The organism is Halorubrum sp. F4, from assembly GCF_027257195.1.
In the GTDB taxonomy this organism is placed as follows: Archaea; Halobacteriota; Halobacteria; order Halobacteriales; family Haloferacaceae; genus Halorubrum.
The window spans coordinates 341,191-385,245 of record NZ_JAPDFS010000001.1 but is presented as its reverse complement, the minus strand read 5'-3'; the positions used below and the strand labels follow the sequence as shown (position 1 = coordinate 385,245).

The following is a 44,055-nucleotide window of genomic DNA, read 5'->3' as shown; positions in this document are numbered from 1 at the left end:
GCAACCTCCAGTTCGCGCTCTCGGAGATCGATCGCATGGCGAGCGCGCTGGGCGTCCCCCGGTCGGTTCGGGAGGTCGCCTCGGTCATCTATCGACGCGCGCTCTCGGAGGACCTCATCCGCGGCCGCTCCATCGAGGGTGTCTCCACCGCCGCCCTCTACGCCGCCTGCCGACAGGAGGGGATCCCCCGATCGCTCGACGAGGTCGCGGAGGTGTCCCGGGTCCCGCAAAAGGAGATCGGCCGAACGTATCGGTACATCTCCCAGGAGCTCGGATTGGAGCTCAAGCCCGTCGATCCCAAGCAGTTCGTCCCGCGATTCGCCTCCTCGCTCGAACTCAGCGAGGAGGTCCAGTCGAAGGCGACCGAGATCATCGACGTCTCCGCCGAGCAGGGGTTGTTGTCGGGGAAGTCCCCGACGGGGTTCGCCGCCGCCGCCATCTACGCCGCGTCGCTGCTGTGTAACGAGAAGAAGACCCAACGCGAGGTCGCCGACGTCGCCCAGGTCACGGAAGTCACCATCCGCAACCGGTATCAGGAGCAGATCGAGGCCATGGGCTTCCGTTGATTCGTCATCGGGCGCAACCGTCGCCGACCGGAGGATCGGGTTTTTAATCGCCACCCGGCGTATCGACCGACGAGATGTACGACGAGATTCTGGTGCCGACCGACGGGAGTCCCGCCTCCGACGCCGCGATCGAACACGCGATCGACCTCGCGGACCGGTACGGGGCCCGCCTCCACGCGCTCTACGTCGTCGACGGCTCCGCGTACTCGACGCTGGAGGCCGGATCCGAGATCGTCGTCGACGCGCTCCAATCGGAGGGCGAGGAGGCGACGAAGCGCGTCGCCGACGCCGCGGCCGACGCGGGCGTCGAGGCGACGACGACGGTGGCGTCGGGGACCGCCTACCGATCGATCCGCGAGTACGTCGACGAACACGGGATCGACATGATCGTGATGGGCACGCACGGGCGGAAGGGACTGGATCGGTACCTGCTCGGCAGCGTGACCGAGCGGGTGGTCCGGACCGCGGACGTACCGGTGTTGACCGTCCGACAGCCGAGCGATGAGTGAGCCGTCTCCCCGGGTCTCACACACCTGACCATGCGCGACTGGCTCACCCACCGCGTCGTCTCCTCGCCGGACGGGATCGGACTGATCCGCGCGGAGGACGGGGAGGCCTGGACGTACGCCGACCTCGACCGACTCGTCTCGGAGACCGCGGGCCGGCTCGCCGCACACGGGATCCGCGAGGGCGACCGGCTCGGCGTGCTCACCCCGCCGTACGTCGGGACCGTCGGACTCGTCCACGCGACGATGCGCGTCGGCGCGACCTTCGTCCCGCTGGGTGAGGACCTCACCCCGCGCGAGTTGAGCGAGCGAGTCGAGCGGGCCGACCTCGACGCGGTCGTCTGTTCGGAGTCGACGGAGTCCGACGCGCTCGCGGCGGTCGAGGACGTTCCCGTGCTCTCCGTCGACGAGCCGACCGACGCGGCGGTCACGGCCGTCCACGACGCCGACCCCGATCCGGTCGATCCGGGCGAGTGGTCATTCGACGACCCGCTCTGTATCCTCTTCACGTCGGGGACGACCGGCGTACCGAAGCCGGTCCCGCTCACCGCGGGCAACGTCTACTCCTCCGCCGTCGCCTCCGCGTTCCGGCTCGGGGTCGACCCGGACGACCGCTGGCTCGTCTCGCTCGCGCTCCACCACATGGGCGGGCTCGCCCCGGTGTACCGGTCGGTGCTCTACGGAACGACGCTCGTGCTCCGGGAGGGGTTCGACCCCGGCGGAACCGCCGACGACATCGACCGGTACGACGTCACCGGCGTCTCGCTCGTGCCGACGATGCTCGAGCGGATGCTCGACCGGCGGGGGACGCTCGCGGACACGCTGCGGGTCGTGCTCCTCGGCGGCGCGCCGGCCCCCGAGGAGCTGATCGAGCGCTGTCGGGACTACTCGATCCCGGTGTACCCGACCTACGGGATGACGGAGGCCGCCTCGCAGGTCGCGACCGCCACGCCGAAGGCGACCCGCGATCGCCCCGACACGGTCGGTCGCCCCATCTTCGGCACCGACGTGGTCGTCGTCGACGAGGACGGCGACCCGGTCGACCCCGGCGAGACCGGCGAGATCGTCGTCGACGGTCCGACGATAACGCCGGGATACCTCGGGGCGGACGCGACCGGCTCCGAGTTCGGACCGTACGGCCTCCACACCGGCGACGTCGGGAGCCTCGACGAGGACGGCTACCTGTACGTGTTCAACCGGCTCGACGACCGGATCGTCACCGGCGGCGAGAACGTCGAGCCCGGCGAGGTGTCGGACGTGTTGTCCGGTCATCCCGCGGTCGACGACGTCGCCGTCGTCGGTCTCGCGGACGACGAGTGGGGCGAACGCGTCGCGGCGCTCGTCGCGGTCGGCGACCGGACGGACGCGATGCGGAGTCCGACCGAAGACGACGCGGATCCGATCGGCGGCCACGACGGCCTCGAAACTGACGAGGCGGAGACCGACGCCGAGGGCGACGCCGTCGGCCGGCAAGCCGACGACGACGGGCGGGAGGCCGGCGACGAGCCGGGTAACGGACCGGAGGCCGGCAACGAGCGCGACGACGACCTCGGGATCGATTCGACGGCCGACGACGGGGAGTCCGGGAACGGTACGGCGGGAGAGAACGAACTCGACGACGCGCTCCTCGAGTTCGCCCGCGACCGGCTCGCCGGCTTCAAGATCCCCAAGACGATCGCCTACACCGACGAGCTCCCGCGGACCGTCTCGGGAACGATCGACCGGGACGCCGTCCGGGAGCGGCTCCACGAGACGGGCCACGACCCGCGCGGCGGGTTCGGGAGTGCCGGATTCGAACCCGCCGATCCCGAGCCGGCCGACGGAGATCCCGAGGACGGCGACGGCGAGAGCGCTGACGTCCAAGGCGCCGACGCCGAGGACGGCGAAGGCGGCTCCGATCACGACCGACCAGAGCACTCGAACGGTTCGGCGGCCGACGGCGTCGACCCCAGGCGAGCGCGGACCGACCTCACCGCGGAAGTGCTCGAGGAGAGCCGCGACGACCGGACGGGTCCCGCTCGATCGGCGGAGTCCGGAGACGGAGAGAACTCCGGGGGCAGCGAGGACTCGGACGTCGACCCGGACGGGACCGGTGGACACGAGGACGGAGATACGAACGCGGAGTGACGGTCGGCGCGCCGGCGCTCCGGCGCGTCCATCCGTCGGCGAACCCGTTTTGTCGTCCCGGACCGTAACCGCGTTCCGAGACGACCCGTGTACGTGCCCGACGATCCGCCCGAGGTCTGTCCCGCCTGCGGTGACCGCTACGAGTCGGTCTCGCGACACGCCGACGGGTTCACGGTCAACCTGCTCGAGAACGAGCGCTACCGGCGGGTGTGTTTCCAGCCGGCGACGACCGCGACCGGGGACCCCGCCCTCGACTGTTACCACCACACGCACGCGGAGACGACCGGAGAGGGGAGCGACGGTCCCACCGTTCCCGCGGAACGCTCTTGACCGCGGCGACCGATCGCCCGCGCATGGAGTTCACGGTCGTCCAGGGCGACATCGCGGAGCAGTCGGCCGACGCGCTGGTGAACGCCGCGGGGACGAGCCTCCGGATGGGTTCGGGCGTCGCCGGCGCGCTCAGACGCGCGGCGAACGGCCCGATAAACGAGGCGGCGATGGAGCGAGGCCCCGTCGATCTCGGCGGCGTCGCCGTCACCGATGCGTTCCAGTTGGACGCCGAGGTCGTGGTCCACGCGGCGGCGATGCCCCACTACGGGGACGGCCGCGCGACCGCCGAGAGCATCCGGGACGCCACCCGGAACGCCCTCGCTGCGGCCGACGAGCGTGGCTGTGGATCGCTCGTCGTCCCCGCGCTGGGCTGCGGCGTGGCCGGGTTCGACCTCGCTGAGGGCGCGCGGATCATCGCGGAGACGATCCACGAGTACGACCCGGAAAGCCTGCGAGACGTACGCTTCATCGCGTACTCGAGCGACGAATACGAAACGATTCGGCGCGTTGCCGACGCGGTTCGCGGTGAAGGTGGGGGCTGACGCGGACGCGACGGTTACGTCGACGACGCCGATCGCCCGCCGATGCCGATCGCCCGACGACGCCGACCCGCCTAGAAGTCCTCGCCGCTCGTGATCGAGGTGTACGCGCCGATCAGCGATCCGGTGAGTTCGACCTCCTCGAGGGTCGCGTGCTCGTCGACGACGGTGTTCTTTACGTCGCTGTCCGTGATCGTCGCCTCGGGGAAGACGACGGCGCGCTCGAGCGAGCTGTCGGTGACTTCCGCGCCGTCCATCACGTGAACGACGTCGCCGATCTCGGCGTCCCCGACGGTCGCCCCGTCGTCGACGAGGCTTCCGCCGTCGAGCGCGTACTCGACGGTGTCGAGGTAGCTCTCGGCGGTACCGATGTCGAACCACGCGCCGTCGAAGGTGAACGCGTGGACCGGCTCGCGCGACTGGAGCCACTGGAGGAACCAGCCGGGCTCGTCGGGGTTCTTCCCGTCCTCGAGGTACGTCGCGAGGTCCGGCAGCGTCTCGGCGGGGAACGCGTAACACGCGATGGAGACGAGCGTGCTCTTTGGGTCCTCGGGCTTCTCCTGGAAGTCGATCACCTGGTCGCCGTCGAGGTCGACGAGCCCGTACGACTTCGCGCGCTCCATCGATCCCACGTCGTAGGCGGCGAGCACCGGCGTTCCCTTCTCCTCGAAGAAGTCGCCGAACTCGGCCAGATCGAAGCTTATCAGGTTGTCGCCGGCGACGACCATCAGGTCGTCTTCGACGCCCTCCCGGTCGACCAGCTGGGCCAGCGCGCCGACGACGCCGAACTTCTCGTCCTCCTCGACGGTCTCCTCGATGGAGAGGGTCGGCTTCTCGAAGTCGCTTTCGGCCAGGTACTCGTCGAACGTGTCGGCGAAGCGCTCGTTGGTGGAAACGAACACCTCGTCGACCCGCTCGTCCGCCTCGAGGTCGGCGAAGATCTCGTCGATGACGGTTCGTTCGCCGACGGGGAGGAACATCTTGGGTCGGTCCTTGGTGATCGGCCAGAGCCTCGTCGCGTATCCGCCGGCAAGTACCACTGCTTTCATACGCACATCCTCTACCCCCGTCGGCATACTTCTTTTGTCTGTGTCAACCGTAGGAAGCTTCGCCGTCGTTTTCTCCCGCGGCGACGAGACGAGACGTATGGAGACGACCCGCCAGCGGATCGCCGAGCGCCTCCGCGAGGAGCCCGCGACGGCGAGCGAGATCGCGGCCGACCTCTCGCTGCCGACGTCGACCGTCTACGAGCACCTCGAACACGTCTCCCGGTCGGTCGACGGGGAGGAGTCGTTCCTCGTCTCGCCGCCGACGTGTCGCGACTGCGGGTTCGACGGGTTCGACGACCCGCTGAACGCCCCCTCACGGTGTCCGGAGTGTAAGTGCGAGCGGATCGAGGAGCCGGCGTTCGTGATCCGGAGATCGGACTAGAAATCAGCGATCTCGTGGTTGTGATAGCGTAGGAACTTCGGATCGATCTCGTGATCCGGCCGGGTTTCGAGTGTCGTCCCGTCCACGTTCTGATCGTACGCATGGGCGATTCGACCGCTCTCTGGATCGATCGAGAGCATCCCGTAATCGAAATCGGCGTGATGGTTAGGGCACACAACGATGAGATTCGAACGAACATCCGGGCCGTCATGCGGGGATCCGAGTGGCCGAACGTGGTGTGCCTCGGCATATCCCTCACTGGGCGACTGTCGACGAACGTCTCCACAGATTTGACATTCGAATCTGTATTCCTCCTTGAGTTGAGACGAGATCTGCGTGTCGCGGATTACTCGAGAACGACGCGTCTCGACCCGCTTTGGTGGAGAGATATCCGAAGCATGTGAGGATCGATCGACCCGTTCCTTTGTGTCGTATGTCAGCGTGAACTCGAACACGCGCCGCCCGTTTCGCCGAACTCGATCGAACGCTAACACCTCAACCCGTCCACGATATTCCCAGGCGTCACCTCCGGACGGTTTATAGAAGAAAAATATCGGGAGCGGTGCCGTTTTTGCTTCTGCAAGATATCGATTTCCGGCCGTCAGCTCTTGATCTCCGCTCTGACCCTCCCCGACATACGTGAATTCGTCTCCACTGAGCTTATCAGCGTAAGGACCATCACCCCGCGCAAACAGCCGGAGATATCGTCTGTCGTCCGAGTCATAACAGATCTCGATTCCTCTCCCTGTCATCCCACGGTCGAAAACCGACTGTAGCCTGTCGGATGTGTATCTCTCACCGACTTCCAAATCGAGATCTGAAAGCCTCACGTATCAGGCTCACGCTCACAATAAAAATAGCTGACGTGCGTGTAACGGATTACGACTCCTCGAGCAGCGTCGCCGCCGCGGCCGACGACGACCCCGGTCCGCGGGCGGTGATCAGGTCGCCGTCGACCGTGACGCTCTCGTCGGCGTCGAGCTCGGCGTCCCAGTCCGCGCCGGCCAGCCGGACCTCGTCCTCGACCCAGTAGGGGAGCTTCCGTCCGTCGGGCAGCACGTCATCGTCGTCGACGATACCCTCCTCCCACTCGTTGGGGAAGCCGGTGACGGAGCGTCCCTCGACGAGCGGCGTCCCGTCGGCCTCGCGCGTGAACGCGAGGACGCCGACCGCGTGACAGACGACGAGCGCCACGCCCTCGTCGCCCGCGACCGCGTCGAGCAACAGCTGGCGCGCGTGTCGGTCCTGGTTCACGTCCCACACCGTCCCGTGGCCGCCGGGGAGGACGACCGCGTCGTGGTCGGCGGCGTCGACCGCCGCCAGCGGCTCCGGATCGTTCAGTTCCGGGTGTTCCGCGTCGATCTCGCGGAACTCCGCGGCGGTCTCCTCGCCGCCGGCGGCGTCCGGCTCCAACGACCGCTCGTCGACGACCGGCGGCGACCCGGACGGCGTCGCGACCGTCACGTCGACGCCCTCCGATTCGAGGGTCGTCAGCGGCTCGAGACACTCCTCGGCCCAGTACCCCTCCTCGCTCACGACGAACAGCGCGCTTGTCATGGGTGCCCTCTCGTTCGGCCCGCCGACTGAAAAGGCGTCCGTGCTCGGCAGCGGCGATGGCGGGCGAGTAGTTTATATACTCGACGCGGTCGCTTCGTATTCGAAACTCTTGACCCGCGATATCCGAACTTTCGAAAGGGAAACACCACTGAATGGGGAGCCCGTATGAACGAACGATGAGTACGCGAAGAAGCCGGATCGACGTTCAGGGGATGAGCTGTGCGAACTGCTCCCAGTCCGTCTCCGACGCCGTTCGCTCGCTCGAGGGGGTCTCCGAGGCGAACGTCAACTTCGCCACCGACGAGGGTTCGGTGGCGTACGACCCCGACGAGGTCTCGCTCGGCGAGATATACGACGCGATCGAGGGGGCCGGCTACTCGCCGGTGAGCGACACGATCACGGTCGCGGTCACCGACATGTCGTGTGCGAACTGCTCGGAGACGATACGGGACGCGCTCGAACGGACGCCGGGCGTCGTCGACGCCGATGCCAACTTCGCGACCGACGAGGCACGGGTCACGTACAACCCGGCCGAAGCGAGCCCGGAGGACTTCTACGACGCGATCGAGGAGGCCGGCTACTCGCCCGTTCGGGAGGACGGCGAGACCGACGACGGCTCCGACGGCGACCCCCGGGAGACGGCCCGGCGGGAGGAGATCCGTCGGCAGCTCCGGCTGACGCTGTTCGGCGCCGTCCTGTCGTTGCCCCTGCTGGTGTTCATGGTCGATCACCTGCTGGCGCTCGGCCTCGTCGGGGACGAACTCGTCGGCGTTCCGTCCGGATGGGTCGCGTTCGCGCTGGCGACGCCCGTCCAGCTGGTGCTCGGCAAGCCGTTCTACGAGAACTCCTACAAGGCGCTCGTCACGAACGGCCGCGCCAACATGGACGTGCTGATCGCGCTGGGCTCGACCACCGCGTACGTCTACTCCGTGGCGGTCCTGCTCGGGACGATCGCCGGCGGCCTGTACTTCGACACGGCGGCGTTCATCCTCGTGTTCATCACGCTCGGCAACTACCTCGAGGCCCGCTCGAAGGGACAGGCCGGCGAGGCGCTCCGGACGCTCCTGGAGATGGAGGCCGACACCGCCACCGTCGTTGACGAGGACGGGAACGAGGTGGAGGTCCCGCTCGAGGACGTCGAAGTCGGCGACCGGATGAAGATCCGGCCCGGCGAGCAGATCCCCACCGACGGGGTCGTCGTCGACGGCCAGTCGGCCGTCGACGAGTCGATGGTGACCGGCGAGTCCGTCCCCGTCGAGAAGTCCGAGGGCGACGAGGTGGTCGGCTCGACGATCAACGAGAACGGCGTGCTCGTCGTGGAGGCGACGAAGGTCGGGAGAGACACGGCGCTCCAGCAGATCGTTCGGACCGTGAAGGAGGCGCAGTCGCGCCAGCCCGACATCCAGAACCTCGCCGACCGGATCTCCGCGTACTTCGTCCCCGCGGTCATCGTCAACGCCGTCCTCTGGGGGGTCGTCTGGTACCTGTTTCCCGAGGCCCTCGCGGGCTTCGTCGATACCCTCCCGCTGTGGGGGCTCGTCGCGGGCGGTCCCGTCGCCGCCGGCGGCGTCTCGGTCTTCGAGTTCTCGGTCATCGTGTTCGCGTCCGCCGTACTGATCGCCTGTCCCTGTGCGCTGGGCCTGGCGACCCCCGCCGCGACGATGGTCGGCACGACCCTCGGTGCGCGGAACGGCGTCCTGTTCAAGGGGGGCGACGTCCTCGAACGCGCGAAGGACGTCGACACCGTCGTCTTCGACAAGACCGGGACGCTCACGAGAGGCGAGATGGAGCTGACCGACGTGGTCCTCCTCGACGACGGGGAGCGGCCAGTCGGGGACCGCGACGACGGGACGCTCTCCGCCGACGGAGGCCATCTGGCCGCCCGTGAGCCGCTCAGCGAGGACGACGTGCTTCGGCTCGCGGCCATCGCCGAGAGCGGGAGCGAACACCCGCTCGCCCGCGCGATCGTCGACGGGGCCTTCGATCGCGGCATCGACGTGGTCGACCCCGACGACTTCGAGAACGTCCCCGGCCACGGCATCAAAGCCACCGTGAACGGCAGGGAGGTGCTGGTCGGCAATCGGAAGCTCCTCCGTGACGACGGGATCGACCCTTCGCCCGCCCTGGAGACGATGGAGCGTCTCGAAAAGGAGGGGAAGACGGCGATGCTGGTCGCGCTGCGCGGCTCGGAGCGAAGCGAGAACCGCGAGTCGAGCGGCGATCAGTCGCGAGCGGAGGGTGAGATCGTGGGCGTGGTCGCCGCCGCGGACACGGTCAAGGAGACCGCGAGGGACGCCGTGAGCCAGCTTCGAGAGCGCGGCATCGACGTGATGATGATCACCGGCGACAACGAGCGGACCGCACGTGCCGTCGCCGAACGGGTCGGGATCGAACCCCGGAACGTCCGCGCGGAGGTCCTTCCCGAGGACAAGTCCGACGCCGTGGAATCGGTTCAGGAGGGCGGTCGAAAGGCCATGATGGTGGGCGACGGCGTCAACGACGCGCCCGCCCTCGCGGTCGCCTACGTCGGCACGGCGATCGGCTCGGGCACGGACGTCGCCATCGAGGCCGCCGACGTGACGCTGATGCGCGACGACCCGGTCGACGTCGTGAAGGCGATCCGCATCTCGGACGCGACGCTCGCGAAGATCAGACAGAACCTCGTGTGGGCGCTGGGATACAACACGGCGATGATCCCCCTGGCCTCGCTCGGGCTGCTCCAGCCCGTACTCGCCGCCGTCGCGATGGCGTTCTCGAGCGTGTCGGTGCTGTCGAACAGCCTGCTGTTCCGTCGGTACACGCCCGATCACGACTACGAACTGCTCGGTCGCCTTCGCTGAGCGGTCCCCTCCATTCGCTGAACGCCCCTCTCCCGGCGGCGTCCACGCGGCCCCGTTCGCATGTCCCTTTCGCAGTTTTCAAGCCACGCGCCCGTGAGATACGGGTAATGACACGCACGGTCTGGATCAAAGCCGACGGCGCGGTCGGCGACTGGGAGACGCGAAAGCGACGGATCACGACGGCCATCGAGGCGGGAGCGGACTGGGTGCTCGTCGACGAGACCGACGTCGGTCGCGTCAGGGAGCTCGGCGACGTGAACGTGGCGGCCTTTCTCGCGGACGCCGACGTCGTCGACGGCGACGACGAGAACGCGGAGGCGGACGCCTACTTCGTCGGGAAGGGCGGCGAGGGGGACGGCACCATCGACCTTCCCGAGGACTTCTCCGGGTCGGCGGACCTCACGACCCTCCGGCGACGTGACGACCGTGCACAGGGCGCGTACGTCCGCGTGCTCGGTACGGAGTACGAGGCGTTCGCCGAGGCGGCGGCGGAGGCGGCCGACTTCACGGTGATCGTCGGCGAGGACTGGTCCATCATCCCCCTCGAGAACCTGATCGCGCGCGTCGGCGAGGAGACCCACCTGATCGCGGGCGCGACGACCGCGGCGGAGGCGCGAACCGCCTTCGAGACGCTCGAGATCGGCGCGGACGGGGTGCTCCTCGATTCCGACTCGCCCGACGAGATCCGCGGCGCGGTCGAGGCGCGCGACGCGGCCGACCGCGAGACGCTCGACCTCCGGTACGCCGAGGTGACCGCCGTCGAAGCCACCGGCATGGCGGACCGCGTCTGTATCGACACCGGCTCGCTGATGGACGGCGACGAGGGGATGCTTATCGGGTCGATGTCCCGCGGGCTCTTCTTCGTCCACGCGGAGACCGCGGAGTCGCCGTACGTCGAGTCGCGCCCGTTCCGCGTGAACGCGGGCGCGGTCCACGCGTACGTGCGCAACCCCGAGGGCGGCACCAACTACCTCGCGGAGCTGTCGAGCGGCGACGAGGTCCAGATCGTCGACACCGACGGGGACACCCGCGAGGCGATCGTCGGCCGCGTGAAGATCGAGAAGCGTCCGATGTTCCGCGTCCAGGCCGAACTCGAGACGGACGACGGGGTCGACCGGATCGAGACGCTGATCCAGAACGCCGAGACCGTGAAGGTCGCCACGAGAGAGGGGCGGACCGCCGTCACCGATCTCGAGGAGGGGGACGAGGCGCTCGTCTACTACGAGGACGTCGCGCGCCACTTCGGCGAGGCGGTCGAGGAGAGCATCATCGAGAAGTGAACCACGTTCCCCCGCTTCGCTCGATCCGACGACCTCGTTCGTCGCGGGAGGGCTCTCGCGTGGGGCTCCGTTCTGGACCACGTCGTCGATGTCGGAGGCGGACGGACCGCCCGCGTGTGTCTCAGACCCCGCGATCCGGTGGACAACGCCTATTAATGTTCGCCGAATAGGAGGACCCCGTGACCGATCCGATCCGGGTGCTTCACGTCGACGACGACGCCGCGTTCACGGACCTCGCGGCCGAGTTCCTGGAACGGGAGAGCGAGCGGATCGACGTCCGAACCGAGACGGATCCGACGGCAGCGCTGGAGGCGGCGAGAAGCGGCGGGATCGATTGTATCGTCTCCGATCACGACATGCCCGGAATGGACGGGATCGAACTCCTCGAGTCGATCCGTGAGGAACGTCCCGACCTCCCGTTCGTGCTGTTCACGGGGAAGGGCTCGGAGACGGTCGCGAGCGACGCGGTCTCCGCGGGAGTGACGGAGTACCTCCAAAAGGAGAGCGGAACTGACCAGTACACGCTCTTGGCGAATCGGATCGAGAACGTCGTCGAGCGCGATCGGTCTCGACGCGCGGTCTCGCGGCAGAAGCGGTACCTCGAGACCCTCGTCAGCAACCTCCCGGGAGTCGTCTACCGCTGCCGGAACGAGCCCGGGTGGCCGATGGAGGACGTCGAGGGTGACCTCGAAAAGCTCACCGGATACGAGACGGACCGGTTCGTGACGGGCGACCTCGTCTGGGGAGAGGACGCCATCCATCCGGACGACCGGGACCGAGTCTGGGACGCGATCCAGGGCGCGATCGAACGGGACGATCCCTTCGAGTGTACCTACCGGATCCGGACGGAGGGTGGCGAGACGAAGTGGGTGTGGGAGCGCGGCCGGGCCGTCGACCTCGCCACGACGGACGGGGAATCGGTCGAGGGGTTCATCACCGACGTCACGGAGTCGAAACGTCGGGAACGCCGATTCGAGGCGATCTTCGACAACACCTATCAGCTCACCGGCCTGACCGAACCGGACGGCACGATCCTGGAGGCGAACGACGCCGCGCTCTCGTTCGCCGGCGTCGATCGGGAGGCGGTCGTCGGGGAGCCGCTGTGGGAGGGACCGTGGTTCCAGTCGGGACCGGACGCCCGGGAGACCGCCCGCGAGGCGGTCGAGACCGCACGCGACGGTGAGCTCTATCGCGATGAGGTCACGATCCGCGGGGAGGACGGGAGGGCGTTCGTCGACTTCTCCGTCCGTCCGGTCACGAACGGGGACGACGAGGTGACGCTTCTCGTCCCGGAGGGGAGAGACATCACGGAGCTCAAGCGGCGTGAACTGGCGCTCAGACGGACGGAACGCGACTTCGAGGCGATATTCAACGACCCGAACCTCCTCGTCGGCCTCCTCGACACCGACGGCACCACGCTCGACGTGAACGACACGGCGATCGGGTACCTCGACGCCGCACGCGACGACGTCGTCGGGGAGCCGTTCTCGGAGACACCCTGGTGGACCGACGACCAGCGCGAGGCCGTCGAGCGGTGGATCGAGGAGGCCGCAGCCGGGGACTACGTCGAATACGACGCCACACATCACAGCGATGGGGGGATCGACGAACCGGCGACGGTCGAGGGGACGCTCCGTCCCGTTTTCGACGACGAGGGGGACGTGACGCGGATCGTCGTCTCCGCGACGGACGTGACGGAACGGGTTCGGCGGACTCGGGAGCTGGCGGAGCGAACTCGCGAGCTTCGGCGGCGGAAAGAGCGGCTCGACGAGCTCGCAAGCTTCGTCTCACACGACCTTCAGAGCCCGATATCGACGGTTACCGGGCGGTTGGAGCTGGCACACGAGACCGGCGATATGGAACACGTCGAACACGCGATCCGGGCGATGGAGCGGGTCGACGACCTCCGGACCGACCTCGTGAACACCCTCCAGTCCGGCGAGATCGTCTCGGACGTACGGTCCGTCGAACTCGCCCCCGTGTTGGACGACGTCTGGACCGCCGTCGATCCGCCCGCGGCCGCGTCGTACACGGCACCGGACGACGTGCGGATCGACGCGGACCCCGACGCGCTCCAGCGGCTGTTGGAGAACCTGGTCGGGAACTCGATCGAACACGGGCCCGCTGACGTCGACGTCCGCGTCGGTCGCTTCGACGGCGGGGTGTTCTACGAGGACAACGGTTCGGGGATCGACCCGGAACATCGCGAGCACGTCTTCATCCCGGGGTTCTCGACGAAGACGGGGGACGAGGGGATCGGGATGGGGATGGCGAGCGTCAGACAGATCGTGTTGGCCCACGGCTGGGAGATCGACATCGCCGACGCGAACGCGCTCGACGGCGTTCGATTCGAGATCGTGACCGAGTGACGGTCGGAGGTGGATGAGTGACGGTCGGAGGTGGATGAGTGACGATCGGACGCGGACGACACTCCCGCGTGGGCGGGTATCAACAGTTAACTATCGGGACCCCGGACGTGTTCGTGAAGCGATGAGATCGCCGGATCCACCCGTCGCCTCCGACGATTTCTATCGGACCCTCGTCGAGAACGCCTCGGAGGGGATGTTGACGATCGACGCCGAAAGCGAGATCGTCTACGCCAATCCCGCGATCGAGGACATTCTGGGATACGCCCCCGACGAGCTGATCGGGAGCTCGAAGATGAAGATCATCCCGGAGCGGCTCCAGCCGGTCCACGCCTCAGCGCTCGCGGCGTACGTCCGGACCGGAGAACGGAACATCGACTGGGACGGGATCGAACTCCCCGCCCAACACAAGGACGGCCACGAGGTGCCGACGCTCGTCAGCCTTCGGGAACACGAGTACGACGGCGAACAGTACTTCACGGGGATCGTCCGAGACGTCACCGAACGGAAGCGCCGCGAGGAGGACCTCCGCGACCAGAAGGAACGCCTCGACGAGTTCGCGGACATCCTCGCACACGACATCCGCAACCCGCTTTCAGTCGCCATCGGGTACACCGAAATCGCTCGAGAGAGCCGCGACGACCCCGAACTCGAAAGCATCGCCGAGTCGCTCTCCAGGATCGACGACCTCGTCGAGGACGTGTTGGCGCTCTCGAAGGAGGGACGGTCGATCGGCGAGACCGAGCCCGTAGCGGTCGAGGAGAGCGTCCGCGAGTCGTGGCGGAACGTGGACACGCGGGGGGCGACCCTGCGGATCGACTCCGCGTTGGGAACGATCGAGGCCGACGAGAGCCGTTTTCGCGAACTCCTCGAGAACCTCTTCGGGAACTGCGTCGAGCACGCCGGATCGGACGTGACGGTCCACGTCGGTCGGACGCCGGACGGAACCTTGTACGTCGCCGACGACGGCCCCGGGATCCCCGAGAGCGTCCGTCGAGAGGTGTTCGAGTACGGCTACTCGACGACGGAGGACGGGACCGGCTACGGTCTCTCGATCGTGGCCCGGATCGCGGACGCCCACGGCTGGGACGTCTCCGTGACAGAGGGGATCGAGGGCGGCGCACGGTTCGAGATCGTTCCTTGAAGCGCGCACGTTCCCCGACAAGTGTTAGCCCGTCGCGTCCATAGTCGAGACAACGATGACCACCATCGGCATCGTCGGCGCGGGCGCGGCCGCGGCCGCGGCGACACACGTCCTCGACTCGGCCGTTCCGGACGCCGACGTGACCGTCCTCGAGAAATCGGGCGGGCTCTGTGGGCGGGCCGCGACTCGACGGAACGACGACCGGGACCTCGTGTACGACTACGGTGCGAACTATCTCAAGGCGGACGACGATCGAGTCGTCGAACTCGTCACCGAGACCCTCGACGACGAGGGGATGGTCGACGCGGTCGAACCCGTCTACACCTTCGACGAGTCGGGCGAGGTGTCGCCCGGTCGCGACGCCGACGACCACAAGTGGAGCTACCGGCGGGGACTCACCCAGATCGCCAAACGACTGTTCGGCGGGACCGACGCGACGGTCCACCGGCGGACCCGCGTCGAGACGATCCGACGGGAGGACGGGAACCACGAGGACGGCGTGAACGGCGGGAACGGAGACGAACGCGGCGATCGCTCGTGGACCCTCGTCGACACCGACGGCGACTCGTGGGGACCGTTCGACGTCCTGCTCGTGAACCCGCCGGCGCCCCAGACCGCCGAACTGCTCGCGGACGCCGAGTGGGAGTCACCCGTCCGCGAGCGACTCCGCGCGGCCGCCGCCGACGTGCCCTACCGCACCGTCTGGACCGCGGTCCTCCACTACCCCTTCGCGCTCGATCGACCGTACTACGGGCTCGTGAACGCGGACAAGGAACACCCGGTCGGCTGGATCTCCCGCGAGGAGTGTAAGGCCGGCCACGTTCCCGACGGCGAGTCGCTGCTCGTCGTCCAGGCGGGCGGCGAGTGGTCGGCCGAGCGGTACGACGCCGACCCCGCCGACAACGTGGCCGAACTCGCCGGTCACGCCGCCGAGATCGTGGGAGACGACCGTCTCCTCGATCCCGACTGGACCGACCACCAGGGCTGGCGTTACGCGATCCCCGAGGGCGAACTCGATCGCGAGCCAACTCCCGGGGAGGATCCGGTCGACGCGGCGGCGCGTGAGGGGCTGTACGTCCTCGGCGACTGGGTCGCCGGCGAGGGGCGACTCCACGCCGCGCTCGCGAACGGGCTCGACGTGGGCGAGCGGGTCGCTCGCGGGGTCTGAACGGAAGGAGTCGGTCCCTCCTAGAGGTCGTACAGCTCGCCGTACTTCCCCTCGACGTACTCGAGGAACGCGTCCGCAGAGAAGTCCTCGCCGGTCGCGCGCCTCACCAGGTCGTTCGTCTCGTAGCGGGAGCCGTGGCGGTGAACGTTCTCTCCGAGCCACTCGCGAAGCGGGTCGAAGTCTCCGTCGGCGATCGAGCCCTCGAGGTCGTCGATGTCGTCCTCCGCGGCCGCGTACAGCTGGGCCGCCATGACGGACCCGAGCGAGTAGGTCGGGAAGTAGCCGAAGTTGCCGTGGCTCCAGTGGATGTCCTGGAGACACCCCTCGGCGTCCGTCTCGGGCCGGATCCCGAGGTACTCCTCGTACTTGTCGTTCCAGACCTCGGGCACGTCCTCGACGGCGAGGTCGCCGCGGATCAGGTCGCGCTCGATCTCGAACCGGACAACGATGTGGAGGTGGTAGGTGAGCTCGTCGGCCTCGACGCGGATGAAGTTGTCCTCGTACACCTGGTTCGCGGCCTCGTAGGCGTCCTCGACGGTCGCGTCCGCCGTCTCGGGGAAGCGTTCCTTGAACGTCGGGAGGAACAGCTCCCAGAACGCCCGGCTCCGCCCGACGTGGTTCTCGAAGAGCCGCGACTGCGACTCGTGGACGGAGAGGTCGCGGGACTCCCCGAGCGGGGTTCCCCAGTGTTCCTGCGGGAGCCCGAGGTTGTACTGAGCGTGGCCGAACTCGTGGATCGTCGAGCCGATCGCGCCGAGCGGGTCGGACTCGTCGAAGCGCGTCGTCACTCGGCAGTCGAACTGGTTGCCGGAGGTGAACGGGTGCGAGGAGACGTCGAGACGACCGCGGTCGAAGTCGTACCCCACGAGCTCCAAGGCGTCGCGCGCGAGCGCCTCCTGCGTCTCCTCGGGGAACGTCCCCTCGAAGGTGTCGACGGCGAGGTCGCGGTCGGACTCCCGGATCTCGTCGATCATGGGGACGAGCGTCTCGCGCAGTTCCTCGAGGATCGTTTCGGCACGCTCGATCGACAGACACGGCTCGTAGTCCTCGAAGAGCACCGCGTAGGGGTCGCGGTCGGGGTCGATGTGCTCCGCGTACTCGCGTTTGAGCTCGACGTGCTTCTCCAGGTGCGGCGCGAACGCCTCGAAGTCGTCCTCGGCTCTCGCCTCCTCCCAGGCCGCGAGCGCCTCCGAACTCGTCTCGCTTATCTCCTCGACCAGTTCGACGGGGACGGCGTCGGCGCGGTCGTACTCGCGGCGGATCTCGCGGACGACCGCCGCCCGCTCGTCGGTCAACCCGGCCCCCTCGAGTTCGTCGAGGAGCTCGCCGGTCTCGTCGTCGGTCAGCATGTCGTGGCGGACCGACGAGAGCGTCGAGAGCTGTTTCGAGCGGGCGGGCGTCCCGCCCTCGGGCATCATCACCTGCTGGTCCCAGCCGAGCACGCCGGCCGCGCTGCCGACCGCGTTCCAGCGTTTCGCGCGCTCGAGGAGGGCGTCGTACGCGTCCGGCGCGTCGGACCCGTCGTCGGATGCGGCTTCCGTTGCCATACCGCGTGGAACGGTCGGGTGCGTTAAGAAGGACGCGCTCCCGGAATCCGATCGGCGGGGACCTTCGTGACCCGGCAGCGGCGGGGACCTTCGTGACCCGGCAGGTTGCGATCCGACGGGACGGTTCCGAGAGCGCGAGCTATTTGATGCCGGCCGCGAAACGCCGGGATAGAGATGTCCACGGACGACTTCATCGACATGCGTTCGGACACCGTCACCCGCCCCTCGGAGGCGATGCGGGACGCCGCCCGCGACGCCGACGTCGGCGACGACGTGTATCGCGACGACCCGACGGTCAACGAACTGGAACGCCGCGCGGCCGACGCCGTCGGCATGGAGGCCGCCCTCTACACGCCGAGCGGAACGATGGCCAACCAGATCGCGATCAACGTCCACACCGACCCCGGCCAGGAGGTGCTCCTGGAGCGGGAGTCACACGTCTACCGGTGGGAACTCGCGGGCGCGTCCGCGCTCTCGGGGCTCCAGACGCGGACGATCGACGCCGGCGAGCGCTGCGTCCCGACTCCCGAGGCGGTCGAGCGGGGGATCGTCGAGGAGGACCTCCACCGACCCGGAACCGGCCTCCTGACGCTCGAGAACACCCACAACTACCGCGGCGGGATCGCCGTGCCGAAGGAGCGCCTCGACGCCGCCGCGACCGCCGCGCGCGACGCCGGCGTTCCGGTTCACCTCGACGGCGCACGCGTGTTCAACGCGAGCGTCGCGCTCGATACGCCCGCGCCCGACCTCGTCGAGGGGATCGACAGCGTCACCTTCTGTCTCTCGAAGGGGCTCGGCGCGCCGGTCGGGTCGATCCTCGCGGGCGAGGAGGCCTTCATCGAGGAGGCACGACGGGTCCGCAAGCTCTTCGGCGGCGGGATGCGACAGGCCGGGATGATCGCGGCACCCGGACTGCTCGCGCTGGAGAACGTCGACCGGCTCGCCGAGGACCACGCGAACGCCGCCGCCCTCGCTGCCGGGCTCGACGGCCTCCCGGGCGTCTCGGTGCCCGAGCCCGACACGAACATCGTCGTCGCTGACACCGAGGACGCCGGGATCGAGGCGGGCGAGTTCGTCGAGGCCTGTACCGACGCCGGCGTCGGCTGCGGTGAGTTCGACACGTACACGACCCGCTTCACCACCCACCTCGGGATCGACGGCGACGACGTCGACGACGCGGTCGATCGAGTGGAGGCGGTCGTCGAGGACCTCTCGGCGTAGACCGCGCGACCGTTCCGTCTCACCCCGTCCCGGTCGCGATCCACATCAGCCGGATGTTGGATCCGGTGAGATAGAGCCCGACGAGGGTCAGGAGTACGGGCGGGAAGTAGTAGAGGAGGCCGTCACCCTCCCGGGCTCCGACGACGCTGATCCACAGCATGACGAGGTACACCGCGATCTTGAGCGCGACGAGCCCCGCGAGCCCGAAGGAGTCCAGCGCCAGGGCGACGACCGGGTTGGCCTCCTCGACCGCGGGCACGTACGCGAGGAAGGCGATCGTCGAGACGATGTCGCCGACGCCGTACGTCGACGTCGCGGCGATCCAGAGGGTGTAGAACTCCTCCGGACGCCGGAGGTACGCCGGATGGCGCCGGGTCCGGTCGCGGGAACGGGACACGTCGGTTCCTCCACGGGAGGGGCCCTCAAAGTGTCGCTCTGCGGCCGATCCCCGACCGTCCCGAGACCCGTTTCGGGTCGTCTCGAAGGCGGTTCCGGATCGCTTTATGCCGGGCGGCGAGTGCGACGCGTATGGGAACGCCGCTCGAAACGCGCGAGGCGCAGGTCGAGGAGGTCCTCGAGAGGCTCTACGAGGAGTATCCCGACTCCACCATCTCGTTGAACTACTCGAACCGGCTGGAGCTTCTGATCGCCGTGATCCTCTCGGCACAGTGTACCGACGAGCGCGTCAACGCGGTCTGTGCCGACCTCTTCGAGACCTATGAGACCCCCGAGGACTACGCGAGCGCGCCCCAGGAGGAACTGGCCGAGGCGATAAACTCGATCACCTACTACAACAACAAGGCGAAGTACATCCGCTCGGCGTGTGCGGACATCGCGGAGAAACACGACGGCGAGGTCCCCGACACCATGTCGGAACTCACCGACCTCGCGGGCGTGGGCCGCAAGACCGCCAACGTCGTCCTCCAGCACGGCCACGACGTCGTCGAGGGGATCGTCGTCGACACGCACGTCCAGCGGCTCACCCGCCGACTGGGGATCACGGAGGAGGAACGACCGGAGGCGATAGAGGAGGACCTCCTCGGGATCGTCCCGGAGGAGGACTGGCAACAGTTCACTCACCTCATGATCGATCACGGGCGGGCGACGTGTACCGCGATAAACCCGGACTGTGACGAGTGCGTGCTGGTCGACCTGTGTCCCTCCGCGAAACCCGACGCCGACGTCGACCTGGCGAGCGGCGAGGAGTGGTAGGCGGCGAGAGGTATCGGCGTTCGGTTATAAAGACCCCGCTCACCGGGGGAGTCGACGATTTCCTTCCCCGGATCGTGGAACCCGCTTCCCCTCTTATGTGTTCACCCGGCGTACTCGTAAGTGAGGAGAGACACAATGTCCACGAAAACTACCAACGAGTTCGGCGGAGAGTTCGGCGGCATCACGCTGTTGGGGAAGGCGCACTCGCTGTCGGCGCTGTTCATCGTCCTGCTCCGGGCGCTCATCGGCGGGATGATCCTGTTCGCGGGTCTCGGGAAGGCGACGGAGTGGCCGTTCGACGCGGCCGGATACCTCGCGAACGTCGATCCCGCGAGCCCGGTCAGCGGCCTCTACGCCGCGATGGCGTCGATGCCGGCGCTCATGGAGGTCGTCAACGTCGTCGTCCCGGTCACGCAGGTGCTCATCGGCGTCGCGCTCATCGCCGGGGCGTTCGTCCGGCTGGCCGCGCTCGGCGGGGCCATCCAGATGACGATGTTCTACCTCGGCGGCTGGGCGGGGGAGTTCCTCGCGCTGTTCGACTCGACGCTGATCTACGCGGCCGTGTTCCTCACGGTCGCCGCCTTCGGCGCGGGCCGGATCCTCGGCCTCGACGCCTACATCGAGCGGATCGAGGTCGGCGGGATGCCCCTCGTCGAGCGCTTCCCCGCGGCCCGCTACCTCCTCGGCTGAGCCGGAGAGGCGGCCGAACCGAACCCTCGGCCCGACTCGTTTTCACCGTTCGGAACACGTTTTCGACACACTGCGGTTCCGTCACGAGGCGATTTTCCATCCACTACGAGGCGATTTCCCCCATCCACTCCATATAAGAACGACCGGGCTAATTGCCTCGTAATGGAGCTCGGTTCGCGGGACGCGTTCACCCGGACGGGAACGCTCGGCATCGAGGAGGAGTTCTTCATCGTGGACGCTGACGGTCGCCTGACCTCCGGGACCGACGACCTGGTGTACGGCCGCGATCCGCCCGCGGCCGTCCCCGAGGGGTTCGACCACGAGCTGTTCAAGTGTACGATCGAGGCGCAGACGCCGCTCATCGAGGACCCGGGCCGGGCGGGCGACGCGCTCCGGTCGGTTCGGGAGGCGCTCGTCGAGCACGCCGCGGCGGACGGCTACCGGATCGCGGCTGCGGGATTACATCCGGCGGCGAAGTGGCGCGAGCTGGACCACGCGGAGAAACCGCGGTACCGCTCACAGCTCGATCGGATCCAGTACCCTCAACACCGGAACACGACGGCGGGTCTCCACGTCCACGTCGGCGTCGACGACGCGGACAAGGCGGTGTGGATCGCGAACCGCCTCCGCTGGTACTGTCCGATGATGCTCGCGCTGTCGGCGAACTCCCCGTTCTGGAACGGCTACGACACCGGGCTGGCGTCGGCGCGTGCGAAGATATTCGAGAACCTCCCGAACACGGGGATCCCCTCGGCGTTTGCCGATTTCGAGGCGTTCGACCGCTTCGAGCGTCGGATGGTCGAGCAGGGGTCGATCGATGACCGCGGCGAGCTCTGGTTCGACGTGCGCCCGCACACCGGCCACGGCACCGTCGAGGTCCGCGCGCCGGACGCTCAGCGCGACCCCGAGCGAACGCTCGCGTTCGTCGAGTTCGTCCACGCGCTCGTCGTCGACCTCGCGGAGCGATACGACGACGGCGGGTCCAAGGAGGTCGATCCGCCGCTCCGACGCGAACTGTTGGACGAGAACAAGTGGCGCGCGATCCGACACGGCCACGACGTGTCGTTCGTCACGCGCGACGGCGAGGATACGGTCTCGCTCGGCGAGGTCGTCGACGAGGAGTGCGACCGCTTGGGAGTGACCGGGATCCGGGACGTCTACGACGCCGAGAGCGGAACCGACCGTCAGCGGCGGATCCGCGAGACGGGCGGGCTCGACGCGCTGTGTTCGGACCTCGTGTTGGCGGAGTCCTGACCCCGTTCCGTCGGAACGAAAGCGACGAGAAACCCTTTTGGGCGCACGGAGCGAACCTTCGAGCATGACCACGGACGACGCCGACCGCGGAGACGACCTCGTCGACGACGGCGACGGCGACGACGGATCGCCCGCGGATCGGACCAAAGAGGAGCTCCGGAAGACGCGCGAACGACTCGGCGAGGGCGCGGACAAGGCCGTCAAGGGATTCGACGACAACGTCGTGGACCTGTTGGCGTGGCTGCTCGACACCGAGACGCGGGCGCGGATATACGTCTACCTCCGCGAGAACCCCCGGAGCACCAGCGACGAGGTGGCCGACGGGACCGGCCTCTACCCGAGCACCGTCCGGGAGGCGCTCGCGGAGCTCCACGACGAGGGGACCGTCTCGCGCGGGAAACGCGAGGCCGACGGCGCGGGCAACAACCCGTACGAGTACGAGGCGATCGCGCCGAGCGAGCTGGTCCGCGGCGTCGTCGGCGACGTCCAGGCCGAGCTCAACGCCGTCTTCAACCTCGACCGGCGACTGGGCGGAGAGTCGGGGGAGGGCGACGACGAGCCGGTTCAGATCTCCGTCGCCGGCGCGGACGAGGAGACCGACTCGTCCGGCGATGACGACGCTGACGGCGAGAACGCTGCCGACGACGGCGACACCGACCGCTGACCAGGGTGACCGAACGACGGCGACCGAACCGCCGCGGTCGGTTCGGGATGATTTAAGTCCCGCCCGCGCAACTCACGGACATGAACGTCGCGCTCGGCGGCACGTTCGACCCCGTCCACGACGGCCATCGGAAGCTGTTCGAACGGGCGTTCGAGCTAGGTGACGTGACCGTCGGCTTGACGTCCGACGAACTCGCCCCGAAGACCCGACACGTCGAGCGGTACGTCCGTCCCTACGAGGGTCGAAAGCGCGACCTGGAGGCCGAACTCGAACCTCTCGCGGCGGAGCACGGGCGCGACTTCACCGTCAGGGAACTCGAGGAGCCGACGGGGATCGCCGTCGAGCCGCAGTTCGACGCGCTGATCGTCTCGCCGGAGACGAAAGAGGGTGGAAAACGGATCAACGAGATCCGCGAGTCCCGCGGCCACGATCCCCTCGAGATCGTCGTCGTCGACCACGTTCCCGCCGACGACGGCGAGCGGATCTCCTCGACGCGCATCGTCGCCGGCGAGATCGACGAGCACGGGAACCTCACTCCCGACCGCGAGGGTCGGGGAGCGACGCGACCCGAATGACCCGAATGACGCGACTCACGCGGACGTTCGTCGGCGAGACGGGGTTCGAGCGCGCCGCCGCCTGGAGTGCGACCGGGTTCGCGCTCTCCCTACTCGCGGTCCACGTCCTCGCTTCCGCCGTATCGCTCGACCCGACGCCGGTCGCGGCCGCCTGCATGGCCGTCTCCGTGATCGGCGTCGCGAGCCTCGCCCGAGTCGGCGGCGGGCTCCTTCCGGGCGTTCTTCTTTCATATGGGCCGACCGCCGGAGTCCTCCTCGGCGTCCTCGGTCCCGAGATCCGTCTCGTCGCCGGCGGCGGGATCGCGATCGGCTCCGGGACCGCGAGAGCCGCCGCGACCGCCATCGCAGTCGCGGAACCGCTCGCGCTCGCCGTCGCCGGTGCGGTCGCGGTCGGCGGCGTCGGCTACGCCGTCGGTCGCGGACTAGTCGTCGTGGGTGGTCGGTAGGTCGAGACGGACGCGGGTTCCGAACCCGCGGACGACTGACGATCCGTCCGTGTTCGATCCGCATCGATCGCTCACGCCGTCTCTCAGACTCACGGCAATGCCGATAGCGCGTGTGACTCCACCGCAACGCGTCGATATCGGCGTTGGGTGGACGGCTTCGTCGATCCGCTGCCGGGCCGCCCCGGCGCCCGTGTCGATGACCGATCCCCTCATTCGTCGCCGGTGCTGCCGTCGACGCGGTCGACGTCGGTTCGGTCGACGTCGGCGACTCCATCTACGCCGAGCACCGCCCGCGTCAGGACGTCGACGCCGATCGGTAGGCTGTCCTCGTCGACGTCGAACGTCGGCGTGTGGTGGGCGGTCGGGTGGTCGGTGCCGACGATCAGGTACGTCGCGAGCCCGCCGTCCTCTTGGACGCGCTCCATCAGATACGCCGCGTCCTCGCTCGCGCCGAAGTCGGCGGTCGGCACCACCTCCGTGACGCCGTCGACGCCCGCCGCGACGGACGCGACGTGTTCGACGAGCGCGGGATCGCTGTCCGCCCGCGGCGACTCGCTGACCACGTCGAACTCGAGTTCACAGCCGTGCGACTCGGCCGCCCCGCGGAACGCCCGCTCGAGTCGGGACTTCGCGTACTCCTTCAGGGCCGTCGTCTCGCCGCGGGCTTCGGCCTCGACGCGTGCGCGGTCGGCGATCACGTTGCTCGCGCTGCCGGCCTCCGCGTATCCGACGTTTACGCGGGTCATCCCGTCGCCGTGTCTGGGGATCCCGTAGGCGTTCGAGATGGCGGTCCCGAGCGCCTGCATCGCGTTGTCGCCCTCCTCCGGGGATTTCCCCGCGTGCGCCGAGGTCCCCTCGAAGGACGCGTCGACGTGTGCCATCGCGAGCGGCCGTTCGATCCCGGCGACGACTCGGCCGGTCGGGTGGTCGAGGCCGACGTGGACCGCGAAGAGGTGGTCGATCCCCTCGATGAACCGGCTCTCGGCCATCGGGTGGCCGCCCCCGCTTATCTCCTCGGCGGGCTGGAAGAAGACGACGAACCGTCCCGAGAAGTCGCTCTCCTTCACCGCCTCGAGCGTCGCGAGTCCCCACGTCATATGGGCGTCGTGCCCGCACGCGTGCATGGTCCCGTCCGTATCCGACCGGAACCCCTCGCGAGCGGGCTCGTGGTCGTCGTCGGTCGATTCCTCGACGAACAGGCCGTCGATGTCGACCCGGAGGCCGACGGTCGGGCCCTCGCCGCGGTCGAGAACCGCCACGCAGCCGGTGACGCCGCCCGCCGTCGCCTCGAGCACGTCCTCGCGCGCGCCGCGTTCGCGAGCCCGCTCGACCCACTCGTCGTGAGCGCCATCGTCGAGGACGGCCATCCGGTCGTCGGGGTCGTACGCCTCCCGCCCGACGGCGAGCTCGTCGACGCCGATCCGCTCTATCTCCTCGACCAGCCGGCTCGTCGTGTAGTACTCGCGCCAGCCGGGCTCGGGATGTTCGTGGAAGCCCCGACGCAACTCGACGAGCCGCTCCGCGACCGGGCGTGTCATGTGGGCTCGTGACTCCCGGATCCACTTAAGCGTACACGATGATCGTGTACAAAGACTACAAGAACTACAAAAAAGGTAAGTAGCGTACCGTCGAACTCGGGGACGTCACCGCCGCCCGGCGGCGGATCCACCATGAGCGACCAGCCAGATATCGTCGTCCTCCGCGAGGGGACCGAGGGACTGTCGATGGGATCGTACGCCGAGACGCTTCGCGAGCGCCTGCCGGACCACGAGGTCGCGCTGGCACGGACGCCCGCCGAGGAGCGCGAGCTCGTGCCGCGGGCGCGGGTCGTCACCGGGATCACGGTCGAGGAGGCGCAGATCGCGGACGCAGACCGGCTGGAGCTGTTCGCGTGTACCTTCGCCGGCACCGACCACGTGCCCGTGGAGGCGCTCACGGACCGCGGCGTGGCCGTCACCAACGCCGGCGGGATCCACGCGCCGGGGATCGCGGAGCAGTCGATCGCCAACATGCTCGTGTTCGCCCGTCGGCTCCACGAGGGCTGGCGGCGCAAGTCGAACGCGGAGTGGCGGCACTTCCAGTCGTACGAGTTCGCGGACAGCACCGTCACCGTGATCGGCCTCGGCTCCATCGGCCAGCACGTCGTCGAGCGCCTCGAGGGGTTCGACGTGGAGACGATCGGCGTCCGGTACACCCCCTCGAAGGGCGGGCCGACCGACGAGGTGGTCGGCTTCGAGGAGGACGCGATCCACGACGCGCTCGCCCGCAGCGACTACGTCGTGGTCGCCTGTCCGCTCAACGACCTCACGCGCGGGCTGATCGGCGAGGCGGAGCTCGCGACGCTGCCGCCCCACGCCGTCGTCGTCAACGCCGCCCGCGGCGGGATCGTCGACACCGACGCGCTCGTCTCCGCGCTCCGCTCCAGCAAGATCCGCGGGGCCGCCCTCGACGTGACCGAGCCCGAGCCGCTCCCGGCTGACCACCCGCTCTGGGACCTCGAGAACTGCCTGATCACGCCCCACACCGGCGGCCATACACCGAAACACTGGGATCGGCTCGCCGACATCGTCGCCGACAACGTGATCGCCCTCGACGCCGAGGGTGACGCCGCCGACCTCCGGAACCTCGTGGCCGCACCGGGCGACGAGTAGCGGGAACGCCCCCGATCTCTATCCCTTCCGATTCGGTACGGCCCGGTGTAGCTCGAAGCGGCTGAAACGGCGTGATCCGATCTCCACTCTGACCGTCTCGCTACGCTCGTCGTTCTGCGGTCGGCACGCGCCCGCGAGCGCCCACCAAGACGCGAGCGGGCCGCACGGGGAACGTGGCTGGGGCTTCGGACGTGGCCACCGATCGTCACCGACATTCCGTGTTTCATGTCTTGAAGAGCCGACTCTGAGGAGCCATCTGTCTTTAATATCTCAGCATGCGTATAAGTGTCAGTGACTCACACATGGTAACGGATCGGTCAACCACCGGAGACGCCGTCGACGCCGTCGTCGAGGACTCGACGATGGATATAGAGGAGGAGCAGGCGACGGACGAGGAGATCGACGAAGCGACGACGGACGAGGGTCCGGCGACGATCGCCGACACGGGCACCGGGCTCGAGCCCAACGTCGCGGGCGCGCTGAGTTACCTGCTCGGGCCGATCACGGGCGTGCTGTTCTACGTCTTGGAGCCCGAGGACGCGTTCGTCCGGTTCCATGCCGTCCAGAGCACGCTGATATTCGGCGGGCTGTTCGTCGCCTCGATCGTGCTCTCGATCGTCCTCACCGTGCTCTCGTTCGTTCCCGGCGTCGGCTGGATCGCGGCCGCAGTGCTCGGGATCGGGAGTCTGCTCCTCACGCCCGTCGGGTTCCTCGCGTGGGCGTTCCTCCTGTACAAGGCGTACAGCGGGGAGGAGTACGCGGTGCCGCTCGTGGGCTCATACGCCCGGACGTACGCGGTCGTCGACGAGTGAACCTCGACCGCCGCCGCGACCGCCGCCGAGCGAGCCACTGACCGGTCGCGTCGTCCTTCAAGCCGTGAACAGCCGTCGCGGGAAGTCCGCGAGCGTCTCCGCGCCCGTCGAGGTGACCCGGAACGTCTCGCTGAGTTCGACGCCGAACTCGTCCTCCCACAGTCCAGGGATCATGTGGAAGGTCATTCCCTCCTCCATGACGGTCTCGTCGCCGGGGCGGATGCTGGCGGTGTGTTCGCCCCAGTCCGGCGGGTATCCGAGCCCCATGGAGTAGCCGATCCGGTCCTCCTTTTCGACGCCGTACTGCGCGATCGTCTCACGCCACTCCCGTTCGACGCGCTCACAGGTGACGCCCGGCTCGACGACGTCGAGCGCGGCCTCGATCCCCTCGACGACGACCTCTGCCGTCTCCTCGATCGGCTCCGGCGGGTCGCCGACGAACGTCGTCCGCGCGAGCGGCGAGTGGTACCGGTGGCGACATCCCGACAGCTCGATCAGGACGGGATCGCCCTCCTCGAACTCGCGGTCCGTCCAGGTGAGGTGTGGCGTCCCCGTGTGGTCGCCGGAGGGCATCAGCGGGACGATCGCGGGGTAATCGCCGCCGTACTCGTCGGTGCCACGGATCAGTCGGTCGTAGATAGCGGCGGCGGCCTCGTACTCGGGGACGCCCGCCTCGATGGCGTCGAGCCCCGCGAGCATCGCCTCCTCGGAGATCCGTGCGGCCTCCTCCATGTACTCGATCTCGCGGTCCGACTTGTGTATCCGGAGCCAGTTGACGAGCAGGTCGGCGTCGACGAACTCCGCGTCCGGGAGCTGCGACTGGAGGCGAGTGTACGACTTCGCCGTGAAGTAGGCGGCGTCCATCTCGAGGCCGATCCGGCCGTCCGCGACCTCGAGGTCCTCGAGGGCGTCCGCGAGGAAGTCCATCGGGTGGAGGTCGTACGGCGAGTGGACGTGGTCGTCGCTGTACGCCCGCATGTTCTCCTCCGCGAGCCACGTCGTGGCGCGCGCGCCGTTGCGGTCCATGTCGCGACCGATCCACACCGGTTCGGGATACTCGCGGGTGACGACGACGGCCTGGTGGACGTAGAAGGACCAGCCGTCGTAGCCCGCGAGGTAGTTCATGTTCGCCGGATCCGCGACGACGATCGCGTCGAGATCGCGCTCGGCGAGCCGCTCCTTGGTGCGTTCGACTCGCGATTCGTACTCCGACCGTGGGAAGACATTGCCTGGCATGGATCGGGCTCTATCCGAGGTCTCTCGCGTGGATGTAAAATATTTCGTGTATCAGAACTACGGAAACCGTTTATGACCGTCCCGATGGGCGTACCCCTCGGGGGAGGAATACTTATGCGAATCCGCTAGTCAGGAGATGCCATGACAGTGACTGTCGTTTCTACGGGTGGAACGATCGCCTCGACGCCGGACTCCGGCGGGGACGCGAGCCCGCAACTCACCGGCGAGGACCTCGTCTCCGCCGTTCCCGAACTGGCGGACGTCGCGGACGTCGACACGCGAGAGTTCTCCAACGTACCGAGCGCGCACTTCACCGTCGAGCAGATGGGAGAACTCGCGCGATCTCTGACCGAACTCGACGACGATGGGGACGTCGACGGGATCGTCGTCACGCAAGGGACGGACGTGCTCGAGGAGTCGTCGTACTTCGTCGACCTCTGTTATCGCGGCGAGACGCCGGTCGTCTTTACGGGAGCGATGCGGAACCCCTCGCTTCCGAGCCCGGACGGGCCCGCCAACCTCCTCGCGAGCGTGAAAACGACGACGAGCGAACACGCGACCGGACGCGTTCTCGTCGCCTTCAACGACCGCATTCACGCGGCTCGAGAGGTGACGAAGACGAACTCGATGAACCTCGATACGTTCAGGTCTCCGGAGTTCGGCCCGCTCGGAGTCATCGACGAATCGCGCGTCACGTGGCGTCGGACGCCCGAGTCGCCCGACCCGGCGCTCACGGTGGAGTACGACGACCTCACGAACGACGTGTACGCGGCCTTCGTGACCGCGGACATGCCGCCCGAGCAGCTCGCTCCCGCTCGCGAAAGCGACGCGCTCTGTCTCGCGACGACGGGTGCCGGCCACGTCCCTCCGAAGCTCGTCCCCGAGTTGCGGTCCGTCGCCGAGAGCGGCGTCCCGATCGTCGCGACCACGCGATGCCCCGAGGGCCGTCTGGCCCGGGACACCTACGGCTTTCGTGGAAGCGAGAAGAGCCTCCAGGAGATCGGATGCTACTACAGCGACCTGAACCTTCAGAAGACGCGCGTCCGGACGATCGTCGGTCTCGCGGCAGGGCGTCTCGACGACGTCTTCGAACGTCCCGAAGCGTGAGGGGGCGGATCGAACGCTGCACTCGTCCGAGATCGCTATAGAGGGCAACTGAAACGAATCAGATGCTCTGATTCGTTTATCTCTTATTTCAAGTGTATCTGACAAAACAGCCGATCGATGAGGAGTGCTTGTAGGACGGATGATTTGAGGGAGAGTGGATCGTTGGTGGCGCGGTGATGCTTCCAAAGCCCCAGTCGCGAGGACGACGCCCGGCGACGCAAGGACCGCAGGAGCGAACGCAGTGAGCGACGAGGACCACAGCGAGTCGGGCGTCGTCCTCGCGACTGCCCCTTTGAGTCCCACCCCGGACCGCACAGCGCCGCACCTCACGCCTCCCCAGCCTCGCGGCTCGTTTCACTCGCCGCATCCCTCGCGGACTCCTCGCGCCCTCCCGGGCGCTTGGAGGCGCGCCACCGCACTAACAGTGATCGTTGCTTAGGCTGTACTGACCGATCTCCAAGTCACAGGACAGTGAACCGGCCAGTACAGCTTGGTCCAAAACTTCCCCACACAGACGCCAAGAGCTTACCGTTGAGTTACTGCTGCTATCAGCCAAATCAATGCCGCGGCAGCATATCCAAGTGTAACTATCGTCGCAAGTTCGAACGCATCTACTCGGCCACTGAGCAGCCCTGCTATTTCGATGTACGGTGTCAGGAAGCCCACCCCAGCTGCGAGTGTCCCACCGCCGATAAGAATCGCGTACAGCTGAGTGTTCGTACTATCTGCCGGATCCAACCGCATGAGAGTGGTAGTGACGAGAGCCCCGGCATGGAAAAGCAGTAGACCACGGAAGAGCATCCAAACAATCCCGTAGAGAGGATTCCACTCGGTAGCTGTCCAATCAACACCAGTTCGAAGCAGGTACTCGTCGCCGTCATACACAATGACAGTATATAACGACGCATTATCGAGAGACTTGCCGTATGTGAACTCAGAAGGGAGGTTCTTGTGGTAGTACGTGTCACAAACAAGGACGTGGTCCGTACACAGTTTCGGCGTATATGTCGCCGATTCAGCGGTTCGCGTCCGGTCAAACAGTTCCTGCGCTATCGGGGACAATTCCTCGTATCGGTATGTAATATGCTCAAGATCGTCGGGATGTTCGAATTCGATCTCGCTGGCAACGTTATCCCCCGGCCCTGCCTCAATCTCATGTTCGTAGTTCACCGAGTCACTGAGGATGTATCCGGGAGCAAGCACCCCAGAATAAAATACAAGAGCCCCAAGCAGGAGAGCAACAACGACTGCAGCAACCATTAGCCCGGTGTTGCTCCATCGGTTGGACATACTCTCGGGTAGGTGATACGTTATGTATGTTTTGTGGTTGGTAAATGAACGAGTATGCTGTGGAGTCTGCCAAACGTAGCACACTGCCTGTGGTTCAGACGTGTTCCGTATGGGAAGGGAATTTCAGTCGCTCACGAATAGAATGAACCGGTCTCAGTGCTGTATTCTCTCTATATTTAGCACGGATAACCTACCAGTTTGCGGATAACTCAAGACCACCTGCGCTAAGTGGTTCACCTGTCGTGAGCATACGCCGAGCACGGCGAGGCGTTTCACCGACGGAGCCGTCGGAGACGGCGGAGTCGGCTTTTTCCCTCCAGGGTTTTCGAGGAGTGGTTCCCGACGCGAACACAGTGAGCGAGGGAACCCGACGTTCACGAGAGCGGAGCTCTCGTGCAGCCCATCAGAAATCTCCGATTTCTGAGGACTATGAAAAAGGTGGAAGCGAAAAGGTGGGATCGAATAGCGGATGGATCCCTACCCGTCGAGCGACCGAACGGCCGCGATCGCCTCGTCGACGGGGGGCGCGTCGAACCACTCGCTCCCGGTGTAGGCGTTCGCGCCGGCGGCGTACATCGCCGAGATCGTTTCGAGGACGTCCTCGGGCAGGTCGATCGGCTCCTCGTCGCAGAGCTCTCGCCAGTCGGCGGTGTCGCGGTCGGCGACCACTGACTTCGCCTCGCCGACCGCCTCGACCCAGCCGGGATCGGCGCGTTTGTACCACTGGCGGACGACCTCCTTCGAGACCTGCTGGCCGTCGTAGGAGAACCGGTTCTCGTCGAAGGTACCGACCACGTCGGCGACGCGGAGCTCGCCGTCGACGTAGAGACACTCGATCTTGCCGTCCTCGTGGACGAACCCGGCCGCCTCGGCGCGGTCGGTGACGACCCGGTTCACGTCGCGGGCGAGGTCGGCGAGCGCGTCGACGTCGGCGCGGCCGGCGATCCGGTCGGCCTCCTCGCGGGAGAGATACCGGTCCTGCTCCTCGTACTTCGTCGAGAACTCCACGACCGGCTCGGGGAGGTCGACCGACTCGGCCGGCCACTCCTCGAAGGGGAGATCGAAGTCCGACGGGTCGCGTCGGCGACGAAGGCTGGATCCCACGGGGACCGTGTTCCGGAAGACCACCTCCAGGGGAACGAGGTAGTTCCCCCCGCCCTCCTCGTGGAACGCGTCGTAGTCGTATCCCGACTCGGGGCCCCGATACGGGAGGTCGGGGACCTGGGTCAACTCGATCGCCATCTCCGTCGGCGGCGCGTCGGCCTCCGCGAGGGGAACGACCGCGTCCTCGGGGTCGGCACCCGACTCGATCGCGACGGGATCGACGACGCCGCGGTAGTGCGTGGCGATCCCGGCGTCGGCCAGCCGCTCGAAGTTGAACGCGCCCATCACACAGAGGCTTGCGCCCTTCCGCGGGATCGCGTCGGGCATCCGCCCCCAGTCGAACACGGAATAGGCGTCGGTGAACGCGAACCGGCCGCGGCCGAGTTCGGCGGCGGTCGCGGGCTCGACGACGCGGAACTCCTTGACGCTCATCATACCGGATCCGCGACCGCCTCCCAAATGAATCTTTCAGTTACGTGGTCACCTCGGTGGCTCGTCGACCGTATCGATCCAGATATGTGGATCGTACTCGGGAGCCGTCTCGGAGGAGGACCGACCGTCGGCATCGAAAGGCCCTCACGCTTCCCAGTCGCAGGAGGGAGTATGAACGAGACGCGTGAAGGGGACGGGGAGACGCGCGAAGGGGACGAGGGGACGCGCGGAACGGGCGAGGTCGTCGTCCTTCGGTACGGCCACCGACCCGGACGGGACGATCGCATGACGACGCACGTGGGACTGACCGCGCGGGCGCTCGGTGCGGACCGAGTGATCCTGCCGGACAACGCCGGTCAGTCCGCCGAGACGGTTCGGGGGGTTACGGACCGGTTCGGCGGCCCGTTCGGCGTCGAGCTCCGGGAGGACCAGAAGGCGATCGTGAGGAACTGGGAGGGCGTCGTCGTCCACCTCACCATGTACGGCGAGCGGATCCAGAACGTCGAAGGGGAGATCCGTGCGGCGGTCCGCGCCGACGACGGGAGGGCCGTCGGTGACGGCGACGATGCGCAGGATCTCCTCATCGTCGTCGGCGGCGAGAAGGTCCCGTGGGCGCTCTACGAGCGGGCCGATTTCAACGTGGGCGTGACGAACCAGCCGCACTCGGAGGTCGCCGGCCTCGCCGTCTTCCTGGACCGGCTCTTCGAGGGCGCGGAACTCGAACGCGAGTGGGTCGACGCCGACCGCCGCGTGGTGCCGGAGGCGACCGGAAAGACGGTCGTCGACGCGGACGGTCGCGGACGTGGCGGCACCGACCCCGCCGCCGGCGGTGCGGAGTCGACGTAGCCGCGAAGGCTCCCCGATTACCCTCCCGTCCCGTCCTCCCGCCGCTCGTGGTTCCTCACCATCTCCGGGGTTCCGCTCAACAGTCCGCGCATGTTCGACATCGGCTCGCCGACCTCGATCCCGTGTTCCGTGATCCGGAACTCGCGGATCGTCCGCTCGAAGTCGCTGGTTCGCTTCTTCAACACGCCGATCGCCTTCCGCATCTCCCCGTGTATCTCCAGATGCCGCAGAAAGACGATGTTGTCCGCGAGGTAGCTGATGTTCTCCATCGTCGCGCGGAACTCGCCGATGACGTTCCGGGTCTCGTCGACGAAGATCGCCGTGACTCCCATGTTCTTGAGATAGCGCCCCAGCGCGTGCATCTGCTGAAGCATCGCGTTCTCCTCCCCGCGGAGGGTGAGACGATATCCCGCGATCCCGTCGACCATCACGATGTCGGCGTCTCGCTCTTCGACCTCCTCACGAACCATCCGGGCGAACTCCTGGGGCGACCGTTCCAAGGCCTCCACCTCGTTCACCTGGAGCGTTCCCCGCTCGATCATTCGGTCGACCGGAATGTCCACCGCCCGCGACCGGGTGAGAAACGTCTCCTTCGTCTCCTCGAAGAGGTAGATGACCGACCGCTCCCCGCGGGCGGCGGCCTCCTTCATGAACTGCGTGGACAGCGTCGTCTTGCCGACGCCGGTGGGGCCGCTGACGATGCTCACGGTCCCGCGTTCGAGCCCGCCTGCGAGCAGCTCGTCGACCTCGGGGATCCCGGAAGATATCGTCTCGAGGCCGTACTCGGCGACGTGCTCGCCCGGCTGGAGGGCGGGATAGACCTCGATCCCGCCGTCGGTGATCCGGTAGGCGTGATCGCCGCTCTGCGTCGAGGACCCGCGAAACTTCGGCACGCGGATCGACTTCCCGTGCGCGTCGGTTCCCAACACGATCGTCCCGTCCGTGATGAACTCCAGGTCGTCGGTCGGCATCGAAGACGTGTCCTGGACGGTGAACAACACCGTGGCGTTCCGCTCCTTGAGAAATCGCATGAATCCGACGACCTGTTTGCGGAACTGGTAGTCGTCGTCGGTCAGGAACCGCAGCTGCGTCAGGGGGTCGACGACGACGCGGTCCGGGTCGACCGTCGTGACGCCCTCGACGATCCGCTCCGTGAGCGTCTCCCGTTCGACCTCCGACGGAGCGAACACTTCGTAGGACTGGTCCTCGGTGAAGACGTCCGCGCTCGGGCTCAGATCGAGGAAGTCGATCGCGTCGGTGTCGAACCCGAGGGCCGCGGCGTTCGTCTTCAGGTCGTCGAGGTCCTCCTCGAGGTTGACGAAGAGGGCCGTCTCTCCCCGTTCGACGCCCTCGGCGAGGAAGTGAAAGCCGAGGATCGTCTTTCCGCTTCCCGCCCGCCCGCTGATCATGTAACTCCGCTCCGGAACGAGCCCGCCGGCGAGGATCTCGTCGAGGCCATCGACTCCGGTCGAGAGTCGCTCGGGCAGTGGTGATGGCATTCTCTGGATCCTTGGACGGGTGGTACCATAAAGGGATAATGCTTAGTGCACGTGGACGCTCCTCTTATGGGAAATGGTCCCGGGTTTCGAGGACGCCGAGGCGGGGGCGAGCCGCGACCCCTCGGGACCCGAGGACGCGTCCAGCCTGCTGTTGTTCATGCGGCCGGGTCGGGACCGCGAGCTGCTGGCCGAAGCGCTGTCCGACCGATACCGGATCGAGACGGCGACGGACGTCGAGGCTCTCGATTCGGTCTACGACTGCTGTGTCCTCGACGTGGACGGGTTCGAGCGAGCGGCGGACGCGATCGAACCGAGACGGAAGCGGTCGGACCCGGTCTTCCTCCCGTTCGTCCTGTTGATCCCCGAGGGGACGAACGAGCGGTCCGTGAAGAACGCGTGGCCACGCGTCGACGACGTCATCGACCTCCCGGTGAGACGCGCCGAACTGGCTACCCGGATCGCGAACCTGGTCGAACGGCGGGAGACCTCCCTGCGGCTCGCGGAGCGCGAGCGACGGCTCGAGGAGGCCGTCGAGGATCTCGAGCTGAAGGAGCGAGCGATGGACGAGTCGCCGGTCGGAATCACGCTCGCCGAGCCGGGATCGGGGAACAACCCGTTGGTCTACGTGAACGCCGAGTTCGAGCGGCTGACCGGATACGGATCGGAGATGCTCGGCGAGGACTGTCGGTTCCTCCAAGGCGAGGAAACGGACGAGGAGACGAGAGCGACGATCCGGGAGGCGATAGACGCCGAGGAGCCGGTCTCCGTGGACGTGCTGAACTACCGAGCGAACGGCCGGAAGTTCTGGAACCGACTCACCGTCGCGCCGATCCGCGACGAGGCCGGGACCGTCACGAACTACGTCGGGTTCCAGACGGACATCACCGACCGGAAGATCCGCGAGCGGAGGCTGGAGGTGATGAACCGCGTCCTCAACCACAACCTCCGAAACAAGATGAACCTCATCGGCGGGTACACGGAGCTCCTACGCGAGGACCTCGGCGAGGAGCATCGGAAGCCGCTCGAGGTGATAGCGGAGACGACCGACGACCTCATGGGGATCGCGGAGGCGGTACGGAAGATCGATCACACGCTGTCGTCGACCGACCCCTCGGGACCCCCGATCGCGTTACGTGATCGGCTCTCGGAACTCGTGAACGCGCTCGAGGGACAGTATCCGAACGCGAGGATCGATCTGTCCGTTCCCGCGGACGACCCGCTCGAGGTGAGCATCGCGGGGCTGTTGACCGCGGTCGAGGAGGGTATCGAGAACGCGATCAAACACAACGACGATCCGAACCCCTCGGTCACGATCCGGGTCGACCGCCCGGATCCACAGTGGATCGCGATCGAGATCGAGGACGACGGCCCCGGGATCCCGGACCACGAGACGCACGTGCTCAAGGGCGGTGAGACCTCGCTGAGACACGCCGACCGGCTGGGGATCTGGCTGATGTACTGGGTCGTGAGCAGGGCGGGCGGCGACTTCTCCGTGTCCACCGGCGAGGGGCGCGGAACGACCCTTCGGTTGTCCGTTCCGGCGGAGCGGTGAGAGCGGTGCGTCGCCGCCGGCCTCGGGACTCGGCTACAGCGCCCGTTTCGATCGTAGCCTGGCGAGCCGGATCCGCGCCTCCTGCCGGCTCGTCCCCCGCACTCGACTCGTCTCGTCGTCCGCCATCGAGACGAGCGAGAGCCGGTCCAAGAGCGGCGGCCAGTCGGCCGCGCCGGCGGCGTCCCCGGCGAAGCCGACCGCGTTCGCGAGTCCGTCGCGTTCCGCCTCGCCGACCCGAGCCACCGCGGCGTCGGCGGCTCGGCGTCGACCGGCGACGAACAGGCGGTCGCCGACGACCGCCGGGATCCACGCCGGGAGCGCGACCAGCCAGACGAGCAGGCCGGCGGCGGCGTACGCGGGTGCCGGGATCCGCTCGCGGTCCGGCTCGTATCCGTGGATCCGGTTGACTCGACGGTCGGCCGGGCCGCGGTCGGACCGACGACCGACGAGCAGCGTCGCGAGCAGCGTCACCCACTCGACGACGACGAGGCCGGGCAAGGTCGCGGTCGTGAACGCGGCCTCCCGCGTGCGCAGCCGGACCATCGCGTGACGCAACGCGGCGTCGCGGTCCGCCGCCGGCAACGAGAGGAGCCGCGTGGAGACGACGAGCCGCGGCCCCCGGTAGCCGTCGGCGACGGCGACGTTGGCCGCCTCCGCTCGGACGGCCGTGACCGGCGGGGGCTCGACGCCGACCGCCTCCGCGATCGCGTCGACGCGTGACTCGATGAACGCCGCGGGGCGGTCGTCGAGGTCGGCCGCGGGGAGCCGCTCGATCCGCCGATCGACGAGGATCGGTCCGAGCGCGATCGAGGTCGCGAGCCCGAAGACGACGGACGCGACGACGCCGATGACGGTTCCGTTCCCCACTCCGGCGATGTCGGGTCCGACGGCGAGTCCGACGACGGCGTCGAGAAGCCACGCGAGGGGCACGATCGGGACCGCCGCGGTGACGATCGGGACCGCCGCGAGCGCGAGCGCGCCGACGACCGCGTACGCCCGCTCGCTCATCGCTGATCCCCGCTCGATCGGACCGGAACTCATACGCGGAACCCGTGAGCCGGGGGGCGTATAGCTCTGCCGGAGCCGGAGTACGTCCGGGAACGGGGGCGTGGTCCCTTTCGGAGCTTTTAACCCCGATCCACCGCCATATCACGGTAATGGCTTTTGAGGACCTGTTGAACGACCCCGTCATCCAGAAGTACCTCCACGAGCTCGTGGGGCCGACGGGGATGCCGGTCGCGGCCGCGCCCCCGGACGGCGAGGTGACCGACGAGGAGTTGGCCGAGGAGCTCGGACTGGAGCTCAACGACGTCCGTCGCGCGCTGTTCATCCTCTACGAGAACGACCTCGCCACCTATCGGCGGGTCCGCGACGAGGACTCGGGCTGGCTCACGTACCTCTGGACGTTCCACTACGACAACATTCCGGAGAACCTCCAGGAGGAGATGTACCGGCTCCTCGACGCGTTGGACGACCGGGAGGAGTACGAGCGCACCCACGAGTTCTACCTCTGTGAGGTGTGTTCGCTCCGCTTCGAGTTCGGCGAGGCGATGGACTTCGGCTTCGAGTGTCCCGAGTGCGGCTCGCCGCTCGACGCGATGGAGAACGACCGGCTCCAGGAGGCGCTGTCGATGCGCCTCGAGGAGCTTCGAGACGAGCTCAACGCGGACGTGACCGGCTGATGGTCGTCCTCGCGACCAAGTGCTACGTCGAGGGCGACGCCCGCGACCGCGCGCTCGACGGGATGAACTCGCTCGTCGGCAACGACGTGGGCGAGCTCGCGGTCGAGTGGACCGTCGGCGTCCGCGACGACGACTTCGTCCAGGTCGACGTGACCGGCGACGACGCCACCGTCGCCCGCAACGTCCTCGCGGAGACGTGGGGAGCGATCGTCGCCCATGACGAGGGGTTCGTCTCCGGCGAGACGTACGTCGGCACCCTCGAGTCGTGGGACGCCGAGGGCTTCGTCCTCGACGCGGGCGAGGAGGTCCACGTTCCCGCCGACGAGCTGGGTCTCGGCGTCGGCGCGCCCGAACAGGTCGTCGAGCGGTTCGGTCTCGTCCAGCATCTCCCGATGACGTTCGTCTACGGCGGCGATCTCGGCGAGCCGGACGCCGACCCACACCGGCTCGCCGACGCCGAGCGGGACCGCCTCTACGACTGGCAGCGGGGACCGGGTCGGCTGAACGTCAACTCCGCGACGCGTGGAGAGGTACGCGCGACGGTGAATCGCGCGGGTCACGCACAGGACATCGTCACCGTCGAGCGGCTGGGGCTGCTGGAACAGAGCGTCGTCTGTGCCGAGGGAACCGACCCGCCGGGGCTGCTGGCCGCGATCGGCTCGTATCTCCCGGCGGAGATGCGCTGTGTCGTCTGAGGTGAGTTCGAGCGCGTGAACCGACGCCTCGTCCTCGCCGTGACGCTCGTCGCGCTCCTCGCCGCGAGCGCCGGCTGTCTCGGCTACGCCACCGGCGGCGGGGAGGTCACGAACGAGACGCTCGACGCCGAACCGCCCCGCGACTACGACTTCGACGTCGACCGCGACGCCGCCTTCGACCTCTCGACTGACGCGCGGTACACGGTCGTCTACGACCTCTCCGGGCGCGACGAGCTCCGTCTGTACCGCCAGACTCCGTACGCCGGCGACCAGCCCCTGGAGTTCGAGGCGTTCCGGTATCAGTATCCCGACGGCGAGGTGGTGACCGGAAGCGAGTTCCGCGCCCGCGGCGGGGAAGTCGAGCGGACGCCGGACGAGACGTGGGTCCGCCTCGGCGACGACATGGAGGGCGGAAAGGTCGCGTTCACGAGCGACGGCTCGCCCCGACGGTTCACGTCGTTGGCGTACGTCGAGGGCTCATACGCCGTGACGCTGCCGCCCGGATTCAGCACGGACTTCCCGCTCGTCGGGCACGTCTCGCCGCGGAGCCACGAGGTCGAGACGGTCGGCGATCGCGACCGGATCGTCTGGGAGGAGGTCACGGGCTCGATCGTCGTCCAGGCGTACCGCGAGACCGACCTCGTCGTCTTCGGCGGGATCCTCGCCGTCGCGATCCTCGTCGCGGTCGTGGGGACGCTCCGGTTCAAACGCCAGCTCGAGGAGCTCCGCGAGCGCCGCCGCGAGATGGGTCTCGGCGTGTACGACGACGAGGACGACGACGGGTTCCTGTGACCGGGAGGCGGAGTGAACGTCCCGTCCGTTCCACCCGTTCCATCCGTCCCGTCCGCCCCTGCCGGACCTCCCCGGCGACCTTTTGACTCGCCGCCGCGTGGGTCCGAGCATGAACGCCGCGATCGTCACCGTCGGGGACGAACTCCTCGTCGGCGACACGGAGAACACGAACGCGACCTGGCTCTGCGGCCGGCTCGCGGACCGGGGAGTCCCGGTCCGGCGGGTGACGGTCGTCCCTGACGAGGTCGCGGAGATCGCCCGGGTCGTCAACGAGTACCGCGCGGAGTACGACGCCGTGATCGTCACCGGCGGGCTCGGTCCGACCCACGACGACGTGACGATGGAGGCGGTCGCCGCCGCCTTCGGCCGGGAGGTCGTCGAGAACGAGGAGGCGGCCGCGTGGCTCGAGGAGCGGGGGTACAGCGCGGACGACCTCGCCGCGGAGACGACGCATCTGCCCGCGGACTGTCGGCCGCTCGCCAACGAGGCGGGCGTCGCGCCGGGAGCCGTCGTCGAGTCCGTCTACGTGCTGCCGGGCGTTCCGACGGAGATGAAGGCGATGTTCGAGCGGGTCGAGTCCGAGTTCGACGGCGATCCGACCCACGCGGTCGTCGTCGCCGTCGACGAACCCGAGAGTACCCTCATCGGCCGGTTCTCGGAGCTCAGAGAGCGCTTCGACGTGAGCGTCGGGTCCTACCCGGGCGGGAACGTCAGGGTGAAGATAACCGCGGGCGAGGCGGCCGAGGCCGAACGGGCGGCCGCGTGGTTGCGGGAGCGCGCGGAACTCGTGGACGAAGGCACCGACGACTGATCGACGCGACCCGTCTCAGCGGGCGAGGTAGGCGACCCAGACGGCGGTGACGATCAGGCTGACGGCGAGCACGGCGAGCGCGGTCGCCTCGATCGGGAGCGGCTCGGGCTGAACGGCGGACAGGATCATGTACGGGGGTTGTCCGGGTCCCGGCTTAAAACTTGATCTTCGGCGGTCGGCCGTGGCGCGCACGGCCCGACCCGCCCGCCGTCGACGACCCGTTAAGTGGTCGACGCCACAACGTCGGGTATGCACGTCGGCGTCGTGATGAACCCGATCGCCGGAATGGGCGGTCGCGTCGGACTGAAGGGAACCGATGGGAAGATCGCGGAGGCACGCGAGCGCGGCGCGGAGCCGCGTGCGCCCGACCGCGCGGCACGGGCGATGGAGCGGCTCGCCGCGGTCGCGCCCGGGACGACCGTCTCGACGGTCGTGGACCCCATGGGCGAGACGGTCGTCCGCGGGGCGGGGTTCGAGCCGGCCCGCGTCGTCGATCCGTTCGACGACGAGAGAGATCCCGGGACCGACGGCGAGAATTCTCCCGAGACGACCGCCGAACACACCCGCCGCGCGGTGGCGGCCCTCCTCGATGCGGGCGTCGACCTCGTGTTGTTCGTCGGCGGCGACGGCACCGCGGCCGACGTGGCGACGGCGCTCGAGGGCACGGACACGCCGATGCTCGGCGTGCCCGCGGGCGTGAAGGTGTACTCGTCGGTGTTCGCGGTCTCGCCGGAGGACGCCGCGGAGGTGGCGGCGACGTTCGCGCGGACGGAGCGCCGCGAGGTTATGGACATCGACGAGGACGCCTACCGGGAGGGCGAGGTCCACCCCGAGCTCCGCGGGGTCGCACACGTCCCCGTCGCCGAGGACCTCCAGTCGTCGAAACAGACCGCGAGCGGCACCGTCGAGTCGCTCGCCGAGGGCGTCGCCGACGACGTCCGGGTGCGCGAGGGGGAGGGCGTCACCTACGTGCTCGGCCCCGGATCGACCGTCGGTGCGATCAAGGCCGAACTCGGGTTCGAGCCGTCGCCGATCGGCGTCGACGTCTGGCGCGACGGCGAGGTGGTCGTCCGCGACGCGACGGAATCGGAGATCCTGGACGCGCTGGGCGAGGAGAACGTGATCGTCGTCTCGCCGATCGGCGGGCAGGGGTTCGTCTTCGGCCGGGGGAACCCCCAGCTCTCGCCGGCCGTGATCCGCGAGTGCGACGTGACGATCGTCGCCTCCCGGACGAAACTCGACGACGTGCGCGTGCTCCGGGTCGACACCGACGACCCGGACCTCGACGCGGAGCTGGCCGGGTGGGTCCGCGTCCGCGTCGGGAAGTTCGAGACGCGGATGATGAAGATAGCGTAGGGCCACACCGCATCCGACTGACGATGCCGGGAAACGGGACGCCGTTACCCGTCGAAGTCGTGGATGCCCGCGGTGATGACCTCGACGCCCTCGTCGGTGACCAGGAGCGTGTGTTCCGCCTGGCTCACGAGCGCGTCGTCGGCCTCCTTGAGCACGGGGTATCCCTTGACCACGTCCGCCTGTTTGAGTCGCCGTAGCGCCATCCCGGCCCGGTCGTTCGAGAGCCACCGGGCGGCGAAGGGGAGCCCGTCGAACTCGGCGATCTCCTCCAACACCTGTCTGGCCCGCCGGTCGCGGACGCTCTTCTCGCGTTGGAGCTCGTAGATCTCCTCGTCGGTTCCCTCGCCGACCTTCCCGCGGCCGTCGGTCGCGAACGGCTCGATGGCGACCGCCTGTCCGGGCTCGAGTTCGACGGAGCGGTCGACCCCGCGGTTCGGGACGTTCGGTTCGGTGTGGGCGTCGTACTGCTCGACGCCGTGGCCGGAGAGGTTGAGCACCGGCGTGTAGCCGTACCCGCGGATCACGTCCTCGATGGCCTGCCCGACGACGCCGACCTCGACGCCCGGGCCCGCCTCGTCGACGGCGGCCTCGAGCGCCATCTCGGCCGCCTCGACGAGCTCGACGTTTCCGGTGTGATCCACGGTGACCGCGGCGTCGGCGATGTAGCCGTCGACGTGGACGCCGACGTCGAGACACACCATCTCCTCGCCGAACTCGGTGTCGTCGTCGCGGGACGGCGTCGCGTGGGACGCCTCGGGGTCGACGCTCAGGTTGACGGGGAACGCGAGCCCCGCGCCCTCCTCGCGGACGAAGTCCTCCACCCACTCGGCGACCTCGAGCTGGCTCCGACCCGGTTCGACCATCTCCCTGGCCTCGTTCATCGCCTCGACCAGCACCGCGCCGGCCTCCCGGTAGCTCTCGACCGCGTCGTCGTCGAGGGGTCCGTGACTCATGTCACCCGGTTCGTCGAGGGGCCGCAAAGAGGTTGCGGGAACGGACCGCTCGCTGAGACGCGGACCGACTCTCGACTCACGCGTCCTCCGCGGCCGGGAACCACGTCGAAGCCGGGGGTGCCGACCGGATCGGTGCCGATAAGCCGATTCCGGCTCGAGGAACGGTATGCTCGACCCCGGCGCGGATGCTCCGGCGTTCACGCTCGAGAACCAGCACGGCGAGCCGGTCTCGCTCGGCGGAACCGACGCCGCCTACACGATCGTCTACTTCTACCCGCGGGCGGACACGCCCGGCTGTACGACCGAGGCGTGTAGCTTCCGCGACGAGTGGGACGCCTTCGAGGACGCCGGCGTACGAGTGCTCGGGATCAGCGACGATCCCGTCTCCGACCTCGCGGACTTCGCGGCCGACTACGACCTCCCCTTCGATCTCCTCTCGGACCCCGACGGCGAGGTCGCGAGCGCGTACGACTCCTACGGCGAAAAGGAGATGTTCGGGAACGTCTTCGACGGCGTCTTCCGGAACACGTACGTGGTCGATGGCGAGGGGACGGTCGTGCTCGCCTACGAGGGCGTCTCGCCGGAGGACCACGGCGCGGAGATCTTAGAGGACGTCGCAGCGCTCGACGACTGACGCGGACGGGGCGGGCGGTCCGATCGCCTCGCTCGGACGCGTCCAGTCAGAAGAACCCGCCGACTCGCGAGACGAGTCTCGGAACTTCCTCGGCGATCGCGTGACGTTTGACCAGCGCGAAGCCGGCGAGGATCACGACGAACCCGGCGACGGTCGTCGGCGTCACCGGCTCCGCGAGAAGCACCGCGCCGGCGACCGTCGCGACCACGGGGACGACGTAGGAGACCAGGTTGATCTCGAACGCGCCGAGTCGGTCGAGAAGCGTGAAGTAGATCGTGTACGCCACGGCCGAGGAGAGCACGCCGAGGAAGCCCAACGCGACGAGTGCCGGCAGTTCGGTGGCGGGGAGTCGCTGTCCCTCGCCGAGTCCGAGGCTGAACCCGTGCATCAGGAGACCGCCGAACAGCATCGCCCAGCCCGTGAGCGCGACGCTCGAGAACGTCGTCTTCACGACGCGGAGTCCGACGCTGCTGAACGAGACCGAGACCACGCCGACGAAGATGAGCGCGACCCCGATCGTCACGCCGCCGGTGAGGTTTGCGGGATCCGGTTGGGCAACGAGCCCGACGCCGACGAACGCGAGCAGGACGCCGACGCTTCCCCGCAGGTCGAGGCTCGATTCGCCGATCCACGCCGCCGCGACGGCCGCAGTGACGATGGGAACGAGGCTGTAGGTGATCGAGGCGATCCCGCTCGTCGTGTACTGCTGACCCGTGAACAACAGCGAGTTGTTGACTGCCACGTTGAACCCGCCGCTGAGTCCGATCGCGGCGAGGTCGCCACGAGTCCGTGGAAACGGATTTCGTTCGGTGAGGAGGACGTACGTGACGAGGACCAACGCCGCGATGTCGAACCGGTAGGCCGCGTACAACACGGGAGGGTAGTACGCCAGCCCGACCTCGATGGCAACGAACGAACCGCCCCACAGCGCCGAGAGGAGCGCGAACAGGAGGACATCGCGGTATCTGGACACGTTCGCGACGACGACGTCCGCCCGTATATCGGTGTCCGTTCCGGTCAGCGATCGGGGTTTTCGGGAGAGAACGTTCCGCGATCGAGCTCAGGGAGCGGCGCGACCGACGGACGTGCCCGTCAGCTCTCGATCTCGGTACCGGTCATCGCGGCGTCGACCGCCATCGG

Annotated in this window: 43 protein-coding genes (1 of these 43 only partly in view); 29 read left to right on the top strand and 14 right to left on the bottom strand. The window is 68.0% G+C overall.

The genetic code is table 11. The features are described from left to right. The 5 genes from OKW78_RS01925 to OKW78_RS01905 form a co-directional block, all read left to right on the top strand. The coding region (locus OKW78_RS01925) for a transcription initiation factor IIB family protein (protein ID WP_369335023.1) at positions 1-566 on the top strand (566 nt) is incomplete at its 5' end. A gap of 74 nt (positions 567-640) precedes the next feature. After that, a complete protein-coding gene (locus OKW78_RS01920; RefSeq protein WP_281193653.1) occupies positions 641-1,075 on the top strand; it encodes a universal stress protein in 435 nt (144 codons plus the stop codon). A gap of 30 nt (positions 1,076-1,105) precedes the next feature. Further along, entirely contained in the window at positions 1,106-3,199 is a 2,094-nt protein-coding gene (gene menE, locus OKW78_RS01915; RefSeq protein WP_281193652.1) for an o-succinylbenzoate--CoA ligase, read from the top strand. 87 nt (positions 3,200-3,286) lie between these two features. Continuing rightward, positions 3,287-3,529 (top strand): hypothetical protein, encoded by a 243-nt coding sequence (locus tag OKW78_RS01910; RefSeq protein WP_281193651.1) that lies wholly within the window; start codon positions 3,287-3,289, stop codon positions 3,527-3,529. Positions 3,530-3,552: 23 nt separating this feature from the next. Then, a complete protein-coding gene (locus OKW78_RS01905; protein WP_281193650.1) occupies positions 3,553-4,071 on the top strand; it encodes a macro domain-containing protein in 519 nt (172 codons plus the stop codon). A 71-nt stretch (positions 4,072-4,142) separates the two neighbouring features. On the opposite strand, the gene OKW78_RS01900 is transcribed toward OKW78_RS01905, so the two are convergent. Beyond that, the gene (locus OKW78_RS01900; RefSeq protein ID WP_281193649.1) at positions 4,143-5,117 is read right to left on the bottom strand and encodes a nucleotidyltransferase family protein; all 975 of its coding nucleotides are present in this window, start codon (positions 5,115-5,117) and stop codon (positions 4,143-4,145) included. 97 nt (positions 5,118-5,214) lie between these two features. Here OKW78_RS01900 and OKW78_RS01895 point away from each other — a divergent pair, with 97 nt between their 5' ends. Then, complete coding sequence (locus OKW78_RS01895; RefSeq protein WP_281193648.1) at positions 5,215-5,499, top strand: transcriptional regulator; 285 nt, start codon at positions 5,215-5,217, stop codon at positions 5,497-5,499. Here the strand turns inward: OKW78_RS01895 and OKW78_RS01890 are convergent. Continuing rightward, positions 5,496-6,329, bottom strand: coding sequence for an HNH endonuclease (locus OKW78_RS01890; protein WP_281193647.1), 834 nt, complete (start codon positions 6,327-6,329; stop codon positions 5,496-5,498). The two genes, OKW78_RS01895 and OKW78_RS01890, sit on opposite strands and share 4 nt — an antisense overlap. 49 nt (positions 6,330-6,378) lie before the next feature. Then, positions 6,379-7,056, bottom strand: coding sequence for a DJ-1/PfpI family protein (locus OKW78_RS01885; RefSeq protein ID WP_281193646.1), 678 nt, complete (start codon positions 7,054-7,056; stop codon positions 6,379-6,381). 176 nt (positions 7,057-7,232) lie between these two features. Here OKW78_RS01885 and OKW78_RS01880 point away from each other — a divergent pair, with 176 nt between their 5' ends. The 5 genes from OKW78_RS01880 (at position 7,233) to OKW78_RS01860 (ending at position 15,854) form a co-directional block, all read left to right on the top strand. After that, positions 7,233-9,896, top strand: coding sequence for a heavy metal translocating P-type ATPase (locus tag OKW78_RS01880; RefSeq protein WP_281193645.1), 2,664 nt, complete (start codon positions 7,233-7,235; stop codon positions 9,894-9,896). A gap of 107 nt (positions 9,897-10,003) precedes the next feature. Then, positions 10,004-11,176, top strand: coding sequence for a 3-dehydroquinate synthase II (locus tag OKW78_RS01875; RefSeq protein WP_281193644.1), 1,173 nt, complete (start codon positions 10,004-10,006; stop codon positions 11,174-11,176). 179 nt (positions 11,177-11,355) lie between these two features. Beyond that, positions 11,356-13,545, top strand: a complete 2,190-nt coding sequence (locus tag OKW78_RS01870; RefSeq protein ID WP_281193643.1) for a PAS domain S-box protein — start codon at positions 11,356-11,358, stop codon at positions 13,543-13,545. 121 nt (positions 13,546-13,666) lie between these two features. Beyond that, the gene (locus OKW78_RS01865; protein ID WP_281193642.1) at positions 13,667-14,686 is read left to right on the top strand and encodes a nitrogen regulation protein NR(II); all 1,020 of its coding nucleotides are present in this window, start codon (positions 13,667-13,669) and stop codon (positions 14,684-14,686) included. A 55-nt stretch (positions 14,687-14,741) separates the two neighbouring features. Next, on the top strand, positions 14,742-15,854 hold the full coding sequence (locus OKW78_RS01860; protein ID WP_281193641.1) for an NAD(P)/FAD-dependent oxidoreductase: 1,113 nt from the start codon (positions 14,742-14,744) through the stop codon (positions 15,852-15,854). 20 nt (positions 15,855-15,874) lie between these two features. Here the strand turns inward: OKW78_RS01860 and OKW78_RS01855 are convergent, their stop codons facing one another. Further along, on the bottom strand, positions 15,875-17,401 hold the full coding sequence (locus OKW78_RS01855; RefSeq protein WP_281193640.1) for a carboxypeptidase M32: 1,527 nt from the start codon (positions 17,399-17,401) through the stop codon (positions 15,875-15,877). 174 nt (positions 17,402-17,575) lie between these two features. Here OKW78_RS01855 and OKW78_RS01850 point away from each other — a divergent pair, with 174 nt between their 5' ends. Further along, positions 17,576-18,622, top strand: a complete 1,047-nt coding sequence (locus OKW78_RS01850; protein WP_281193639.1) for a low specificity L-threonine aldolase — start codon at positions 17,576-17,578, stop codon at positions 18,620-18,622. A 19-nt stretch (positions 18,623-18,641) separates the two neighbouring features. Here OKW78_RS01850 and OKW78_RS01845 read toward each other — a convergent pair whose 3' ends face one another. Continuing rightward, entirely contained in the window at positions 18,642-19,019 is a 378-nt protein-coding gene (locus tag OKW78_RS01845; RefSeq protein ID WP_281193638.1) for a hypothetical protein, read from the bottom strand. A 131-nt stretch (positions 19,020-19,150) separates the two neighbouring features. On the opposite strand from OKW78_RS01845, the gene nth reads away from it, so the two are divergent. The 6 genes from nth (at position 19,151) to OKW78_RS01815 (ending at position 23,463) form a co-directional block, all read left to right on the top strand. Continuing rightward, positions 19,151-19,834, top strand: a complete 684-nt coding sequence (gene nth, locus OKW78_RS01840) for an endonuclease III (RefSeq protein ID WP_281193637.1) — start codon at positions 19,151-19,153, stop codon at positions 19,832-19,834. 135 nt (positions 19,835-19,969) lie between these two features. Beyond that, positions 19,970-20,524: a DoxX family membrane protein gene (locus tag OKW78_RS01835; protein WP_281193636.1), complete on the top strand. Its 555-nt coding sequence runs from the start codon at positions 19,970-19,972 to the stop codon at positions 20,522-20,524. Positions 20,525-20,686: 162 nt separating this feature from the next. Further along, a complete protein-coding gene (locus OKW78_RS01830; protein ID WP_281193635.1) occupies positions 20,687-21,778 on the top strand; it encodes a glutamate--cysteine ligase in 1,092 nt (363 codons plus the stop codon). Between the two features lie 64 nt (positions 21,779-21,842). Further along, on the top strand, positions 21,843-22,442 hold the full coding sequence (locus OKW78_RS01825; protein ID WP_281193634.1) for a winged helix-turn-helix domain-containing protein: 600 nt from the start codon (positions 21,843-21,845) through the stop codon (positions 22,440-22,442). Positions 22,443-22,522: 80 nt separating this feature from the next. Then, positions 22,523-23,017 (top strand): phosphopantetheine adenylyltransferase, encoded by a 495-nt coding sequence (locus tag OKW78_RS01820; RefSeq protein WP_281193633.1) that lies wholly within the window; start codon positions 22,523-22,525, stop codon positions 23,015-23,017. 5 nt (positions 23,018-23,022) lie between these two features. After that, positions 23,023-23,463 (top strand): hypothetical protein, encoded by a 441-nt coding sequence (locus OKW78_RS01815; protein ID WP_281193632.1) that lies wholly within the window; start codon positions 23,023-23,025, stop codon positions 23,461-23,463. 209 nt (positions 23,464-23,672) lie between these two features. On the opposite strand, the gene OKW78_RS01810 is transcribed toward OKW78_RS01815, so the two are convergent. Beyond that, complete coding sequence (locus tag OKW78_RS01810) at positions 23,673-25,001, bottom strand: amidohydrolase (protein ID WP_281193631.1); 1,329 nt, start codon at positions 24,999-25,001, stop codon at positions 23,673-23,675. Between the two features lie 132 nt (positions 25,002-25,133). On the opposite strand from OKW78_RS01810, the gene OKW78_RS01805 reads away from it, so the two are divergent. Further along, complete coding sequence (locus OKW78_RS01805; RefSeq protein WP_281193630.1) at positions 25,134-26,114, top strand: D-isomer specific 2-hydroxyacid dehydrogenase family protein; 981 nt, start codon at positions 25,134-25,136, stop codon at positions 26,112-26,114. Positions 26,115-26,416: 302 nt separating this feature from the next. Continuing rightward, positions 26,417-26,926, top strand: coding sequence for a DUF4870 domain-containing protein (locus tag OKW78_RS01800; protein WP_281193629.1), 510 nt, complete (start codon positions 26,417-26,419; stop codon positions 26,924-26,926). A 57-nt stretch (positions 26,927-26,983) separates the two neighbouring features. On the opposite strand, the gene OKW78_RS01795 is transcribed toward OKW78_RS01800, so the two are convergent. Continuing rightward, positions 26,984-28,162: a M24 family metallopeptidase gene (locus OKW78_RS01795; protein WP_281193628.1), complete on the bottom strand. Its 1,179-nt coding sequence runs from the start codon at positions 28,160-28,162 to the stop codon at positions 26,984-26,986. A gap of 141 nt (positions 28,163-28,303) precedes the next feature. Between OKW78_RS01795 and OKW78_RS01790 the strand changes: the two genes are divergently transcribed. Next, positions 28,304-29,269, top strand: a complete 966-nt coding sequence (locus OKW78_RS01790; protein WP_281193627.1) for an asparaginase — start codon at positions 28,304-28,306, stop codon at positions 29,267-29,269. Positions 29,270-29,794: 525 nt separating this feature from the next. Here the strand turns inward: OKW78_RS01790 and OKW78_RS01785 are convergent. Both OKW78_RS01785 and OKW78_RS01780 read right to left on the bottom strand, forming a co-directional pair. Next, positions 29,795-30,529 (bottom strand): hypothetical protein, encoded by a 735-nt coding sequence (locus OKW78_RS01785; RefSeq protein WP_281193626.1) that lies wholly within the window; start codon positions 30,527-30,529, stop codon positions 29,795-29,797. A gap of 507 nt (positions 30,530-31,036) precedes the next feature. Then, positions 31,037-32,098 (bottom strand): phosphoribosylaminoimidazolesuccinocarboxamide synthase, encoded by a 1,062-nt coding sequence (locus OKW78_RS01780; RefSeq protein ID WP_281193625.1) that lies wholly within the window; start codon positions 32,096-32,098, stop codon positions 31,037-31,039. 168 nt (positions 32,099-32,266) lie between these two features. Here OKW78_RS01780 and OKW78_RS01775 point away from each other — a divergent pair, with 168 nt between their 5' ends. Next, complete coding sequence (locus tag OKW78_RS01775; protein ID WP_281193624.1) at positions 32,267-32,941, top strand: tRNA (cytidine(56)-2'-O)-methyltransferase; 675 nt, start codon at positions 32,267-32,269, stop codon at positions 32,939-32,941. Between the two features lie 17 nt (positions 32,942-32,958). Here OKW78_RS01775 and OKW78_RS01770 read toward each other — a convergent pair whose 3' ends face one another. Beyond that, on the bottom strand, positions 32,959-34,440 hold the full coding sequence (locus OKW78_RS01770; protein ID WP_281193623.1) for an ATPase domain-containing protein: 1,482 nt from the start codon (positions 34,438-34,440) through the stop codon (positions 32,959-32,961). Positions 34,441-34,513: 73 nt separating this feature from the next. Between OKW78_RS01770 and OKW78_RS01765 the strand changes: the two genes are divergently transcribed. Further along, the gene (locus OKW78_RS01765) at positions 34,514-35,992 is read left to right on the top strand and encodes a PAS domain-containing protein (protein ID WP_281193622.1); all 1,479 of its coding nucleotides are present in this window, start codon (positions 34,514-34,516) and stop codon (positions 35,990-35,992) included. A 33-nt stretch (positions 35,993-36,025) separates the two neighbouring features. Here the strand turns inward: OKW78_RS01765 and OKW78_RS01760 are convergent, their stop codons facing one another. Then, positions 36,026-37,033: a hypothetical protein gene (locus OKW78_RS01760; RefSeq protein WP_281193620.1), complete on the bottom strand. Its 1,008-nt coding sequence runs from the start codon at positions 37,031-37,033 to the stop codon at positions 36,026-36,028. 116 nt (positions 37,034-37,149) lie between these two features. On the opposite strand from OKW78_RS01760, the gene OKW78_RS01755 reads away from it, so the two are divergent. From OKW78_RS01755 to OKW78_RS01735, 5 genes are all read left to right on the top strand, one after another. Further along, positions 37,150-37,674 (top strand): transcription factor, encoded by a 525-nt coding sequence (locus tag OKW78_RS01755; RefSeq protein ID WP_122105823.1) that lies wholly within the window; start codon positions 37,150-37,152, stop codon positions 37,672-37,674. Next, positions 37,674-38,369 (top strand): DUF2110 family protein, encoded by a 696-nt coding sequence (locus tag OKW78_RS01750; protein ID WP_281193618.1) that lies wholly within the window; start codon positions 37,674-37,676, stop codon positions 38,367-38,369. Before OKW78_RS01755 ends, OKW78_RS01750 begins: the two co-directional genes overlap by 1 nt. 15 nt (positions 38,370-38,384) lie before the next feature. After that, positions 38,385-39,161 carry a DUF5803 family protein gene (locus OKW78_RS01745; RefSeq protein WP_281193617.1) on the top strand — a complete coding sequence of 259 codons (777 nt, stop codon included), beginning with the start codon at positions 38,385-38,387 and terminating at the stop codon, positions 39,159-39,161. Positions 39,162-39,270: 109 nt separating this feature from the next. Next, entirely contained in the window at positions 39,271-39,972 is a 702-nt protein-coding gene (locus OKW78_RS01740) for a competence/damage-inducible protein A (protein ID WP_281193616.1), read from the top strand. Positions 39,973-40,221: 249 nt separating this feature from the next. Further along, on the top strand, positions 40,222-41,328 hold the full coding sequence (locus OKW78_RS01735) for an ATP-NAD kinase family protein (RefSeq protein ID WP_281193615.1): 1,107 nt from the start codon (positions 40,222-40,224) through the stop codon (positions 41,326-41,328). 44 nt (positions 41,329-41,372) lie between these two features. Here the strand turns inward: OKW78_RS01735 and map are convergent, their stop codons facing one another. Then, positions 41,373-42,281: a type II methionyl aminopeptidase gene (gene map / locus OKW78_RS01730; protein ID WP_281193614.1), complete on the bottom strand. Its 909-nt coding sequence runs from the start codon at positions 42,279-42,281 to the stop codon at positions 41,373-41,375. 166 nt (positions 42,282-42,447) lie between these two features. Between map and OKW78_RS01725 the strand changes: the two genes are divergently transcribed. Next, positions 42,448-42,915, top strand: a complete 468-nt coding sequence (locus OKW78_RS01725) for a peroxiredoxin (protein ID WP_281193613.1) — start codon at positions 42,448-42,450, stop codon at positions 42,913-42,915. Between the two features lie 46 nt (positions 42,916-42,961). Here the strand turns inward: OKW78_RS01725 and OKW78_RS01720 are convergent, their stop codons facing one another. Then, complete coding sequence (locus OKW78_RS01720) at positions 42,962-43,888, bottom strand: DMT family transporter (protein ID WP_281193612.1); 927 nt, start codon at positions 43,886-43,888, stop codon at positions 42,962-42,964. A gap of 119 nt (positions 43,889-44,007) precedes the next feature. Beyond that, a protein-coding gene (locus OKW78_RS01715; protein WP_281193611.1) for an Hsp20/alpha crystallin family protein crosses the window boundary here: on the bottom strand, positions 44,008-44,055 show its 3' end. It continues 315 nt past the right edge of the window; 48 of the gene's 363 nt are visible here — the last part of the coding sequence; its start codon lies off the right edge, out of view — the gene reads right to left on this strand; its stop codon occupies positions 44,008-44,010.

What these genes read in the sequence shown, in the direction of transcription:
- OKW78_RS01725 (WP_281193613.1), top strand. Translation starts at nt 42,448, where the DNA reads ATGCTCGACCCCGGCGCGGATGCTCCGGCGTTCACGCTCGAGAACCAG.
- OKW78_RS01885 (WP_281193646.1), bottom strand. Translation starts at nt 7,056, where the DNA reads ATGACAAGCGCGCTGTTCGTCGTGAGCGAGGAGGGGTACTGGGCCGAG.
- OKW78_RS01895 (WP_281193648.1), top strand. Translation starts at nt 5,215, where the DNA reads ATGGAGACGACCCGCCAGCGGATCGCCGAGCGCCTCCGCGAGGAGCCC.
- OKW78_RS01750 (WP_281193618.1), top strand. Translation starts at nt 37,674, where the DNA reads ATGGTCGTCCTCGCGACCAAGTGCTACGTCGAGGGCGACGCCCGCGAC.
- OKW78_RS01780 (WP_281193625.1), bottom strand. Translation starts at nt 32,098, where the DNA reads ATGATGAGCGTCAAGGAGTTCCGCGTCGTCGAGCCCGCGACCGCCGCC.
- OKW78_RS01825 (WP_281193634.1), top strand. Translation starts at nt 21,843, where the DNA reads ATGACCACGGACGACGCCGACCGCGGAGACGACCTCGTCGACGACGGC.
- OKW78_RS01735 (WP_281193615.1), top strand. Translation starts at nt 40,222, where the DNA reads ATGCACGTCGGCGTCGTGATGAACCCGATCGCCGGAATGGGCGGTCGC.
- OKW78_RS01805 (WP_281193630.1), top strand. Translation starts at nt 25,134, where the DNA reads ATGAGCGACCAGCCAGATATCGTCGTCCTCCGCGAGGGGACCGAGGGA.
- OKW78_RS01810 (WP_281193631.1), bottom strand. Translation starts at nt 25,001, where the DNA reads ATGACACGCCCGGTCGCGGAGCGGCTCGTCGAGTTGCGTCGGGGCTTC.
- map (WP_281193614.1), bottom strand. Translation starts at nt 42,281, where the DNA reads ATGAGTCACGGACCCCTCGACGACGACGCGGTCGAGAGCTACCGGGAG.
- OKW78_RS01865 (WP_281193642.1), top strand. Translation starts at nt 13,667, where the DNA reads ATGAGATCGCCGGATCCACCCGTCGCCTCCGACGATTTCTATCGGACC.
- OKW78_RS01820 (WP_281193633.1), top strand. Translation starts at nt 22,523, where the DNA reads ATGAACGTCGCGCTCGGCGGCACGTTCGACCCCGTCCACGACGGCCAT.
- OKW78_RS01785 (WP_281193626.1), bottom strand. Translation starts at nt 30,529, where the DNA reads ATGGTTGCTGCAGTCGTTGTTGCTCTCCTGCTTGGGGCTCTTGTATTT.
- menE (WP_281193652.1), top strand. Translation starts at nt 1,106, where the DNA reads ATGCGCGACTGGCTCACCCACCGCGTCGTCTCCTCGCCGGACGGGATC.
- OKW78_RS01875 (WP_281193644.1), top strand. Translation starts at nt 10,004, where the DNA reads ATGACACGCACGGTCTGGATCAAAGCCGACGGCGCGGTCGGCGACTGG.
- OKW78_RS01880 (WP_281193645.1), top strand. Translation starts at nt 7,233, where the DNA reads ATGAGTACGCGAAGAAGCCGGATCGACGTTCAGGGGATGAGCTGTGCG.
- OKW78_RS01860 (WP_281193641.1), top strand. Translation starts at nt 14,742, where the DNA reads ATGACCACCATCGGCATCGTCGGCGCGGGCGCGGCCGCGGCCGCGGCG.
- OKW78_RS01905 (WP_281193650.1), top strand. Translation starts at nt 3,553, where the DNA reads ATGGAGTTCACGGTCGTCCAGGGCGACATCGCGGAGCAGTCGGCCGAC.
- nth (WP_281193637.1), top strand. Translation starts at nt 19,151, where the DNA reads ATGGGAACGCCGCTCGAAACGCGCGAGGCGCAGGTCGAGGAGGTCCTC.
- OKW78_RS01790 (WP_281193627.1), top strand. Translation starts at nt 28,304, where the DNA reads ATGACAGTGACTGTCGTTTCTACGGGTGGAACGATCGCCTCGACGCCG.
- OKW78_RS01755 (WP_122105823.1), top strand. Translation starts at nt 37,150, where the DNA reads ATGGCTTTTGAGGACCTGTTGAACGACCCCGTCATCCAGAAGTACCTC.
- OKW78_RS01835 (WP_281193636.1), top strand. Translation starts at nt 19,970, where the DNA reads ATGTCCACGAAAACTACCAACGAGTTCGGCGGAGAGTTCGGCGGCATC.
- OKW78_RS01740 (WP_281193616.1), top strand. Translation starts at nt 39,271, where the DNA reads ATGAACGCCGCGATCGTCACCGTCGGGGACGAACTCCTCGTCGGCGAC.
- OKW78_RS01920 (WP_281193653.1), top strand. Translation starts at nt 641, where the DNA reads ATGTACGACGAGATTCTGGTGCCGACCGACGGGAGTCCCGCCTCCGAC.
- OKW78_RS01830 (WP_281193635.1), top strand. Translation starts at nt 20,687, where the DNA reads ATGGAGCTCGGTTCGCGGGACGCGTTCACCCGGACGGGAACGCTCGGC.
- OKW78_RS01775 (WP_281193624.1), top strand. Translation starts at nt 32,267, where the DNA reads ATGAACGAGACGCGTGAAGGGGACGGGGAGACGCGCGAAGGGGACGAG.
- OKW78_RS01900 (WP_281193649.1), bottom strand. Translation starts at nt 5,117, where the DNA reads ATGAAAGCAGTGGTACTTGCCGGCGGATACGCGACGAGGCTCTGGCCG.
- OKW78_RS01795 (WP_281193628.1), bottom strand. Translation starts at nt 28,162, where the DNA reads ATGCCAGGCAATGTCTTCCCACGGTCGGAGTACGAATCGCGAGTCGAA.
- OKW78_RS01855 (WP_281193640.1), bottom strand. Translation starts at nt 17,401, where the DNA reads ATGGCAACGGAAGCCGCATCCGACGACGGGTCCGACGCGCCGGACGCG.
- OKW78_RS01815 (WP_281193632.1), top strand. Translation starts at nt 23,023, where the DNA reads ATGACGCGACTCACGCGGACGTTCGTCGGCGAGACGGGGTTCGAGCGC.
- OKW78_RS01800 (WP_281193629.1), top strand. Translation starts at nt 26,417, where the DNA reads ATGGTAACGGATCGGTCAACCACCGGAGACGCCGTCGACGCCGTCGTC.
- OKW78_RS01850 (WP_281193639.1), top strand. Translation starts at nt 17,576, where the DNA reads ATGTCCACGGACGACTTCATCGACATGCGTTCGGACACCGTCACCCGC.
- OKW78_RS01760 (WP_281193620.1), bottom strand. Translation starts at nt 37,033, where the DNA reads ATGAGTTCCGGTCCGATCGAGCGGGGATCAGCGATGAGCGAGCGGGCG.
- OKW78_RS01765 (WP_281193622.1), top strand. Translation starts at nt 34,514, where the DNA reads ATGGTCCCGGGTTTCGAGGACGCCGAGGCGGGGGCGAGCCGCGACCCC.
- OKW78_RS01770 (WP_281193623.1), bottom strand. Translation starts at nt 34,440, where the DNA reads ATGCCATCACCACTGCCCGAGCGACTCTCGACCGGAGTCGATGGCCTC.